The following is a 57,671-nucleotide window of genomic DNA, read 5'->3' as shown; positions in this document are numbered from 1 at the left end:
CCCATCCGCTGGAGATTTTCTTCGTCTGGCAGGGTGGCATGAGCTTTCATGGCGGGCTGCTGGGCGTGATTGCCTCGATGGTGTGGTTCTCGCACTCGCGGGCGCGACCGTTCTGGCAGGTCATGGATTTCGTTGCGCCTTGCGTGCCGACCGGGCTCGCGGCCGGCCGGGTCGGCAACTTCATCAACGGCGAACTCTGGGGGCGTTTTTCGAGCCCCGATCTTCCGTGGGGCATGGTCTTTCCCCAGAGCGGCTCGATGCTTCCGCGCCATCCGTCGCAGGTCTACCAGTTCCTGCTCGAAGGCTTGCTGCTCTTCGCGTTGCTTTGGCTCTACGCCCGCAAGGAGCGCCGCGAACGCCGCGTCTCGGCAGTGTTCCTGGTCGGATACGGGCTCATGCGCTTCATCGCCGAATACTTCCGCGAACCCGATGACTTCCTCGGTTTGCTGGCGCTCAACATGAGCATGGGGCAGTGGCTTTGCGTCCCGATGATCGTCTTCGGAATCTGGCTCTACGTGAGCGCGCCCGCGCAGCGCCGCGCTGCGACCGCGACGGCATAAGGGGATTAGCGGCTGCGCCTGACCCCTACAGCGTATGGTCAGCCTTGAGCACAGGCTGGACGGAGCGTCCTTTCGGCTAGTGCTTCTGGTGAATGCGCCGCGGTGTCGTGCGCTGTAGAGTGGGTGCTCACGACAGGGGATTCGACGTCATGTCAATGCTGGTTTGTATCGTGCGCAGCACGCAATGAGCTCGCGATGGCACTCGACCTGCATACAGTGCCTGGCTCGGTCACCGGCCGCGATGCGGAAGCGGCATCGGCGCTGGAGTGGAGCGACGCCGACAGATCCACCGCGCACACGCTGCCCGAAGGCCTGCGGCTCCTCGACTACGAAATCGTCGGCCCGATCGGCGAGGGCGGCTTCGGCATCGTGTACCTCGCTTGGGATCACGCGCTCGAACAGCACGTCGCGATCAAGGAATACCTGCCGGCCATCCTCGCTTCGCGCGCCAGCGTATCGCCGGCAGTGGTCGTCAAGTCGCAGCGGCACAGGGAAGGTTTTCGCCTTGGGCTGCGCAGCTTCCTGAACGAGGCGCGAATCCTCGCGCGCTTCGATCATCCGTCGCTGGTCCGGGTGCTGCACTTCTGGGAAGGCAACGGCACCGCTTACATGGCGATGCCTTACTACGACGGCCCGACGCTCGCCCACGCGCTCGAGGATCTGGGGCGTCCACCGAACGAAGCGGAGCTTTGCGGCTGGCTGCGCCCCTTGCTCGACGCGCTCGGCACCATGCATGCGGCGAGCTGCTTTCACCGCGATGTCTCTCCGGACAACATCCTCCTGACCCAGAGCGGCCCGGTGCTGCTGGACTTCGGCGCAGCGCGGCGCGTCATCGACGGCATGACCTCGTCGCCGACCGTCGTCTTCAAGCCTGGGTTCGCGCCGATCGAGCAGTACGGCGAAGTGGCTTCGATGAAGCAGGGCGCGTGGACCGACCTGTATGCGGTGGCGGGTGTGGTCCATGCCGCCATTACCGGCCATCCGCCGACGCCGTCGATCGAACGCTTGATGAACGACCAGTTGAAGCCGCTCACGCAGGTGGCGCGGGGCCGCTACAGCGAACCTTTCCTCGCGGCGGTCGATGCCGCGTTGTCGCTGCATCCGCGGAACAGGCCGCAGAGCGCGGCCGAATTCTGGACGATGCTCAGTTGCGGTGAGCAATTGCAGGACCTGGCACTCGCGCGCGCCGTGCGGCTGGGCGATGCCTCGTCGGGAGTGCAGTCTCCCGTCGATGCAAGGCTGGATGAAGAGGTTTCACTGCCGCCCGATCTGGTGCGAGAAAGCGCAACGTCAACACCAACCCCATCATCGATGCCAGCGCCGCCAGCGCCGACAGAGCGGGCACTCAGTGCGGCCTTGCATTGGGCCGGGCCCGTCAAACGCTGGAACCGCGCGCCCGTTTCGAATTGGCCGCCGTTGCGCGAGGCGCCGAGTCCGGGCGGGCAACCGGGCAGCCGATGGAAAACTTATGCGCTGGCTGCTTCAGTCGTGCTGTTGGGTGCTGCGGCGTACGGCTACTACCGCTTCAATGATCGTCACGGGGCGGCATCGTCGCAGCCTCCGGAGACCACCTTGGCTCCCCAGAAGGCTTCGGCGCCCCCGTCAACTGCGCCAGCCGCACCTGTCGCCCCAGTCGATCCGGATGCACCGGCAGTGAAGCCCGTCGCGCCGACGGTCGCACCCCCTGTGCCGACGCCCCAGCCGCAGCTTTCAGTTTCCAGCGCCGAAGATGAGAAATCAACAGAGGCGATGCCGGCGAAAAGCCAGTCGGCTGAGGCCATCGAACCTGCGGCATCGGCGAAAGCCGCGCCCGCGCGCAAAACGGCATGGCGTTCGCGCAGCGACGCCCAGAAGACCGTGCGTCGCGAGCCGCGCAATGTCGAACCCGAAGCCTCGCTTCCGGCCATGGTGGTGCAGCCCGCGCCGCCGCTGGAGGGCGCGCAAATCCATTCCAACTGCACCGATCTGCTTCAGCGGGCGTCTCTCGGCCCGCTGGCGGCAGGCGAAGCCGCGCTCTTGAGAAAGGGATGTGAATGATGACCTCCACGACCTTCCCGCGTTGGGCGCAAGCCCTGTTCCTATCGGCTGTTGCCGCACTGGCGGCCGGTTGTGCCACGGCCCCAGGTTCGTCCAATGGAGAGCTTCCGTTCGACCAGGCCATCGCCGCGGCCACCGATGGGCTCGCCAGCCAGACGCAGGGCTTTCTGGCTTCGATCAGCGGCAAGCGTGGCGTGGTGGTCGACCCGATGATCGACGCCGGCAGCGCCCAGCAGACGGTGGCAACGCAAATGCTGCAGGAGCGCGTGACCGACCGGATGACTTCGAAAGCCGACTCGCTGGAGATCATGCCGTTTCAGGGGGCGAGCATGGGCAAGGCCCGCTACCTGCTGACGGGCACGATGACCCGGCTGGCTGTCGACAAGCCGCAAGGACCGATCCGGATCGACCTGGCGCTGACCGAGCTTGCCAGTGGCAACGTGGTCGCGCAGTCGTCCGCGGTGACGCGCGACGAGGGTCTCGACCACACGCCGCTGCCGTACTACAGGGACACGCCGATGGCGGTCAAGGACCGTGTGATCGAAGGCTATATCCGCACCACCGCCACGCCGCCAGGCCAGCGCGCTGACGCGTACTACTTCGAACGCATCGCGGTGGCGCCGGCCATCAAGGATGCGACCAGCGCCTACAACGCGCAGCGCTACCAGGATGCTTATGCGCAATACAGCGCCGCCAGCGGTTCGCCCGTCGGCGATCAGCTGAGGGTGCTCAACGGCATGTACCTGAGCTCGGCCAAGCTGGGCCGCACCGCGCAGGCGCAGGACGCATTCGGCAAGCTCGTGGCCTACGGCATCGCGAACCAGCAGCTCGGCGTGAAGTTCCTGTTCAACCCGAACAGCACCGTGTTCTGGTCGGAGACGCAGATCAGCGGTCCGTATCCGATGTGGTTGCATGAAATCGCCAAGGCGAGCGCCGATGCGAAGGTGTGCCTGGACATCATCGGCCACACCAGCCATACCGGGCCTGTGGCCTACAACGACGTGCTTTCGATGCAGCGCGCACGCTACGTGCAGCAGCGCCTGGTCGCCGAATCCACTTCGCTGAGTGAGCGCACCACGCCCAGCGGCCGGGGATTCCGCGAGAACATCATCGGAAGCGGCACCGACGACGCCGTCGATGCGCTGGACCGCCGAGTCGAATTCAAGATCGTCAATTGCAGCTGATCCGGCGACGAGCACGCGGGTAATATTCCGGATTGCCGTCCGCCCGCCCCCTTTTCCGCCCCGCGCCCCGGCGCGAGGCCGTGCGGGCCTTTGCGCTTCACAAAAGGCCAAGCTCATCCATGAATGCCAGCGACTGGATCACGCGCAGCGTTTCGCGCCTGCGGCCGACCCACACTGCCGAAGGCGGCAAGTCCGCGACTGCGCCCCGACCCCTTTCAGAGCGTCTGGAAGCCACGCTGCGCCGACCGGGCGAAGCACTCGCGCCGCGCGCCTTGCGGCGCGCGCTGGTGGAGTTGCAGGCGGTGGTCGACCCCAGCATCAGCGACGTCGAAGCCGGCCGCCGCGCACACGCCGTCGTGCAGTGGTATGCCGGGCGCGAACTCGACGAGCGGCGCGACATCTGGCTGCTGATGAGCGAGCGTTTCGCGCCCGACGTGCAAAAGCTCAGTAGCGCGCGCGACCTGCATGAGGCCGCGGTCGGCACGCCCGACGAAGGGCAGGCCGAGATCGACCTGCGCCGCGCGCTGGTTTCGCCGCGCGCACGCCTGCTGCAGCGATTCGCGATCGATCCGGACGGCATGCGCTTCCTGGTCGAGTTGCGCGCACAGCTTCTGCCGCACCTGAAGGGCGACCGCCGGCTGCTTCCGCTGGACGCCGAACTCGAACATCTGTTTTCGACCTGGTTCGACGTCGCTTTCCTCGATTTGCGGCGCATCAGCTGGGATTCACCGGCCTCACTGATCGAGAAACTGATCCAGTACGAAGCCGTGCACGACATCAAGAGCTGGGCCGACGTCAAGAACCGGCTCGACAGCGACCGCCGCTGCTACGGATTCTTTCATCCGCGTCTGCCCAACACACCGCTGATCTTCGTCGAGGTGGCACTGGTCGACCGCATCAGCGAAGGCATCGTTCCATTGCTGGACGAAGCGGCGGCGGTCGTCAAGCCGGACAAGGCGACGACGGCGATCTTCTATTCGATCAGCAATACGCAGACGGGCCTGCGCGGCGTGAGCTTCGGCGATTCGCTGATCAAGCGCGTGGTCGAAACCCTGCAGGACGAGCTTCCGCGTCTGAAGACCTTCGCAACCTTGTCGCCGATTCCCGGCTTTCGCGCCTGGCTCGGCAAGAACGCGGCGGCGATGGTGGAACGACTCGATGAAAAGCGCGCGACGGAACTGGGCCGCGTGGTCGGTTCGTTGCCGCCGACGGGGGAGCGGTTTCTCGCCGCCGCCGAAGACGCGGGGTCGCTGGATGCGAAGTCGCCGGTGCGGCAACTGCTGCTGCAATCGGCCGCGGAGTATCTCGGTCGAGCCACGGCGGACGGCAAGCCGATCGATCCGGTTGCGCGTTTTCATCTCGGGAACGGCGCGCGCGTCGAAAAACTCAACTGGGCCGGTGATCCATCCTCGAAGGGGCTGAAGCAGTCCTACGGTCTCATGGTCAATTACCTCTACGATCTCAAGCGGCTTGACAAGCACCGCGCACTGCTGGCGCAGGGCAAAGTGGCGGTGTCGGGCGAAGTCGACGATCTTTTTCTCAAGAGCTGAGCTCCATGCAGTCCGTTCAAAACAAGGAGACAAGCCGGATGGCAAGTTCGATCACGCTGCGCGGCGAGGGTCCGATCGCGGTCGTGACGCTGACGAACGCAGGACGCCTGAACGCCATGTCGCGAGCGATGTGGCGCGAACTGCGCGCCGTGTTCGAAGGATTGGCGCAAGACGCATCCTTGCGCTGCGTGATCGTGCGTGGGGAGGGCGGGGCCTTCTGCGCAGGGGGCGATATTTCCGAATACCCGTCGTTCCGCTTCGACGAAGGCAGCCTTCGCGAATTCCACGAGAACGAAGTCTGGGCTGCATTGGCGGCCATGCTCGCTTGCGAAGTGCCGCTCATCGCACAGATCGAGGGTGCCTGCATGGGTGCGGGCGTCGAAATCGCAAGCTGCTGTGACATTCGGCTGGCTGGCGAATCGGCGAAATTCGGCGCGCCGATTGCGAAGCTGGGTTTTCCGATGGCGCCGCGCGAGGCTGCGCTGGTCAGCGGCGCGCTCGGCGATGCGCTCGCGCGAGACATGTTGCTCGCGGCGAGCGTTCATGGTGCAAAACGCCTGTATGAGGCGGGGTTTCTTCTCAGCGTGGTGCCCGACGCGGAGTTGCCGGCGGCAGCGCTCGCGCATGCGAAACGTGTCGCGGCTCTCGCGCCGGAAGCCGCCCGCCTCAACAAACGCACCTTGTCGGCGCTTCGGCGCTCCGCTGCCGTGGATGGGGAAGACCCGATGGCGCCGTTGGTGGCGGTCGCTTATGACTACGCCGACTCCGACGAACATCGCGAAGGCATTGCTGCCTTCCTTGCCAAACGCAGCCCCGCTTTTTGAACCCGCCATGACCGAAACGACGACAAACGCCAATCTCTACGCCGCATTGCGCGCCGCTTTCCCCTCCGATCTGGACAAGATCGCGGTTGAAACCGACGACGGCCTTTTCTATTCATGGCGCGATCTCGTGCGGGCAAGCGCGATGATTGCGAATCTGCTCGATTCGCTCAAGCTCGAGAAGGGCGCTCGCATCGCGGTACAGGTCGAAAAATCGGTCGAGGCCATGCTGCTCTATCTCGCGAGCCTGCGCGGGGGCTATGTCTTCGTGCCACTCAACACGGCCTATCGCGCTGCGGAGATCGAATATTTCATCGGCAACTCGGGGCCGGCAGTGGTCGTCTGCAGCAGCGCCAATGCGTCGTGGGTCGCGCCCATCGCAAAGAGGGCCGGCACGCGCCACGTCTTCACGCTCAACGACGACCGCACCGGCACGCTGCTCGAAAAAGCGGCGCAGTGCGGCGACCAGCACGCCGTGGCGCCAAAGAGCGCCGACCACATCGCGGCCATCATCTACACCAGCGGCACGACGGGCCGCAGCAAGGGCGCGATGCTTTCGCATGGCAACCTGCTGTCGAATGCGCAAGTGCTCAAGGACTACTGGGGCTGGCGGAGCTCGAGGCAGGGCGGCGACGTGCTCATCCACGCGCTGCCGATCTTTCATGTGCATGGGTTGTTCGTCGCCATTCACGGCGCGCTGATCAGCGGAAGCCAGATGATCTGGCTGAACCGCTTCGACGCGCAGCGGGTGGTGGCGCGCCTGCCCGATGCGACTGTGTTCATGGGCGTGCCCACGCTCTACGTGCGCATGCTGGCCGAGCCGGGCCTGACGCGCGACGCGTGCAGCAATATGCGTCTTTTCATTTCGGGATCGGCACCGCTGTTGATCGAGACCTTCAACGAATGGCGTGACCGGACCGATCACACGATTCTGGAGCGCTATGGAATGAGCGAGACGGTCATGCTCACCTCCAACCCTTACAGCGCGGTGCAAGGCGAGCGCCGAGGCGGGACGGTGGGCTTTCCGCTGCCCGGCGTCGCATTGCGCGTGCACGATGATCGTGGAGAGCCTTGCGCGACTGGCGAGATCGGCAACATCGAAGTGGACGGTCCCAATGTGTTTTCCGGCTATTGGCGCATGCCGGAGAAGACGAAGGAAGAGTTCACCGCCGATGGCTACTTCAAGACCGGTGACGTCGGCAAGATTGACGGCCTGGGCTACGTCACCATCGTGGGACGCAGCAAGGATCTGATCATCAGTGGGGGCTACAACGTCTACCCGGCGGAAGTCGAGGGCTACATCAACGAGATGCCAGGCGTCGCCGAAAGTGCCATCGTCGGCGTGCCGCATTCGGACTTCGGCGAGGTGGGCGTTGCGATCGTGATTCCGCGCCCTGGCGCTTCGGTCGACGGTGAACGTGTCATTGCCGAATTGAAAGCGAAGCTGGCCAATTTCAAAATTCCCAAGCGCTGCTTCGTGGTGCCCGAGCTGCCTCGCAACGCGATGGGCAAGGTGCAGAAGGCGCTGCTGCGCGAACAGCACAAGGACCTGTTCGGCAGCGCCTGAAGCCGTCGCGCTGGCTCGCGCTGAATCGCGGTAGCTTTCGCTTATTGCACCAGCAGCACCGAGACGTCAGTCTCCGACACCACCTTGGTCGCGACGGAACCCATGAGTGCGCGGCCCAGGATGCCGTGGCCATGCGTGCCCATCACGATCAGCTCGGCCCCCAAGCTGGTGGCCGCGTTGATGATCTCTTCCGCGGCATGGCCATGGCGCCGGTCGATCGTGTAGTTCGTGATGTTGTGTTCGGCGAGCTGTGCTTCGAGCGGCTCGACCACCTTCGCGGTTTCTTCGGCGTAGTAGTCGGAGATCACGCCCTTGCTGAGATGCCGCGCCACGTGTCCGGGCACACCGACGCAGACGTGCACCATGACGAGCTCGTTGCCTTCGACGAACATGCCGCGATGCCGGGCCAGGTAGTCGATGGCCTTCCTGGTGTGCGAACTGCCGTCGACGGCGATCAGGATTTTCATGCTGTTCCTTTGGTTGTGAGCTCTACACGCGACGGCCATCGATGGCGACGGCATGCGCTGCGTGCCGACTTTATACGGCACGTCGTGAACGACCAAAAAAAAGCCACGATCCCGAACAGGGCCGTGGCTTTCTCAAATGAGGTGTCTGCGAGTGAGGCCGGACTCGCATCCTGAACCGGGGTTCAGGTGGGCGAGGGCAGCAAGGCTTCGGGTTCATCTGACGCGAGATGATCACACCCGCCAAGCGATATACCAAGCCCTGCTCGGTAGAGCATTGGAACAAGGACATATAGAGCCCGACACGCACCGCAGACAAGGTGGATTTTACGCCTCTCGGGCGCTGTGGCTAGAGCAAATGTCCATCGCCCGCGAGGGCCTGATCGAGCCGCTGAATCAATTGCGCGGCACGGGCCTCGTCGGCAGGGTCGTCGGCTGCATCTCCCGCGACGGCGGGGGCGGGCGCCGGAGCCGTAGCTGGTTGTGCCTCTCGTTGCACGAGGTCGAACGCCAGATTGAGCGAAGCCAGCACGGCGATGCGGTCGCGGGCCTTGACCTTTCCTGCATCGCGAATCTTGCACATCGCGGCATCGACGCGTTCGACGGCTTCACGCAATTGCGCTTCGCCGCCTTCGGGGCAGCCGAGCAGATAACCCTGGCCCATGATCTGGACTTCGATTTGTTTCATCAACGTGAGCTTGCGTCTTGAGTGGGATCAGCCGGTAGCTGTTCGAGCAGCGCATCGAGCCGCGTGCGCGCGGCGGCAAGCCGCGATTTGAGCGCGTCGCGTTCGCGCGTGAGCGCGTCCACCTGGTCCTGAAGCAAAGCGTTGGTGCGCTGTACTTCTTCGTGGCGCACGAGCAGGCGTTCGACGCGCTCGGCGATCTGGTCAATACGGCTCGGTGCGGGCATGGGGTGCGATTGTAGTTTCCGGGGCAGGCGGACACCCTACAATTCCACGCGTTGGTGCTCGCTGCGTGGTTCACGCGCCGCAGTTCAACGGGAAGCAGGAGTCGAGGTCCCCCGGGACCGAGCCAGCCTGCGCTGCCCCCGCAACGGTCAAGCAGTCGGCGCCCATCGGGCGCCACCTTCGTCAATCAGCCACTGGGTGCCCTGAAACAGGCATCTGGGAAGGCGACGAGGGCCGTACTGCCAGCCCGGATACCGGCCAACGAGGCGGCTGCCGCATGCGCAAGCGTGCAGCAGCCATGACGTCCAAGCGTTGGCGGGGAAGCCGGCGAAGGACATTGATCTTTGTTGTCTCCTCATGAATCACTGCGTTTTTTCCGCGCCCGCCCAGAGGTGTGCTCGTCCGTGGCCGCTCGCGCGCCTTCGTTCGGTTTCCCTGGCTGTCGTCGCCTTGACGGGCATGACATCGACGGCCATGGCCCAGAGCGCCAATCCCACGCTCCCCGAAACCGTCGTGACAGCGACGCGCACGCCCACTCGCACCAACGATCTGGTGTCGGACACCGTCGTCATCGACCGCGCTCAAATCGAAGAGCAGTCGAACCGCACGCTGCCCGAAATCCTCGCGCGAATTCCGGGCATCCAGATATCGTCGACCGGCAGCGGACCCGGCAAACAGACTGGCGTGCTCATCCGCGGGGCCGAGAGCCGTCACACCATCTTGCTGATCGATGGTGTGCGCTACGGCTCCGCGACGCTCGGAACACCGTCCTGGGACAACATCCCGGTCGAGATGATCGACCACATCGAAGTGGTGAAAGGCCCGGTTTCCGCGCTCTACGGCAGTGACGGGGTGGGCGGCGTGGTGCAGATCTTCACGCGCAAGGCCACTCGGGCCGAGGACCTGTTCGTCCCCCGCGTGTCTTCGACGATCGGCACGGACAGCTACAAGCAGATCGCCGGCGGCTTCAGCGGCGCGTCCGGGGCCGCGACCTACGCGCTCGATGTTCAGCGCACCTTGGTCAACAGCATTTCGGCGACGAACAGTCGCGTGCCGTTCAACAACTACAACCCCGACCGCGATCCCTTCAACCAGAGCGCCGCGAACGCATCGTTCGGCTATCAGTTCAACCCGGACTGGAAGTTCGATGCCGGCCTGCTGTATTCCGATGGCCTGAACCACTACGACGACGGCCTGGGCCGCGACACGCGCGGCGTGCAGCGCACGCAGAACGGCTACGCCGGCGTGCGCGGGGCTGTGACATCGAACTGGACCACGCAGCTGCGATACGGCCGCAGCGACGACGACACGCACGCCATCGTGGCTGCGCCGGGGAACGTTCCGGGTCTTTTCGAGACGACGCAAAACCAGTACCTGTGGCAGAACGACATCATCACGCCCATCGGCACGGTGCTCGCGGGCTTCGAGCGTCTCGAACAAAAAGTGAACAGCGACACACCCTATACCGTGATCGATCGCGACATCGACTCGGTCTTTGTCGGCCTCAATGGCAACGCGGGTCCGCACAGTTGGCAGGTCAACGGGCGGCACGACAGCAACTCGCAGTTCGGCGACCATGACACGTGGTTCGCGGGCTACGGGTACCGCTTCACCGAGAACTGGCGCGTCAACGTCTCGCATGGCACCAGCTTCGTCGCGCCGTCTTTCAATCAGCTCTACTACCCGGCGTTCGGCAACCCCAACCTGAAGCCGGAAGAGGGCGAGAACACCGATCTCGGAATCACGTGGACACAGGGCGCGCACACCGTGAAACTGGTGGCGTATCAGAATGACATCGATGGGTTCATCACGAACACCACGCTGCCCCAGAACATTCCCCGGGCACGCATACAGGGTGCGACGCTGAGCTACGATGGCCAATACGGCGACCTTGGATTGCATGCAAGCTACGACTCCCTCGATCCGAAAAACGAGATCTCCGGCAAACAACTGCCGCGCCGCGCGAAGGATGTTGCGACGCTTGGCGCTGACTACGCCGTCGGCCCGTGGAAGTTCGGCGGCTCGGCGCTCTACGTGGGCAAGCGCTATGACGATGCGGCCAACAAACTGGTGCTCAACGCCTACACGACGGTCGACCTCTATGCCGAATACCGCGTCTCGAAAAACTGGTCTGTGCAGGGACGCATCGTGAACGTCGGAGACGCAACCTACGAGACCGCCTATGGCTATAACCAGCCCGGACGCGGCTTCTTCCTCACGGTGCGGTGGCAACCCAAGTGACCACGGCTTGCCGCGAACTGATCCTCGGCGGCCAGCGCAGCGGCAAGTCGCGCCGCGGCGAGAAACTCGCTGCGGCGTGGCTCTCTTGTTCGGTGGCGCATCGCGCTGTCCTCGTCGCGACGGCACTGCCGCGCGACGATGAAATGCAGGACCGCATTGCGCGGCATCGCAGCGATCGCGCAGTGCGCGTGCCGGCAATGGTCACCATCGAGGAGCCATTCGCGCTTGCGGAGGCGATTCGGGCGCACAGCACGCCTGAGACCTTGGTGCTCGTCGATTGCCTCACGCTCTGGCTCACCAATCTGCTGATGCCGGCGGACACTGTGGTCGGCCTCGATGAGGCTGCGGCGGAGCCTGCCAGTGCGGCGCTCGTGCGAGAAATCAGCGCGGCGCGAGGTCCGCTGGTGCTCATCGGCAATGAAATCGGCCTCGGGGTGATTCCGCTCGGACGCGACGTCCGCGCTTTTGTCGATGCACTCGGGCGCCTCAACCAGGAAGTCGCGGCGGCTTGCGATCGCGTCACGTTCATGGCGGCCGGGCTGCCGTTGACCTTGAAGGAGCCCGCGTGAATTGCCTCGCGAGACTGTCTATTGCCGCGTTCCTCGCCGTCTTTGTGGTGACGGCGCAGGCTGTCATCGTGACGGACGAGCGCGGCGTGGGCGTCGACATCCCGAAGCCGCCACAACGCATCGTGACGCTGCTGCCATCATTGACCGAGTCCGTCTGCACGCTCGGCGCATGCGATCGACTGGTCGGCGTGGACCGCTATTCGAACTGGCCCGCATCCGTGCGGCTCTTGCCGCAGGCGGGCGGAGGCATCGATCCGAATGTCGAGGCCATCGTCGCGCTCAAGCCCGACGTCGTGCTGCTCGCAAAATCTTCGCGTGTGACCGAACGACTGGAAGCCTTGGGGCTCAAGGTGGTGGTGCTCGAACCCAAGAACCATGCCGATGTGCGGCGCGTGCTGGAGGCGCTTGCCCGATTGCTGGGCGCTGGCGATGCGCAACAGGTCTGGCGCACCATCGACGCCAGCGTCTCCGCGGCGGCGCAGTCGCTGCCAGAGGGCGTGAAGCACACGCGTGTGTACTTCGAAGTGAACAACGGGCCCTATGCGGCCGGCGAGTCTTCATTCATCGGCGAGACGCTCACGCGGCTCGGTGCAAGGAACATCGTCCCTGCATCGCTCGGTCCGTTTCCCAAGCTGAATCCGGAGTTCGTCGTGCGCGCCGATCCTGACCTCATCATGGTGGGCGAGCGCAGCGGGCAAGGCATGGAACAGCGGCCGGGCTGGGGCCATATCAAGGCCGTTCGCAGTGGGCGTATCTGCCGCTTCACCGCGGATGAATCGGACGTGCTGGTGCGGCCCGGACCGCGCATGGGCGAAGCTGCAAGGCTGATGGCGCAATGCCTGTTGGCGAAGGCGCCGTGATGCGGGCGGAGGGCCGATGAAAAGCCAGCATCGCCGCGCGCTCGCGCTCGGCATCGCCTTGCTGGTCCTGGGCGCCGCCGTATTGATGCTCGGCGCGGGTGTCGGGAGCACGGGATTCGAAAGCGTCCTTAGGGCCTGGGGCGATCCGGTTGCGCTGCAGATCGTCTGGGACATCCGGCTTCCGCGAACCCTGGGTGCGTGGCTCGCGGGCGCGCTGCTCGGGTTCTCGGGCGCCGTGGCGCAAGGGCTCTTCCGAAATCCCCTGGCCGATCCCTACTTGCTGGGCAGCGCGTCCGGCGCATCGCTCGGCGTGGCGCTCGCGCTGTGGATGTTCGGTGCTTCGCCGACCAGCATGCAATGGGTGGCACGCCTCGGGGTGACGGGCGCTGCCTTCCTTGGCGCCGTCCTGGCGGTGATGTTCACGCTGGTGCTGGCGCGAGGCGTTCAGCAAACGCTCCGGCTCTTGCTCGCAGGGGTGATCGTCGGCGTGGTGCTCGGCGCGGTGAAAGACTTGATCACCATTGCATCGACCGATGTCCTGCAGGCGATCCAGGGCTTCATGCTCGGCAGCACCGGCCTGGTGGGCTGGAGTGCCTGCGCGGTGATGGGCGGCGTGGGGGTGATCTGCCTTCTGCTCGGATGGGCGCTCGCGCCCGTGCTCGATGGCCTGGCGCTTGGCGAGTCGACGGCGAGCAGTCTGGGGCTTCCGCTCGGAGCGATGCGAGCCGCACTCGTCGCCGTGCTGGCGCTGGCAACGGGTGCAGCTGTCGCGCAGACGGGGCTGATCGCTTTCGTCGGGCTGGCGGCGCCGCATCTGGTGCGCTCCGCGGTCAAGACGACGCATGCGCGGCTGATCCTGCTGTCGAGTGCGGTGGGCGGTCTGCTGCTGATGTCGGCCGATCTGCTCGCGCGCTGGCTGGTGGCGCCGCAGGAACTGCCTGTCGGTGTGCTGACGGCTGTGCTCGGCGGGAGCTATCTGCTCTGGCTCATGCATCGGCGGCGCGCGCGGGGGGGCATGTGATGGCGCAGGTCGCGATTGGCGAACCGGCGCTGGAGGCGCGGCATCTCAGTGCAGCGCTCGGCGGCACCGAGGTGTTGCACGGCATCGATCTCGCCCTGGCTCAGGCTCGATGGACGAGCATCGTCGGACCGAACGGTGCCGGAAAGTCGACCTTGCTCAAGGCCATTGCGGGGCTCTTGCCCTGCGAAGGCGAAGTGCGCTTGCTGGGTCAGCCGCTTTCGGCAGTCACCGGCCGCGCGCGCGCGCGGCGGATGTCCTGGCTCGGCCAGGGCGGTGCGGGCGAGGGCAGCGCGGACGATCTCATGGTGTTCGACGTCGCGATGCTGGGCCGCCTGCCGCATCAGCGATGGCTCGCGACTCCGAGCGAAGCCGATCGCGCAGCGGTCGAACACGCATTGCGCAGCACCCAGGCCTGGGAGTGGCGCGACAGGCCGCTCGGCCATCTGTCGGGCGGCGAACGCCAGCGGGTGTTGCTGGCGCGCGCGCTGGCGGTCGAGGCCGACGTGCTGCTGATGGACGAACCGCTCGCCAACCTCGATCCGCCGCACCAGGCGGACTGGATCCAGACCACCCGCAGTCTCGTCGCCAGTGGCCGAACCGTGATCAGCGTGCTGCACGAACTCAACGTCGCACTGGCCGCCGACGACATGGTGCTCATGGCGCAAGGGCGGGTGATCCATCATGGGCGTTGCGGCGAGGCGGCCACGCATAGCGCACTGGAATCCGTATTCGATCGCCGTGTGGCCGTTCACAGTGTGGCGGGGCACTGGATGGTCATTCCCCGCTAGCAAACTTCCGAGAACTCATGCAAATCGAAACACCTCCCAGCGAAAAGCCGTACGAAAAACCCGAAGGCGAGCGCCGCGGCATCGTCATCGTCAACACCGGCGACGGCAAAGGCAAGAGCACTGCGGCTTTCGGCTTGGCGCTGCGGGCGCATGGCCGTGGCAAGGCGGTGAAGATCTTTCAGTTCATGAAGGTGCCCAGCGCGCGATTCGGCGAACACCGCATGTTCGAGCAGATCGGCATCCCGATCGAAGGTCTGGGCGACGGCTTCAGCTGGAAGAGCCAGGACCTGGAGCACTCCGCCCAGCTTGCGCGTGACGGATGGCAGAAGGCGAAGGCGGCCATCCTCTCCGGCGAATACTTTCTCGTGGTGCTCGACGAGATCACCTATCCGCTCATCTACGGCTGGTTGCCACTTGATGGCGTGCTCGAAACACTTCGTACGCGGCCCAAGGAAGTGCATGTGGTGCTGACTGGCCGGCGCTGTCCGCCGGAGATCATCGAACTGGCCGACACCGTGACCGACATGCAGATGGTCAAGCATGCGTTCAAAGCCGGCATTCCGGCGCAGCGAGGCATCGAGGACTGACGAGGGAAGAAGGCGCGGGATGTCGGCCTTGATCTCGATAGCGGCCCTCTGGCTTGCGCTCGCCATCGATCGCTGGCTCGGCGAGCCGGCTGCACGCTGGCATCCGGTGGTCTGGATGGGGCGCTATCTGGACGGCGCCGGAAAACGCATCGCGCCGATGGCTGGTACGCCCGAGCGCAAGTTCGCGGCATTTGCCGGAGGTGCGATCGGCTGGTGTGTGGGTGCCGCCCTGGCCCTGGCCGTCGCGTGCCTGTTGAATCGGATTGCGAGCAAGGTTCCAGTTTGGGCCGCAATATTGCTGATCGGAATTGCCCTGAAGCCGTTGCTTGCGTGGCGCATGCTGTGCGACGAAGTGCTGGCCGTCGAGGCCGCGCTCGGCACATCGCTTGAGGCGGGCCGCGTACAGCTTGCGAGACTGGTGAGCCGCGACGCGAGTGCATTGAGCGGCACCGAGGTTCGAGAAAGCGCCATCGAGTCCTTGGCGGAGAACCTCAACGATTCAGTGGTCGCGCCGCTCTTCTGGTTCGTGCTCTTCGGCCTGCCGGGCGCGGCGGTCTATCGCTTCGCCAACACTGCCGACGCGATGTGGGGCTATCGGGGTGATCGCGGCGGCCGGCAGTGGGAGTGGGCGGGCAAATGGGCAGCTCGCGCGGACGACGTTCTGTCTTGGATTCCTGCGCGACTCACGGCGATGCTGCTGTGGGGTCGGGTCGGCTTCTCGGCTTGCCGGCGAGAAGCGGCCAGGACCCCTTCGCCGAACAGTGGGTGGCCGATGGCGGCGATGGCGCTGCGGCTGGGCGTGCGGCTTGCCAAGCCGGACGTCTATGCACTCAACGCGGCGGGCCGGGAAGCAACTGCGAGCGACACCGTCGACGCCATCGCCTTGGCTTTGCGCGCAGTCGTGCTGGCTGCCGTATGCGCCACGGTCGTGGCGTGGGGCAGGGCGGCATGGAGCCAAGGATGAGCATGGTTGAAGCGATCGAGCCAATGCATGGAGGCCCGGACGCGCGCGGCACGGTGCCGCATGATTTTTCGACCAACAGCAATGCTTGCGGACCCTGCCCGGAGGCACTGCTGGCGGTGCGACGGGCGGATGCCAGCCGCTATCCGGACCCGCTCTATGCGGCGCTGCGCGAACGACTGGCGCGCTTTCACGGCGTCGAGGCCGGGCGCATCGTGATTGCTGCGAGTGCGAGCGAGTTCATCGGCCGCATCACCGCGGCGGTGGCGCGTCGCGGCGGACGGTGCGTGCGCGTACCGGCGTATTGCTATGGCGACTATCTTCGTGCGGCGAGCGCATGGGGACTTGAAGCGGTCAAGGCCGATCGTGCAGACCTGGTCTGGTATTGCGATCCATCGAGCCCGCTGGGCCAGCCGTGCACTGAATTGGCTGAAGTCGTCGAAATGCCGACCTGCAACGCGGTCCGCGTGCTCGATCTCGCCTACGAACCGCTGCGGCTGGAGGGCGCGTTGTCGCTCACCGCCGAGGGGCTGGACGCGGTATGGCAACTATGGACGCCCAACAAGGCGTTCGGCCTGACCGGCATTCGCGCCGCCTACGCAATCGCGCCCGTCGTCGCGGACGAAATGGTTTTGGACATGAACCGGCTCGCGCCTTCATGGCCGCTGGGTTCGCACGGCATTGCGTTGCTTGAATGTTGGACCCGCGACACGGCGCAGCATTGGCTCAACGAGAGCCGGACCACGCTGCGGATGTGGAAGTCAGCGCAAATTGCCCTGTGCGAATCGATCGATTGGCATTGCCTTCCCAGCGTCGCCAACTTTTTTTGTGCGCAGCCAAATCTCCCGTATTCGATGGATCGGGTTGAAGCGCTCAGAGCGGTGGGCATCAAGCTCCGGGACACGGCTTCGTTCGGCTTGCCCGGACATGTGAGGCTCGGCGTCCTGCCTCCGGCCAGCCAGGAGGCGCTGCGCCGCGCCTGGTGTTGATTGGGCGGCGCCGGGCCACGGCGACTGTACGGACCTACCTGCGACGCATCTTCGACAAGCTGGGCATTGAAAGACGCTCGGCGCTTTCGGGCTGGGCGAGGCGCTGAGCCGCAGGGTCTACTTCGCCTTCGGCGGCGGCAAGCGGCCCAGCTCGCGTTCAACCGCCAGCCCGATGGCCAGAAGCTTGCGGTCGCTGCCTGCCGGCCCGTCCAGTTCCAACCCCACCGGCAAGCCTGTCGTGGCGCCCAGGCCAGCGGGCAGTTGTATGCCCGGGATGCCTGCATTGCTGCCCGGGTCGGTGTTCTGGATCAGCGCACTGAAGTTCTCCGGGCTGCTGGCCTCGGGCGTCGCCGCCAGCGCCACACGCGGCACGGTCGGAAAGATCAACGCATCGAGCTTGTTCCTCGCGAACGTCTCGCCATAGAGCTTCTGCAATTGCGGTCGAGCGACGCGCATTGCGTTGTCGTAGGCGGGCTTGGCGTCGACTACGCCATTGGCGGCCGGCAACTTGCGCGGCATCACCAGTCCTTCGAATGTGCCCTTGACGTCCGGGCTGGCGATGCCCGCCGTCAGCTTGGCAATGTCGATCCCTGTCGGGTACCTGGCGAGGTAGGCCACCATGTCGTCGTGTGCTTCGTAAAGCGCCACGGGGAAGCCGACTGCTCCGTTGATTTCCATGAGATGGGGCATGTCCACGTCCACCAGCGTCACGCCGGCGGCGCGCAGCTTGTCCAGCGCGGCATCGGTGGCGGCCTTGGTGTCGGCATCCAGATTGGCGTAGAAGGCCGGCACCACGCCGAGACGCACCCGCTTCAAACTGGCGGCCTCGACAGGCTTGCCGCCAGCGATCACCCGATCGAGAAGCGCAACGTCGGCCATGGACAAAGCCATCGGGCCCGCCGTGTCGCGCGTGTGCGAAATGGGCGCGATGCCCTGCTGCGAGTAGCGTCCGACCGTCGGTCGCAGCGAAGCGCAGCCGTTGAAGGCGCATGGGATGCGCACGGAGCCGCCCGTATCGGTGCCGAGAGCGGCCGGTGCCATGCGGGCGCCGAGCGCCGCGCCGTTGCCGGAAGACGAGCCGCCGGCGATCCGTGTCGGGTCGTAGGCATTGCGCACGCCGACCTGGGGACCGCTCTGGAAAGTGGGGTTGTAGCCAGTCACCCCAAAGGCGAGCTCGTGCATGTTCGTCTTGCCCATGATGACTGCGCCGGCCGCCCGCAGCTTGGCGACCACGGGCGCATCGGAGGTGGGCACGAAGGACTTCAGCGCTGGCGTCCCGGCCGTGGCGGGCAAGCCCTGCACCTGGATGTTGTCCTTGATGACGATCGGCAGCCCCGCCAGCGGCTTGCACGGACCGCCGCGTTTTCTGGCCGCATCGGCAGCCTTGGCAGCCTTCAGGGCGCCGGCTTCGTCGAGCGTGACGAAAGCGTTGAGGTTTGTTCTGGCCTTGGCCCGCGCCAGATAGGCGGAGACCAATTGCTCGCTGCTCAGCGAACCGGCGCACAGTTGCCGCACGGCTTCGCTCGCAGTCAGCGTGGCGATGTCCGGAGTGCCGGATGCGGCGCGCGCCGTCGGCGACAGGGCAGCAACGCACAGCAAAGGAAGGGCCAAGACTGCAGATGCGGATTTGGGGATGAACATTGGCGATCTCCGATAGAGGGTTCGCCATGCTGCGCCCTTTGCGCTGCGCCGTCTGTCATCGAAATCGATGACACGCCAATTCCCGCTACGCAGCGCTCAGGCGGGGCTGTCCGGCGCGGGTCGCAGCAGCCCGGCCGCGGCACGGGCGCCCAGCGTCATCTCGGTCATCCATGAGACCAGGAGCATGCCGTAGGCCTGGCGGCTTCGCTCGTCAGACAGCGCATGATCGGCTCCGGCGATGCATCGATAGGTGACCGATTTGACATGCTTGAAGGCGCCCAGATAGCTCTCGATCACGGCGTGGGGCACGGTCTTGTCGTTCTCGGATTCGACGATGAGCGCGTCGCCTCGGAATTGCGCACAAGCGGCCAGCGCGCGGTTGTCCGGCGGCGCCACGACGGACCTTCGGTACTCCGCCAGATCGCTGCGGCTCAAGTCTCCCTTCGGAACGTTCCAGTCGGCGTCCCGGTAGAGGGCCGGAACGCGAAGCGCCAGCCACCGGACAGGCCGAAGCGTCGTGGCGATGGCCGCGAGGTAGCCGCCGTAGCTGCTCCCGACAATGGCGATCGATTCCGGATCGACAGTGGGATGGTGAACGAGAACATCGTAGGCGGCGAGCACGTCCCGCAGGTTCTCCTCGCGGCTCACCGATTGCCGTTGGGCGACATGCCGGGCGTGGCCGCGCAGGTCGAACGTGAGGCAGACGCAACCCAGCGCGGCGATCTCGTGCGCGCGCGCCTTGTATTGCTCCTGGCTGCCGTCCCAGCCATGCACGAGCAGCACGCCGGGCACGGCGTTCGAGGCAGCGACCAGCGTGCCCTCGATGTGCTGCCCGTCCACGGCGATCTCGACCTGTTTATGCCGGGTCGCCATGGGCTTCTACAAAGCTGTATTTCATCAATCGGCCCACGTCCGGGTCATGGCCGCTGTAGTTGACGCAGGCTCCGGGCGGAAGCTCGGCTTCGCCGAACACCTCGAAGCACGATGCGCGCACCAGCGAGCGCTCGGGCTGCGTCTTGAAGACTTCGAGCGCTGCCACTTCCGCGCCGGTCGCGCCACCGAGACGCCATGACTGCTCCAGCACGCCCGAACGCCATTGGCCGGCATCGTCGTGGCCTTGTGCGACGTCGTAGTTGATGCGCGACGCCATGAAACCGGGAAAGCTCTCGACCACGGCTGCGTGATAGACCGCTGCCTGCTCGATCGCCAATTGCAGCGAGGGTTGAAGCTGCAACTGGTCGAGCGCATCGAAGCCGCCTCGCACGGCGGTCAGGTCGGAGCCTCCGTAGACCCAATGTCCACGATGGTTCTGCGTGAGCCGCTGCAGGCCGTAATAGCTGATGGTCAGCCCGCCGATCTTCACCTGACCGACGCTGAGGGTGCGCGGGTCGTGGAGATTGCGCTCGAGGACGACGCCGTCCGTCGCGATGTCCGGAATGTTGGCCAGCGTTCGGTCGAGAGAAGCGGCGTCCCTCACCACTGTCTGCCCATTGCCGCCCGTGGCTCGCACCGGTTTCAGCCTGACATCGCCTTCGGACAACAGCACACGGCCGGCGCGGCGCGCATCGGCTTCGCTGAATGCGGTCGTGCCGGGCAAGACGCACTTGCGGACGCGCGGTGCAAACGATTCGACCCAGTCACGCGGGCCTTCCGCGCTGTCATCGTGCAGCGGATGGCTGATGGCCTTGGTCGCGACATAGCGGAAGGGCACCGCGCCGCCGAAGAAATCGTCTTCGCTGCGAATGCCGATGGCCTGCGCCCGGTGGGTTTCCACAGTATCGCTCGGTACGAAGTACAGGGGGCCCGGCGGCGGCGGACGATGGCTCACCAGCCCGTAGTACTGCAGCCCCCGCAATGCGGCGATGCGTTCGGCGAGAGCGCGTCGCGTGAGGCGCTCGTGTTCGCCGCAGTAGTTTGCCGAATCGATGACCCATTCCATCACGTATCCGGCTTCCCCAAGCGCAGGGTCGCCAGATGCCTGGCGCGGGATCTGCTCGTTCCGCAAGCTGTTCATGTCGCCTCCTCACGGGCAAACTGCTCGCCAAGCGCACACCGCCGTGTCGGAGGAAGGCGCATGACACTGCGCGACAAGGCTGCAATGCGCGCCTTCCGCCGCTACTTCCTCCGCCGACTTCAGATGCGCTGCAGTTGCGGATGCTTCGCGAACAGTTCCGCGGCCCAGTCGACGAAGGCGCGAACCTTGGCGCTCAGGTGCCGGTTGGGCGGATACACCACATGCACCGGAAGCGGCGGCCGGGTCCAGTCCGGAAGGATCTGCACCAACTCGCCGCTGGCAATGTAAGGCTCCGCCATATAAGTAATGACCTGTGAAAGGCCAAAGCCCCCCAGCACGGCCGTCATGTGCGCATTGCTGTCGTTGACGGAGACGCGATAGGGCCCCGCGATCTCCAGTTGCTCCTCGCCGCGATGGAATTCATGTGGATACACGCGGCGGGTGCTGCCGGAGAAGAAGCTCACCACGAGGTGGCGCTTTTCGATATCCGAAGGGTGCTGCGGCACGCCATAGCGCTTGATGTATGCGGGCGAGGCCACGGTCATCCAGGGCAGGTTGCCGATGCGCCGGGCCACTAGTGACTGGTCGGTCAAATCGCCGCCCCGAATCACGCAGTCGACGTTGTCCGTAATGAGGTCGACGGGCCGATCGCTGACCCCCACGTCGACCTGAATGTCCGGATAACGGTCGCAAAAGGTTGCAAGCGACGGCAGGATGACGAGCCGCGCCATTGACGAGCCGACATCGATCCGCAATCGCCCCGTGGGATTGGCCTGCGCGTTGGTCATGCTCGACTCGATGTCGTCGAAGTCATTCAGCAGCCGGGCGGTGCGTTCGTAATAGGCGGCGCCGTCAGGCGTGACAGTGACGCGCCGCGTCGTGCGATTGAGCAGCTTCACGTGCAGGCGCGACTCCAGCGCCTGGATCTGCTTGGTGACGGTGCCTTTGGGCAGGCCGAGCGAATCCGCTGCGCGGGTGAAAGTGCCTGCCTCGACGACGCGGACAAAGATCCGCATGGCCTGGATCTGATCCATCTATGCTGCTCCTGGGATGGGACGGGCGCCAGTTGGCGGGGGGGCCGGGGGAGCGGGATTCTCACACGGCCTCTCAGGTCGATTGTTCTTCCAATGGAAACAGAGTGGGGTCCGGTGTCTGGTTGCAGCAACGGACCAGAGACTTATATTCCACCTATCGTCCATCCACAGAGGTCGTCCATGTCAACCCCAACATCCCCGTCGATCGCCGAAGGCTCCCCGGCCACCGTGCGGGATGCCGAAAAGGACATCCGCATCGAACTGCCCGGCCGCGAGGCGGTACGGGCCCGCGTCTACGGCGAGCGCGCCCGGGGTGCCACGGTGCCGCTGGTGCTGCATTTCCATGGTGGCACCTTTGTCTGCGGTGACCTGGACAACGGCCGCAATGTGGCCCGGCTGCTGGTCGGCGCCGGTGCGGTGGTGGTGTCGCTGGACTATCCACTCGCCCCGAAGGCTCCGTTCCCCGAACCCATCGAAGTCGGCTTCGCGTCGCTCGAGTGGCTTTACAAGCAGCGGACCAAACTGGGCGGCAAGGGCGCGGAGGTGTTTCTTGCTGGCGAAGAGGCCGGCGGCAACCTTGCCGCGGCGGTCGCCCTGATGGCGCGCGACCGGTCACATCCTCCGCTGGCCGGGCAGATCCTGCTGTCGCCGATGCTTGACCCGTGCACGGGAACGGCATCGCTGCGGCAGGCGAAAGGCGATGCCGTGCAGTGCCGCTGGGCGTCGGGCTGGCAGGAGTACCTGAGCCGTCCCGTCAATGCGACGCACCCCTATGCGGTTCCGGGCGGCTCGCTCAGGCTGGCCCAGGTGGCGCGAACGCTGGTGCTGGTCGGCAAGGACGATCCGATGCGCGACGAAGCCCTGGCCTTTGCGCAGCGGCTGGGCGGCGCCGGCATCGACGTCAGCGCCAATGTGCTGCCCGCCGCTTCGAACTGGCCCGAAGCACTGTTCAAGCCCGACGACCCCGGCTGCGCGGCCTGCGAAGCTGTCGTTCAGAAACACTTCCGCGAGTTTTTCAGCGCGGCACCGCCGCCTCACTGAGCGGCGACGCACGGCAGACGTGCGCCGAGATCCCGTTGCGCGGGATGGACCCCGAAAGCTGAGGTGACCGCACCTCGATCGGTGCGATGAACGACCGTCGCACCGGTGACGCTTTCGTCCGCGCAACGCTATTTCGGCACACGCCCCCGCGCTCCCAAGTCGATCCCCATGTTTTTCCCGCTGTCCTGCGCTACCCGCGCGGGAGGGCGATTTGCATCCCAAGAAGTCTCCAAAAGGACGAACCATGTCGAACTCCAAGCTTTCTTCCCTGACCCGGCGCGGTCTCTGGCCGGCAGTGACCGGCGTCACCGCCATCGTCGCCATCGCGTCCGCAGCGCTCGGCTTTCACAGCCTCAATGCCCAGGCCAACAGCCCGAGCGCTTCGGCGCCACAGGCGGTGCCTGTGTCCGTGGCAACGGTGGCGGCGAGCGACATCAACACCTGGGACGAGTTCTCGGGCAGGCTCGAAGCGGTCGAGCGGGTGGACGTGCGATCCAGGGTCGCCGGTGCGGTGCAGGCCGTGCATTTCCGCGAGGGCGCGTTGGTCAAATCGGGCGAATTGCTGATCACGATCGATCCGGCGCCGTACGCCGCCGAGGTGGACCGCGCCGAAGCGCAAGTCGCTTCGGCCCAGGCTCGGGTGGCCTTCACCCGCAGCGAGCAGGAGCGTGCACGCCGTCTTTGGGCCGAGCAGGCGATTGCCCAGCGCGAGCTCGACGAACGCACCAATGCCGGTCGCGAGGCCGAGGCCAGCCTCCGCGCGGCGCAAGCATCGCTGCAAAGCGCGCGGCTCAATCTCGGCTACACGCAGGTGCGCGCGCCGGTCGCCGGGCGCATCGGCAAGCTGGAGGTGACGGTGGGCAATCTGGTGGCGGCCGGCCCTGGCGCACCGGTGCTGACGACGCTGGTTTCCGTCAGCCCCATCTACGCGAGCTTCGACGCTGACGAGCAGATCGTGGTGCGCGCGCTCAAGGACTTGCCGGGAGGCTCGAGCGCCCGTTCGACCATCGAGGGCATCCCTGTGCAGATGGGCACCGCCGGCACGGACGGCACGCCCTACGTCGGCCGCTTGCAGCTCATCGACAACCAGGTCGATGCAAAGAGCGGCACCGTGCGGGTGCGCGCGGCCTTCGACAACAAGGACGGCGCGCTCATCCCTGGACAGTTCGCGCGCATCCGCATGGGCCAGGCGCACAGCGACATGGCCTTGCTCGTGAACGAGCGCGCGGTCGGCACCGACCAGAACAAGAAGTTCGTGATGGTCATCGGCGAAGACAACAAGGCCGAGTACCGCGAAGTCGCGCTCGGTGCGCCCGTCAACGGCTTGCGCGTCGTGACCAAGGGGCTCAAGCCAGGCGAGCGCGTGGTGGTCAACGGCCTGCAGCACATCAGGCCCGGCGCGATCGTGACGCCGCAGACCGTGACGATGGACGCCAAGTCCGAGATAAGCCCGCAAACACAGCGCGTCGCGGACGCGAAATCCTGATCCCGGCCATGACGGGGGAATCACCATGAATCTTTCCAAGTTCTTCATCGACCGGCCGATCTTTGCCGGCGTGCTCTCGCTCCTGATGCTGATCGCGGGCCTGATCGCGCTGCGCGGGCTGCCGATCTCCGAGTATCCCGAAGTGGTGCCGCCATCGATCGTGGTGCGGGCCAACTACCCCGGCGCGAACCCGAAGGTGATCGCCGAGACCGTGGCCACGCCGCTTGAGGAATCCATCAACGGGGTCGAAGGCATGCTCTACATGAGCAGCCAGGCCACTACCGATGGCCTGCTCACGCTGACGGTGACCTTCAAGCTCGGCACCGATCCCGACAAGGCGCAGCAACTGGTGCAGAACCGCGTCTCGCAAGCCGAGCCCAGGCTGCCCGAAGAAGTGCGCCGGCTCGGTATCACGACCATCAAGAGCTCGCCAGATCTCACGATGGTGGTGCACCTGCTGTCGCCCAACGGCCGCTATGACATGACCTACCTGCGCAATTACGCGGTGCTCAACGTCAAGGACCGGCTGGCGCGCGTGCAGGGTGTCGGCGACGTGCAGCTGTTCGGCTCCGGTGACTATTCGATGCGCGTCTGGCTCGATCCGCAGAAGATGGCGCAGCGCGGACTTTCGGCAAGCGACGTAGTGCGAGCCATCCGCGAACAGAACGTGCAGGCAGCCGCGGGCGTGGTCGGTGCATCGCCGGGCCTGCCGGGTGTGGACATGCAGATTTCGATCAACGCACAAGGCCGCCTGCAGACCGAGGACGAGTTCGGCGACATCATCGTGAAGGCCAGTTCGGACGGCGCCGTGACGCGGCTGCGTGACGTGGCGCGCCTCGAGCTCGGTGCGTCGAGCTATGCGCTGCGCTCGCTGCTCGACAACAAGGATGCCGTCGCGGTCCCGATCTTCGCGGCGCCAGGCTCGAACGCGATTCAAATCTCGAACGACGTGCGCGCCACGATGGCCGAGCTGAAGAAGAACATGCCCGACGGCGTGGACTACAGCATCGTGTACGACCCGACGCAATTCGTGCGCGCCTCGATCGAATCGGTGATCCACACGCTGCTGGAGGCCATCGCGCTGGTGGTGCTCGTGGTCATCCTGTTCCTGCAGACGTGGCGCGCGTCGATCATTCCGCTGCTTGCAGTGCCCATTTCGGTGATCGGCACCTTCGCGGTGATGCATGTCTTCGGCTTCTCGATCAACGCGTTGAGCCTGTTCGGTCTGGTGCTTGCGATCGGCATCGTGGTGGACGACGCGATCGTGGTCGTGGAGAACGTGGAACGCAACATCGAGGCTGGCCTGAGTCCGCGCGAAGCGACTTACCGGGCCATGCGCGAGGTGTCGGGGCCGATCATCGCGATCGCGCTGGTGCTGGTCGCGGTGTTCGTGCCACTGGCTTTCATCAGCGGCCTGACGGGGCAGTTCTATCGACAGTTCGCGCTGACGATTGCCATCTCGACCGTGATCTCGGCGATCAACTCGCTGACCTTGTCACCGGCGCTCGCGGCATTGCTGCTGCGCGGCCACGATGCGCCCAAGGATGCGCTGACGCGCGGCATGGACCGTGTGTTCGGCCGCTTCTTCCGTGGCTTCAACCGGGTGTTCCACCGCGGCGCCGAGGGCTACAGCAGCGGCGTGAAGGGGGCTATCTCGCGCAAGGCGCTGATGATGGTGATCTATCTCGCGCTGGTGGGCGTGACCTTCGGGCTCTTCAAGGCAGTGCCCGGCGGCTTCGTGCCCGCGCAGGACAAGCAATACCTGATCGGCTTCGCCCAGTTGCCTGATGGCGCCACGCTCGACCGTACGGAAGAAGTCACGCGCCGCATGAACGACATCGTGATGAAGCAGCCGGGGGTGGAGCACGCAATCACCTTCCCGGGCTTGTCGATCAACGGCTTCACGAACAGCTCGAACTCCGGCATCGTCTTCGTGAGCCTGAAGGACTTCGACGAGCGCAAGGCTGCGAACCTCAGCGCAGGTGCCATCGCCGGGCAGCTCAACGCGCAGTTCAGCCAGATCCAGGATGCATTCATTGCGATCTTTCCGCCGCCGCCGGTCCAGGGGCTGGGGACCACCGGCGGATTCAAGCTGCAGTTGGAAGACCGGGGCTCACTGGGCTACGCGGCCATGGATGGCGCGGTGAAGGCGTTCATGGCCAAGGCCTACCAGACGCCGGAACTCGCGGGCATGTTCACGAGCTGGCAGGTCAACGTGCCGCAGCTCTACGCCGACATCGACCGCACGAAGGCGCGCCAGCTGGGCGTCTCTGTGACGGACGTCTTCGACACCATGCAGATCTACCTCGGCAGCCTGTATGCGAATGACTTCAATCGCTTCGGCCGCACGTACAGCGTGCGTGTGCAAGCCGATGCGCCGTACCGGGCTCGCGCCGAGGATGTCGGCCTGCTCAAGGTGCGTTCGGCCAGCGGCGAGATGGTGCCTTTGTCCGCGCTGATGAACATCCAGCCGAGCTATGGGCCGGAACGCGCGATGCGCTACAACGGGTTCCTTTCGGCCGACATCAACGGGGGACCGGCGCCCGGCTTCTCGTCGGGGCAGGCGCAGGCCGCCATCGAGCGCATCGCCGCGGAGACGCTGCCCAAGGGCATCAGCTTCGAGTGGACGGAGCTGACCTACCAGGAGATCCTTGCAGGCAACTCCGCGCTGTGGGTGTTCCCGCTCGCGATCCTGCTGGTGTTCCTGGTGCTGGCCGCGCAGTACGAGAGCCTCACGCTGCCGATCGCGATCATCCTGATCGTGCCGATGGGCTTGCTCGCGGCAATGACCGGCGTGTGGCTGTCGAAGGGCGACAACAACGTCTTCACGCAGATCGGGCTGATGGTGCTCGTCGGCCTCTCGGCGAAGAACGCGATCCTGATCGTGGAGTTCGCGCGCGAGCTGGAGTTTGCCGGGCGCTCGCCGATACAGGCAGCGGTCGAGGCAGCCCGGCTACGGCTGCGGCCCATCCTGATGACTTCGATGGCGTTCGTCATGGGTGTGCTGCCGCTCGTGTTGTCCACGGGTGCGGGCGCCGAGATGCGCAAGGCCATGGGCATCGCGGTGTTCTCCGGAATGATCGGCGTGACGGCTTTCGGTTTGTTCCTGACGCCCGTCTTCTATGTGCTGCTGCGGCGCATGACGGGCAATCGCCCGCTCAGGCTGCACGGCGAGGTGCCGCATGTCGACGCATTCGCTACCGCGCCGGCTGGCGGCGGACCGCTGCGGCCGATGCCCGCCGCACCCCTGAAGTCTTTGGAAAGCTGATCATGAAAAACAAGACACAAGGAAACGCAAGTCCTTGGCGCGCGGCATTGCTGCCGCTTCTCGCGGCACTGGTGCTCGCCGGTTGCGCGAGCACGCCGGCCGAGCCGCCATCCTTCACGCCGCCAGCGCAGTTCAAGGAATTGGCAGCCAAGCCCGGCGAAGGCGCCTGGACGCGCACCCAGCCTGCGGAGGCGCAACCACGCGGTGAGTGGTGGCGCGCCTTCAACGATCCGGTGCTGGACAAGCTGATCGAAAGCGCGAACGCCCGCAACACCAACATCCAGGCTGCGGCTGCGCGCCTTGCCGAAGCGCGTGCCTTGGCTCGCAGCACCGATGCCGATCGGTCGCCGCAGCTTCGCGCAGTGGCGGGCGGAGTGCGCAGCGCCGGGCTGGACCGCAACCTGAGCCCGAAGCCCTCGTCGCTCATCACCGCGGGGGCCGATCTGTCGTACGAGGTCGATCTGTTCGGCAAGCTCTCGCGAGCAAGCGATGCAGCGCGCCTTGATGCGGATTCGCGCGAGGGACTGCTGCAGAGCACGCGGCTGCTGATCGAGGCCGAAACGGCTCAGACCTATCTGCTGCTGCGCTCGGTCGACGCTGAACGCGAGTTGGTGCGCGACACGGTCGAGGCTTACCGGGACACGCTGAAGCTCACCCAGAGCCGCCAGCGAGCGGGCGACATTGCCGAGCTCGATGTTGCGCGTGTGGAGACCGAAGTCGCTTCCACGGAGTCCGATGGCCTCACGCTCGATCGCCGTCGGGCCGAACTGGAACACGCGCTCGCCGTCCTCGCCGGAGACAACGCCTCGGAGTTCGGCGTGACGACCGAGAGCTGGTCGACGGCATTGCCGACGATCCCGGCTGGTGTGCCCGCGACGGTGCTGACCCGCCGGCCGGACATCTCCGCCGCGCAGAAGTCGGTGCTGGCAGCGCAGGCGCGCGTCGGCGTCGCGCAAGCTGCGTGGTTCCCGAACATTGCACTGACGGCCGGCGGCGGTTATGCGTCGTCCGACTTCAGCGATCTGCTCAATTGGTCGGCGAAATCGTGGGGAATCGGTGCGCTGCTCGCCTTGCCGATCTTCGATGGTGGACGGCGCGAGGCGGGGGTGCAGAACGCGTCAGCGCAACTCGATGGTGCGCTCGTCAGCTATCGGGCCCAGGTGCTGGAGGCTTTCAGGGAAGTCGAAGACCAGCTCTCGTCACTGCGCATTCTTTCGGAACAGTCCCAGGTGCAGGGCAGGGCGGTGACGTCCGCGACCAGGGCGACGGCGCTGTCGAATTCGCGCTATCGCAATGGGCTGGTCAGCCAGCTCGATTTGCTCGATGCTCGCCGCCAGGAACTGCAGAACCGTCGGCAGGCATTGCAAGTGCGCTCGGCGCAATACCAGGCGACGGTCAGCCTGATCCGCGCCTTGGGCGGGAGCTGGGACACGCAAGTCGCTGCAGGGGATTCGAGCGCGCACGTCGCGGCGCGCTGAGACGGGTCATGGGCGGACGAGCCTGCGCAGCTCACGTGAAGGACAATCGCGCCCATGATTTCCAATGTGCCAGGGCCTCGAGCCCGCTGCGTCATGGTGCTGGGCACCACCAGCGGCGCTGGCAAGAGCTGGATCGCAACTGCGCTGTGTCGCTGGTATGCGCGGCAGGGGCTCAAGGTGGCGCCTTTCAAGGCCCAGAACATGAGCAACAACGCGCGGGTCGTGCAGGGTGGCGAGATCGGTAGCGCTCAGTACTTCCAGGCGCTTGCTGCTCGCGCCGAGCCTGACGTGCGCATGAATCCCTTGCTGCTGAAACCCGAGCGGGATACCCACAGCCAGGTCGTGCTGCTGGGGCAGGTCAGCCCCGAATTGACCGCGCTTCCGTGGCGCGGGCGCAGCGAACGCGTCTGGCCGCAGATCGCCGGCGCGCTCGATGAGCTTCGCGCGGAGAACGACGTCGTCGTCATCGAAGGCGCGGGCTCGCCGGCCGAGATCAACCTGATGGCGAGCGACATCGTCAACTTGCGCGTTGCCCGCCACGTGAATGCGCGCTGCCTGCTGGTGACCGACATCGATCGCGGCGGTGCTTTCGCGCACCTCTACGGCACCTGGGCGCTGATGCCGCCCGCTGACCGTGACCTGCTGGCCGGCTTCGTGCTCAACAAATTTCGCGGCGATGAATCGCTGCTCGCGCCGGCGCCGCGGCAACTGCAGGATCTGACCGGTGTGCCGACCGTTGCGACCCTCCCGATGTGGTGGCAGCACGGGTTGCCGGAAGAAGACGGCTTGTTCGATGACCGCAGCACCGCCAGCGGCGAGGTGACGCGCACGATCGCGGTGGTGGCCTATCCGCGCATCAGCAACCTCGACGAGTTCCAGCCGCTCAAGAACATTGCCGGCGTGCGACTGCAATGGGCGCGCAGCCCTGCCGATGTGGCGGGCGCGGACTGGATCATCCTGCCCGGCTCCAAGCACACCAGTGGCGACTTGGCCTGGATGCGCCAGCAGGGCCTGGACCGCGCGGTGACCGCACATGCGGCGCGCGGCGGCGCGGTGCTCGGTGTCTGCGGCGGACTGCAGATGCTGGGCGAGGCGCTCATCGATCCGCACGGCGTCGATGGCAACGGGCCGGGGCTCGGACTGCTGCCGGTGGTCACGCTGTTCGCGTCGGACAAGACCGTGCGCCATCGCGAAGCCACCTTCGCGTCAGTGTCTGGCGAATGGGCTGCGCTGTCGGGCATCATCGTGCGCGGCTATGAAATTCACCACGGGCAGACGGCCGAGCATGCGGCCATGGCTGCGGCGGGCGATCGCGCCGTCGCCGTCATGCCTGACCAACTGGCTTGGCAGAATACGGCGGGCAATGTGCTCGGGCTCTATCTGCACGGCCTGTTCGAGGATCCGAAGGTGCTGCAGGCGCTTTTCGGTGTCGCTGCCCGCACCCTGGACACCGTGTTCGATGGCCTCGCCGACCATGTCGACGCCCACTTTCAACCGGGTGTGCTCCGTTCCCTGATCGAATGACCGAATGACGTTAAACCTTCCCCCCGTCGAAGACATCGCCGACACCGCCCTGGCCGAGCGCCTGCAACACCTTCTGGACAGCAAGACCAAGCCGGTCGGCGCGTTGGGCGCGCTGGAGGCTTTGGCCGTGCGGCTGGGGTCCATCCTTGGCACTTCAGAGCCGGTGCTCGATCGGCCACAGATGCTGGTCTGCGCTGCAGACCATGGGCTGGCGGCTCGGGGGGTCTCGGCCTACCCGAGCGACGTGACATGGCAGATGGTCGAGAACTTCCTGGCCGGCGGCGCGGCCGTGAGCGTGCTCGCGCGGCAGCACGGCCTGGCGTTGACCGTGGTGGACTGCGGCGTCCGACACGATTTCGATCCGCGCGAGGGTCTGCTCATTCGCAAGATCGCCTCTGGCACGGCGGACGCCTCCGTCGGCCCGGCCATGACCGCGGCGCAGTGCGGACAGGCCATCACCAACGGCATGGCTCTCGTGCGAGAACTTCCCGGCAACGTGGTGCTGCTGGGTGAAATGGGCATCGGCAACTCGTCGGCCGCCGCCATGCTGCTGGCACGCCTGACCCACCAGGACATCGACGCCTGCACCGGCGCCGGCACCGGGCTCGATGCCGCCGGCCGAGCCCACAAGCGGCAGGTGCTGCGGAGAGTGCTTGAACTGCATGCAGAGGCCACCGATCCGTTTGGTGCACTGGCGGCGCTGGGCGGATTCGAGATCGCCACCCTCGTGGGCGCCGTGTTGCAGGCGGCCGATGAGCGACGGGTGATCGTGCTCGACGGCTTCATTGCCAGCGCTGCGGTTCTGGTCGCGCAGGCGCTGCGCCCGAATGTCGTGCAGCGTTGCGTGGCGGCTCACGAGTCCGCGGAGCCGGGCCATCGCCTGCTGTTGCACTTCCTCGGGCTTCAGCCTTTGCTGAAACTCGATTTGCGGCTGGGCGAAGGCTCGGGCGCGGCACTCGCTTGGCCGTTGCTCGAATCCTCCTGCCGCATCCTGCGTGAGATGGCCAGTTTCGAATCCGCGGGCGTTTCGCGGCAGGACGCCTCATGAACGGCGTGCGCCACTTCTTGCTGGCGCTGCAGTTTTTCACGCGCGTTCCGGTCACGGGACAGCTGGCGGGATGGGTCGGTTTCAGTCCCGCGATGCTGCGGGCGAGTGCCGCGCATTTTCCGGGCGTCGGCTGGCTGGTGGGCGCGGTCGGCGCGGGCGTGTTCTGTGTCGCGCAGGTCGGGCTTCCGGGCTTGGCGGGTGCGTTGGTGGCAGCGGTGCTCTCGACGGCGGCAACCGTGTGGATGACGGGCGCGTTCCACGAAGATGGCTTGGCCGATGGCGCGGACGGACTCGGCGGGTCGGTCGATCGTGTGCGGGCGCTGGAGATCATGAAGGACTCGCGCATTGGCGCCTTCGGCGCGATCGCGCTGGTGCTGGCGCTGGGCCTGAAGATCGCACTGCTGGCGGCGCTGGCGGGGCAGGGCATGCCCACGGTGGCGCTGGCGCTCGTCTGCGCCCATGTGCTTTCGCGCCTTGCGCCCCTGTTCCTGATTCGCTGGCTGCCCTATGTCGGCGATGAAGGCGCGGCGAGCAAGTCCAAGCCGTTGGCCGATGCGATCGGCAGCGGTGCGTTGCTGGCCGGTGTTGCGTGGTCGCTGCCTGCGGCGGCGTGGCTGCTGGCGGCGCTCGGATGGACGCGGGGATTGGCGGCGATGCTCTTGTGTGCGCTGGCTGCGCTGTACATCGCGCGCTTGCTGAAGCGTAGGCTTCGTGGCTTCACGGGCGATGGCCTGGGCGCTACCCAGCAGGTTTGCGAACTGGCGATCTATCTCGCGCTGGCCTGGCAGGCATGAGGTTCTGCAGGCATGAGGCTTCTGCTCGTGCGCCATGCGCAAACCACTGCCGCCGAGGGCCTTTGCTATGGACGCACCGATGTTGCGGTGCTGCCTGAAGTGACGCGCGCCACGGCCGAGCGCGTTGCGCAGCACTTGCCTGTCGGCGCACCGATGATTTGCTCGCCGTTGTCGCGTTGCGCCGAACTCGCGGAAGCCATCGTCGGGTTGCGGCCCGACTTGCGAGCCAATCACGACTCGCGCCTCGCCGAGATGGACCTCGGCGATTGGGAGGGACGTCCCTGGTCCGCCATTGACGCCGCCGAGTTCGAGGCGTGGACCCGCGATTTCGCGGATACGCACGCCGGCGGCACCGGCGAAAGCACGCGCCAATTCATGCAGCGGGTGGGGCACGCCTTCGATGCATGGCGCGCAGGCGGGCGCGACGCCATCTGGATCACGCATGCCGGCGTAATTCGCGCGGTGTGGCTGCTGCAAGTCGGCATGCGATGCGTCGAGCGATCGGATCAGTGGCCCGCGCAACCGATCGCGTTCGGCGAGTGCGTGAGCATCGAACTCGGCGAACCTGGCGAAATGGATCTTCAGGGCGGCGGCGTCTTGGGCTTGTAGTCGCAGTAGGGCGCCACCGCGCATTTCCAGCACATCGGCTTGCGCGCCACGCAGACGTAGCGTCCGTGCAGGATGAGCCAATGGTGAGCGTGCAAACGGTATTCGGCGGGCACCCGCTTCTCCAGCTTGAGTTCGACCTCCAGCGGCGTCTTGCCCGGCGCCAGCCCTGTGCGGTTGCTGACGCGAAAGATGTGCGTATCGACCGCCATGGTCGGTTCGCCAAACGCGACATTGAGCACCACATTCGCCGTCTTGCGGCCGACGCCCGGCAGCGCTTCGAGCTCGGCGCGTGTCCTCGGGACTTCACCGCCGTGATGCTCCACCAGCATGCGGCAGGCTTCCATCAGATGCTTCGCCTTGCTGCGATAGAGGCCGATGGTCTTGATATAGCTCTCGAGCCCTTCGATGCCGAGGTCGAGAATGCCTTGCGGCGTGTTGGCGACCGGAAAAAGCTTGCGCGTCGCCTTGTTCACGCCCACATCCGTCGCCTGCGCCGACAGCAGCACGGCGGCGAGCAACTCGAAGGGCGTGCTGTATTCGAGTTCGGTTTCGGGGGTGGGATTTGCGGCCTGGAGCGTCGCGAAGAAAGGTTCGATCTCGGCTTTTTTCATGTGGCCGAAGTTTAGGGCGAGTACGACAAACTCCCGGTGCGTTGAAACCGCTGAGGCAAGGCTGTCCGGCGCGTGTGAGGCTCACACTGCCTGTCACGGAGCGTCTGCTCGACCAAGCAGCGAGCCCTGGATTTGTGCACATTTCGAAGAGGGGATCGATTGCCTCGCGTTGACCTGTCGGCAGGCGGAATCGTCCGTTCCGCCCCTCGCCTGCACGCGTTAAGCCCCGTGTGACTGCGCCGTGTCTGGCGGCTCACGCGGGCCGTCGTCCGGTATGGCGGCAAGCGCCGTGCCAATAGAGTGCTTGATCAATTCAGTGTCGTTCGCCACCCCGAGCTTACGCATCGCGTTGGATTTCTGTGAGCTGATGGTCTGTTTGCTGCGCTTGAGCTCAGCCGCGATCTCGTTGACCGAACGCCCTGATACGAAGAGCCGGATCACTTCGGATTCGCGATGAGTGAGCGCCCGGCTACTGGAGGTTTGCGTTTCGACGTCGAGTTGCCAGACGATTCCCGAAATACTGGGAGAAAAATAACGACCCTGCGCATACGCGCCGTGAATCGCAGCGAGCAAATGGCTCAGCCCGTCGGCCTTGCTGAGAATGCACTGAATGCCAAGCTTGAGTAGGGAGCGGATGGTCCCCGCGTTGTCGACCATCGTCAGCACAACAATCCGCATGGCCGGAAATCGGCGCCGCAGAAAAGAAAACAGAGTAATGCCGTCACCGTACTCACCGCCCGGCATGGAGTAATCGGACACCAGCACATCGCATGGCTGGGTGCCGAGTGCCGCGATCAGTTCGGTCGAGTTCGCGCAGGTGCCAACGATCTTCAGGGTGCGATCTTCTCTAAGCAGGTGGAGCAGTCCGGCAACGATGAAGGGGTGATCATCGGCAAGCATGACGCGGATGGAGAGATCGTCCATTTCGGGGCGTCCTTTATCTGTCGAGCATAACGACCTGTTTTTGCAACGTGCCCGCAATCAGAAGACATCGGACTTGACGGACTTGAACCGTATTGCATTGGGTGGGGGGGTATGAACGTAACGGGTAAAAAACCCGCTGGGCACTGGAATCAGCACAGGGGAGACAGACGCAAGGCAAATTCGTACTGGTCCTGCCCCGCCGTTGCCGTTGTCTGATTTCGCCGGGTGACTGATCTTCCGACAATTGGGGCCCTTACGAAATTTCATGCTTCGTTCATCAAGTCACGCGAATTTAGCCGAAACCCTTTGAACGACGAATCTTATTTCATTGTTCTGCGTGGCCGGTTTCGGTTCAATCATCGCGCCACATACGAGCAATCTAACCGGTTCCGATTATGACTCAAGACGTTTTGCCTGACATGCAGGCCGCGGCCCAGGCGCTCACCAACGAGGATGGCCTCCTCGGTTCCGTGATGTGGATCTGCGAGCGCTACGGCTGTGGCAGGACGGCGGAGGCACTGACCGCCGGGCTGCCGAAGAGCGGCATGCTTGCGCCGTCACTGGCGCTGGATGCCCTGTCAAATGCGGGCCTTACGGCGGGCCTGGTGGAGCGCCGCCTGCAATTGCTGCCGGGGCACGTGCTGCCGGTCATTTTGCTGCATCGCCGCATGGGCGGCTGCGTTCTGCTAGGCCGTCGGGCGAACCCGGACAACGAAGCCAAAAGCCGCGTTCTGTATCAGGTGATGGTGCCGGAATTCGGCCCCGAGCCGGTGGAGTACACCCAAGAAGAAATGGATGAGATCTATGCGGGCTACGCCATTCTGGTCAAGCCGACGGCTCGGGTCGAACTGCGCGAGGGAGACAACGGCGAGCCGGCCGGTCACTGGCTGCTGGGCACGCTGTGGCGTTATCGGCGCTACTACGCGAGTGCGGCGCTCGGCGCGTTGCTGATTAATGTGCTGGGTCTTGCCACCGTCTTTTTCACGATGAATGTGTACGACCGCGTGGTACCCAACCAAGCCTACGTCACGCTCTGGTCGCTGGCGATCGGGGTGGGCATTGCGATGCTGTTCGAAGGGATCTCGCGGCATGTCCGCAGCCATTTGCTGGACGTGGCCGGCAAGAAGGCTGACCTCGTCATGGGCACGCGTCTGTTCCGGCAGGCGCTCTCGATCCGAATGGAGCACAAGCCGGCGTCGGCGGGTTCATTCGCCAACCAACTGCGCGAGTTCGAGTCGGTGCGCGACTTCGCGTCCTCCGCGACGCTCTCGGCGATCTCCGATCTGCCGTTCGTGCTGGTCTTCGTGGGCGTAGTGTTCGCGGTTGGCGGTTCGCTCGGCTGGGTGCCATTGCTGATGATCCCACTGATCATCGGGGCGAGTCTGTTCGTGCAGTGGCCGCTTGCCCGGATCATGAAAGATAACCTCAATGAGGCGTCGCTCAAGCAGGGCGTGCTGATCGAGTCGGTGGAGGGCCTGGAAACCCTCAAGGCGGTGGGTGGCGAAGGCCACATGCAAAAGCGTTGGGAGACCTTTAGCGCCATGGCTGCGTCCTCGTCGATGAAGTCGCGCCAGATTTCCAGCAAGGCCACGAGCTTCATCACTTTCTTGCAGCAGCTGCAGACGGTGGTGCTGGTTGTGCTAGGCGTGTACTTGATTGATGCAGGCGAGCTGACGCAAGGTGCGCTGATCGGTACCGTGATATTGGCCGGCCGTATTACTGCACCGCTGAGCCAAGTGATGGGACTGGCCTTGCGCTTCCAGCAGGCGAAGGCCGCGCTGCATTCGTTGAACAGCCTGATGGCGATGCCCGTCGATCGAGATCCGTCACGCACGTATCTACCCAAGCCGCCGCTCTCGGGGCAAATCACCTTGAAGGACGTCTGCTTCTCGTACCCCGCGCAGACGACGCAACCGAGTCCGCCGGTTCTGAAGGACGTCAACCTGAGCATCGAGGCCGGGGAACGGGTTGCCGTCCTGGGCCGCATTGGTAGCGGTAAATCGACCTTGCTGCGTGTGATGGCGCGTCTTTACGCACCGGTCGGAGGTCAGATGTTCACGGGCGGTCTGGACGTCGAGCAGATTGATCTGGCCGACTGGCGCAAGGCCGTGGGCTACGTGGGCCAAGACGCGCGTCTCTTTCACGGCAGCCTGCGCGAAAACGTGATGATCGGCCGACCAGAAGCGAGCGCCGACGAGTTTCTGCGCGTGATCCGTCTGACCGGACTTGACCAGATCGCCAGCCGCCATCCCCAGGGCATCAATCTTCCAATCGGAGAAGGCGGACAGGGCATCTCAGGGGGCCAGCGTCAACTGGTGTCGTTGGCACGCAGCCTGCTCGCCCGGCCGCAGCTTCTGCTGCTCGATGAACCGACAAGCGCGATGGACACCCAGACCGAGGCGGTCTTCCTTGAGCACCTGGCGCGCGCAACCGCTGGGCAGGCGATCGTTGTGGTGACACATCGGCCCTCCCTGCTGGCGCTGGTAGACCGGATTGTCGTGGTCGAGGAAGGCAAAGTCGTGGCCGACGGTCCGAAGGACAGGATCCTCGCCGCACTGTCGGGTACGAGCGGGCCGGCACCGATGGATGGAGCGCAGACGCGCGCAAAGCCGCGCGCCGCGCCAAGCGTCGTGGCCGCCACTACGGGTATGAGGATCATGGCCGGCAAAAAAGTAGTGCCGGCCACCGCGGCGCAAGCGGGTAACTCGCAGGCAGGCATGCCGAACAAGGGATTGCAATGAACTTCAACATTTTCAGACGCGGCGCCAAAAAGGCGAAGCTGGGCAAAGCCGACGCCGCATTCATGAGCGACATCCAGGAATCGCTGCTCACTCAGTCGACGCCGGGCTCGATGATCGTGCTTTACTTAATTCTCGCGGTCCTGGCTGGTGGTCTGACCTGGGCGTACTTTGCGCGCGTGGAAGAGATCACGCTTGGCGAGGGCACCATCATTTCGAAAAGCCGCGAACAGGTCATCCAGAGTCTCGAGGGCGGGATTCTCGAACAACTGGATGTACGCGAAGGCGATATCGTCAAGAAGGGCCAGGTGCTGGCAAAGATCGATCCCACGCGTGCCCAGACAAGCTATCGAGAAGCGTGGTCCAAATCAGTCGGCCTGAAGGCGACGATTGCGCGTTTGCGCGCCGAGGCGTACGGCCAACCGCTGACGTTTCCGGACGACGTGAAAGCAGTGCCTGCGGTCGTGAAGCAGGAGACGCTCGCCCACAACGCGCGACGTCGTGCGCTCGACGACAGCGTGGCGGCGCTGGAAAAGAGCTATTCGCTCTCGGGCAAGGAAATTGGTCTGGCCGAGCCGCTGGCGGCCAAGGGACTGCTGTCCGAGGTCGAACTGCTTCGCATGCGCCGTCAGGCAAACGACCTGCGCTCGCAGATGGTCGAGCGGCGCAACAAGTTTCAGGCCGATGCGAACTCGGAGCTGACGAAGCTGGAACTGGAACTGGCGCAAACCAGCGAAACCGTAGTGGGACGCGCCGATGTCCTGCAGCGCACGACGGTGGTGGCACCGGTGTACGGCACGGTGAAGAACGTGCGCTTCAATACGATTGGTGGGGTCATCCAGCCGGGCGAGCACATCATGGAAATCGTTCCGCTGGAGGACCAGTTGCTCGTGGAGGCCCGCATTAAGCCTGCGGACGTGGCGTTCCTGCATCCCGGTCAACCGGCCACGGTGAAGATCACCGCCTACGACTACGGCATTTATGGTGGCCTGACGGGCAAGGTTGAGCACATCAGCCCCGACACCCTCAAGGACGACCAGAAGGCCGCGGCGGGCCGAGCCGATGCAACCTATTACCGCGTGCTTGTGCTGACGGACTCGAGTGTGTTGCAGGCAGGCGGGAATAGTCTGCCCATCCTGCCGGGGATGGTGGCGACGGCCGAGATCCGTACCGGTGAAAAAACCATTCTTGACTACATTCTGAAGCCGATTTTCAAGGCTCGTGAAGCGTTCCGGGAGCGCTAATCGAGGTGTAGCCGTGCCGCGTTGCTGCGGCGGGGCACCCTTGAACGGAGCGGCTCGCTGCTGTGCAGATTTCCGAAAGACGATTTCGTGGTGTGCAGTCGTCGAGTTCGACCGGCGTCAACTGGTCGCGGTCCGTCAAGGGGCGCAATATTCGCGCGGCTGCTTTTCGGGACCACGACGTGCGCGTTGTCTTAGACCTTCCCTGAGAGGTCATCAGGTCAAGCACGAGGCAATGCACTCCGTCGTCGTCGCTTCGTCACGCAGATCCTCGAGGTAGACAAGCCCTTCGTGTAGTCGGGCGTCGGTGCGCCAGCCGTAGCGCTGCAGACCCGTTCCTTGACCGCCATCCAACTCGCGGGACCGCGTCCGGTTCCGCAAAGGCGGCCATCATTTTTCTATATCGAACAACTCCCGTCTGCGACGGTTTGTTGCGGTCAGGATTTTTTGCAGCCTGATACCGCACCAAAGGTCACTTTCAGAACACTGGCTTCGCAATCCTCTATTTCGTTAGGAAGGCAATGCAAATTCGTACTGGTCTTGCCATGCCGGTGAGGCCGTCCGATTTCGCGGCATGACTGATTTTTCGAAAATTGGAGCCGGTACGAAATTTCGTGTTTCGTTCATCAAGTCACCGCGAAGTAGCCGAATAGACCCTTAAACGAGATTTGCTTCATCGTTCTGTGAGTCGAGATTCCGGTTCGGCTACCGCGCCACACACAATCAATTAACCGGTTCCGATCATGACTCAAGACATTTTTCCTGAGATTCAAATTACGGGGCAAGCCCTCACCCACGAGGACGGCCCCCCTGGTTTGCCCACCCGTCCCGTGGCATGGCTGGTTTCGTCACTCTTGGTGTTGCTCGCCCTGGCAGGGAGCGAAGCCGCGCAGGCTCAGGCCAGCCTCGCTGGCGCACCGGGACGTGCTGAAGATCTGCGTTCTGTACAGCAGGGCGCGCCCCGGCCACTGGTGCCGCCGCAAGCGGCACAGCCGACGAAACCGCCAACGCAGGCGCTGGGGAGCGATGCCACCAGTGCGCTGAGATCGACTTTGGCCGAGGTGAAGCAGCCGTCGACGCCGGTAAGCCGCACGCCCCCGGCGACGTTCGCACAGTGGCTTGACACGCAACCGTCCCGTACCGGTAGCGGGTCGATGGATTCCGCCACGCTGCGCCGCATCTTCCTGCGCGCCGTCGAGGAGGCAGAGAAGCGCAGTCCCGAAGTGGGGCAGGCGTATGCCACCTACCAAGCCGCGAATGCAGACGTCGACGAAGCCAAAGGCCTGCGGTGGCCACAAGTGGACATCGGCTCGCAAACGCAGGGTTTGCAATTCGGTCCCAATCGAGATGGCAGCAACAACGGCAATGCGGTGGCGGCGACGGTAACTACGACGGTGTACGACTGGGGCCGCACCAAGAACACGATTGGAAGCCGTGAGCAGCTCTCGGACGCTGCGCGCAGCAACTACACCGTGGCCCGCGACCAGAATGCGTTCGAGGTGACGGGCACGCTGGTCGAGCTGGGCAAGCAACGCGAGATCGTTGAGCTGAGCCAGCAATTCGTCGAGCGCATGGCCACGCTCGTGAAAATGCTGGGTGAAATTGTGGCAGTCGATCGCGGTCGCGGCAGCGAACTCACGCAGGCCAAGGCGCGTCTGCTGCAAGCTGAAGCCGCGCGCGATTCCGCAGAGGCCAGGGTGCGCGATGCGGAACTGAAGCTGCAAAAACTGGTGGGCGAGAACGCACCGCCGATTCCACGCGCGCGCAACTGGCCGATACGGCCGGGCAATCTGCCGCAACTCCTGCAGCAGGCGGATGCTCACCCTAGCCTGGCTCAGATTCAGTCCGAAGCCAGTGCGGCCGACCTGAATGCCAAGGTGGTGAAAGCGTCGGGTCTCCCGACGGTGAACTGGGTTGTCAGTGCGAATACCGGCTTCGGAGGTGGGAGCGCGGGACAACGGGGCGCCCAGACCATGCTGACGCTCAACTGGGCGGCATTCCGCGGCGGTTCGACGAAGGCGGCGACGGCTGCCGCCGGGTATCGGGCACAGGCCACGTGGCAGCGCCTCGATCAGCAGCGGCGTGACCTCGAATATGGCATTCGTGCCGCGCATCAGGATGCGCACACCATGCTCAGCCGCGCGGACCAGTACGAACGACTTTCCGGCGAGACCGATCAGGTGCGCAAGGCCTTCTTCGAACAGTGGTACCACCTGGGCAAACGGACCCTGCTCGATGTGTTGACCGCGGAGAACGATCACTACGGCAACGGCGTGAATGAAGTGACGAACCGTTTCGATGGCTACGCGGCGGTGCTGCGCGAATACGCGACTGCGGGTGCGCTGGTTGACTGGCTGACGACGGGCCGCACCAGCGATTAAACCGACGAATCAAACCGCACGTGTGCAGAGCTTCGTGATGGGCCGCCTTCCTTTCTGGCTGGCGGCCTTTTTTGAGCGTGACGCCCGCTCTGGCCATCGACGGCTGAGAGGCGAAATCCCAGATGCCCGCCTGTTTCGCCAATCGAAATAACGCGTGAGCACTATTGCTCGCGACTCTCAACCGACGCCCGCAATAGACCCGGATTTCGTTCCAGTCCTATCCAGAACCAAACCGGTCCCATGCCGTTTCCAGGGCCCCTCGTAAAAAATACAGGTAGATCAGCAGCCCGGCGGCTGCCGTGTCGTTTTCATACCCATTTCTTACCAATTTCTATCCATACGCTGGCAAAACTCGCCGGCACATGCACTCTAAAAAGGATCATCTGTGAGTTCGAATTCAGTGAAGCTGGCCGTCGTTGACGGTAGCACCATCAAACAAACGGTCGAATTGCGCGGTTCCGCGCAAGGCGCCCCGGTTCGTATTGCCGCCATCAAAGGTGGCAAATTCATTCTGGCTCAGGCCAATACCGGCCACGCTCCGGAAAACATTACCGTGCGCCGTTCCGGCAAGAACCTTCTGGTCAGCCTGGAAGGGACTGAGCTCGACCAGCCGCAATTGATCATCGAAGACTTCTACGGCAATGAAGGCGAGCTGGTTGGCCTGGGTGAAGACGGCTCGTACCACGAATATGTTGCCGCAGACGGCGAGCATGACCACGAAGCGGCTTTCCTTGCGGAGGGCGCGGATTCGCCTCTGGTTCTGGGCGCAGAGCAACTGAATGGCTTTGGCGCCGGCCTTATTGCGGCACCTGGTGTTGGTCTGGCGGGCCTCGGCCTCGTCGGGCTGGGTGCGTTGGCGGCGCTCGGTGCAGGGCTTACCGCCAGCGGTGGCAATGGTGGCGGCCCAGGGATCGCTATCCCTGTCCTGGATGAAAAGGCGCCATCGGGTGCGGTTGACCACTGGGACTCGGATGCGGATTCCGACTCGGATGCGGATGCCGACTCGGACGCTGATGCCGATGCAGACGCCGACGCGGATGCAGATGCGGATGCGGATGCGGACGCTGACGCCGATGCCGATGCAGACGCTGACTCGGACGCTGATGCCGATGCCGATGCCGATGCTGACTCGGATGCAGACGCCGACGCAGACGCAGACGCTGACTCGGACGCTGATGCTGATGCTGATGCTGATGCTGATGCTGATTCAGATGCCGATGCCGATGCCGATGCCGATGCTGACTCGGATGCAGACGCCGATGCAGACGCAGACGCAGACGCGGACGCCGATGCTGACTCGGACGCGGACGCCGATGCCGACTCGGACGCGGACGCCGATGCCGACTCGGACGCTGACGCTGACTCGGATGCTGACGCTGACGCTGATTCAGACGCTGATGCTGACTCGGATGCAGACGCGGACGCCGATGCTGACTCGGATGCTGATGCTGATGCTGATGCTGACGCCGATGCTGATTCAGACGCTGATGCCGATGCCGATGCTGACTCGGATGCAGACGCTGACTCGGATGCAGACGCCGATGCTGATGCCGACTCGGATGCGGACGCCGACGCCGACGCCGATGCGGACGCTGACTCGGACGCGGACGCCGATGCCGACTCGGACGCTGATGCCGATGCAGACGCTGACTCGGATGCAGACGCCGATGCAGACGCAGACGCGGACGCCGATGCTGACTCGGACGCTGACGCTGACGCTGATGCTGACGCCGATGCTGATTCAGACGCTGATGCAGATGCCGATGCAGATGCGGATGCGGATGCCGACGCCGATTCAGACGCGGATGCGGATGCGGATGCCGACGCCGATTCAGACGCGGATGCGGATGCCGATGCCGACGCCGATGCGGACGCTGACTCGGACGCGGACGCCGATGCCGATGCCGACTCGGACGCCGATGCGGACGCAGACGCTGATGCCGATGCCGATGCCGACTCGGATGCGGACGCTGACTCGGATGCTGACGCCGATGCGGATGCTGACTCGGATGCGGATGCCGACTCGGATGCGGATGCCGACTCGGATGCGGATGCCGACTCGGATGCTGATGCCGACTCGGATGCTGATGCTGATGCTGATGCAGACGCTGACTCGGACGCAGACGCAGACGCAGACGCCGACGCCGACTCAGACGCCGATGCCGATGCCGATGCCGATGCCGATGCAGACGCTGACTCGGATGCTGACGCCGATGCGGATGCTGATGCGGACGCCGATGCCGATGCCGACTCGGACGCTGATGCCGATGCCGATGCCGATGCCGACTCGGATGCGGACGCTGACTCGGATGCTGATGCAGACGCTGACTCGGATGCTGACGCCGATGCGGACGCTGACGCTGACGCAGACGCCGATGCCGATGCCGACTCGGACGCTGATGCCGATGCCGATGCCGATGCCGACTCGGATGCGGACGCTGACTCGGATGCTGACGCCGACTCGGATGCTGATGCTGATGCAGACGCGGATGCTGACGCGGACGCCGATGCCGACTCGGACGCTGATGCCGATGCTGATGCTGATGCTGATGCTGATGCTGATGCTGATGCTGATGCCGACTCGGACGCCGATGCGGACGCAGACGCTGATGCCGATGCCGATGCCGATGCCGACTCGGATGCGGATGCTGACGCCGATGCGGATGCTGACTCGGATGCGGATGCCGACTCGGATGCTGATGCTGATGCTGATGCTGATGCTGATGCTGATGCTGATGCTGATGCTGATGCAGACGCTGACTCGGACGCAGACGCAGACGCAGACGCAGACGCCGACGCCGACTCAGACGCCGATGCCGATGCCGATGCCGATGCCGATGCCGACTCGGACGCCGATGCGGACGCAGACGCTGATGCCGATGCCGATGCCGATGCCGACTCGGATGCGGACGCTGACTCGGATGCTGACGCCGATGCGGATGCTGACTCGGATGCGGATGCCGACTCGGATGCTGATGCTGATGCTGATGCTGATGCTGATGCAGACGCTGACTCGGACGCTGACGCAGACGCAGACGCAGACGCAGACGCAGACGCAGACGCCGACTCAGACTCAGACGCCGATGCCGATGCCGATGCCGATGCAGACGCAGACGCTGACTCGGATGCTGACGCCGATGCGGATGCCGATGCCGACTCGGATGCGGACGCTGACTCGGATGCTGACTCGGATGCGGATGCCGACTCGGATGCTGACTCGGACGCTGACGCCGACTCAGACGCCGATGCAGACGCTGACTCGGATGCTGACGCCGATGCTGATGCCGACTCGGATGCTGATGCTGATGCTGATGCTGATGCTGATGCTGATGCTGATGCTGACGCCGATGCAGACGCTGACGCTGACGCAGACGCAGACGCAGACGCAGACGCAGACGCAGACGCAGACGCCGATGCTGACTCGGACGCTGATGCTGATGCTGACGCTGACGCCGATGCGGACGCAGACGCCGATGCCGATGCAGACGCTGACTCGGATGCGGATGCGGATGCGGATGCGGATGCCGATGCCGATGCCGACTCGGATGCTGATGCTGATGCAGACGCTGACTCGGATGCCGATGCGGACGCAGACGCAGACGCAGACGCAGACGCAGACGCAGATGCCGATGCAGACGCTGACGCTGACGCTGACGCCGATGCCGATGCCGATGCCGACGCCGATGCCGACGCCGACTCAGACGCGGATGCCGATGCCGATGCCGATGCGGACGCCGATGTTGAAGCACCGGGCCAGCCAGTCGTTGGCGAAGTGACTGACAACGTGGGCCCGATTCAGGGTCCGGTGGGCAGTGGCGAGAGCACGGACGACACGACACCGACGCTGGTGGGCAAGGGCGAGCCGGGCGACACGATCGTCGTGATCGACAACGGCACGCCCGTTGGCGAGACGAAGGTCGACGAGGACGGCAACTGGAGCTTCACGCCTGATACGCCGCTGGRCGAAGGCAGGCACGAGTTCACGGTGGTCGAGCGTGATGAGGCGGGCAACGAAAGCAAGCCGTCGGGTCCGCACGTGGTGATCGTGGACACAACCCCGCCTGGCCAGCCAGTCGTTGGCGAAGTGACTGACAACATGGGCCCGATTCAGGGTCCGGTGGGCAATGGCGAGAGCACGGACGACACGACACCGACGCTGGTGGGCAAGGGCGAGCCGGGCGACACGATCGTCGTGATCGACAACGGCACGCCCGTTGGCGAGACGAAGGTCGACGAGGACGGCAACTGGAGCTTCACGCCTGATACGCCGCTGGGCGAAGGCARGCACGAGTTCACGGTGGTCGAGCGTGATCAGGCGGGTAACGAAAGCAAGCCGTCGGATTCGTGGACTGTGATCGTGGACACGAAGAAGCCAGACGCGCCGGTGATCAGCGCAGTGATTGACGATCAAGGCACGGCGACGGGCCCGATTGCTGAGGGCGCGACGACGGATGATGCAAAGCTGGAAGTCCGTGGTACAGCGGAGTCGGGCAGCACGGTGACGATTTTCGATGGCGGTCAGGTGCTGGGGCACGTGAAGGCTGATGACAATGGCAACTGGAGCTTCACGCCGGACACGCCGCTGGCCGAAGGGAAACATAACCTGACGGCTGTGGCGACGAACGCAGTGGGCACCAGTGAACCGAGCGGGCAATTCGGGTTCTCGTTCTTGCTGCCCGGACACTACGAGTTGGATTTCAGTAACTCAAACGTCGTTGGGCTAGCTCACAACTTCTACAACGCTGGTGATCGTCATGATGTAAAGATGGTGAATGGCGTAATGCGTATAGGCACGCATTCCCAAGCTCCGGGACAGGACCCGACGTCACAGCTCTATTACAAACTTGGAACCTCGGATAATCGACCGACTGCCTTTTCGGTTGATTTCGATCGGATCGATCCGCAATACAACTATGTTGTGAGGGTCGTTGTCACCGAAACGAATGGAGCCTACGGGAATTCACGGCTATTAACTTCCTTTAATTTGGATGCTAAAGGTGCAAATCATATTGAAATGACCTTGCCGGAAGGCTACACGTTGCTAAGACTGGACATTGTGTTCGACAACGCATCTCCCGGCTTCGATATAACGGGTAGTTCTTACTACACTGCTGAATACCAGCCCGAAATCGGCGTGTCTGATGTCCTGACGGACGAGGTCGCGGTTTTCGAGATTCAGGACGTCGAGGATTCGTCTGATGCAGGTGCAACGGCAGATGCAGATGTCCCTGCTGACAGTGGCGTCGACGATCAGAAGCCAAGCGATTCCGATTCGGCACTCGACAGTGACGATCAGTCAGTAGACGTGACCTCGACTGAGGGCCCGGATACAGCGCTTGATCTTCAGGGCACTGAGTATTCGACCGGTATGGACGGTGATGTTCATACTGAAAGTGGTGTGGACGTGTTGACGCTGACAGGTTCAGACTTGGTGCTGGATCTGGCGAACGTTGAAGTGAAACTGTCCTCGGTCGAAGTGTTCGATATCACCGGCACGGGCGGCAACACGCTTAAGTTGTCGCTGGGCGATGTGCTCGAGCATGGCAGCCAGGACCTGTTCATTGCTGACGGCCGCACGCAAGTGATGGTCAAGGGCGATGCGGGCGACAAGGTCGCGCTGTCTGATCTGCTGCCTGAGGGAGAGGACAACGGCGACTGGACGCAACAGTCTGACAACACGACTGTGGATGGCATCCAGTATGACGTCTTCTACCACTCGGGTCTGAATGCCGAACTGCTGGTGCAGCACGGCGTCGAGACAACGCTGAACAACCACTGATCTCCGGATGGTCCGCGACGCATGACCTGCGTCGCGGACCCGGAATCACCAATCATTTAATCAGGCTCTCTGAGCAGCATTGCGCTGCCCCGGGGGACCGCTTTTGAACCAATCATGACTTCCAATCAAACCCTGATGCGTGCGCTCGCAGGCGCATTGCTCGTGACGGCGGGTACCTTGCCCGCCATCGCACAACAGACTTTCTCTAATCCGCAACCGCCGGTCACTCAGGCAGGCGCATCCGACACCACGCCGACGGTCCGTGCCGGTACGCAGCCTGGGAAGGTTTTCGGCCAGAGCTACGCGCCGGTCGGACAGGTCGGCCCTCAGCAGGCGCAGATCATCTACTACCGTGAAGCATCCGCAGGGGCAGGCCGTTCGGCCGCCGCTCACGTCTACCTTGATGGCGAATTGCAGACCGCGTTGCTGCCCAACGGCTACAGCGTCTTCTGCGTCAAGCCGGGCCAACACACGCTGGGTGCGTACACCCACGATGCGCCGCTGTACAAGGGCAAGAACGCTGGTGGATCGCGTGCTGAACTGAAGGGCGGCATGACCTACTTCGTAAAGGTCGGGCCGATTGACAGCAATGGCGCACCGGTGGTGGTGCCGCGCAACGAAGCCGAAGCCCAGTTGCAGGGCATGCGCGCCCAAATGCACGTGCTTTCCCGTGCATCGGCAGTTCAGGCGTGTGACTATCCCTCAGTCCCCGTGGTACAGGCTACTGCGGCGGCACAACCTGCCACGGCGAGAGAGTACACGCTCAAGGGCGACACGCTGTTCGCCTTCGGCAAGGCTGGCACTCGCGACATGACTGCCAAGGGCCGAGCGGAAATTTCGCACCTTGCTGAGCAGATTCTCGCGGAGAACGCCTCGTTGGAAGCAGTCACGGTGATCGGCCACGCGGACCCCATCGGCCCGGACGCAGCGGCGCAGAAACTTGGCGAGCAGCGTGCGATGACGGTTCGCCGGATGCTAATCGAGCATGGTATTCCGTCGTCAAAGATCACAGCGGAAAGCGCGGGCAACTCCAATCCGCTGGTCACAGAGTGCAGCGGCACGATGCAGCAGAAGATTGCCTGCAACGCACCCAACCGCCGCGTGGTGGTGCGCGTGAATCTTTCCCGTCCAGCCTGATAACGGGACGCGGGCGCTGGCCTTTGGCGAGCGACCTTCCTGGATCGGGAAGGTCGCCGTACCCACTGTACCCTTGACCCCGCCTTTCACCGCGCGCCTCCGGTAAACGGTGACGGTCCAAACACGGAGTGTCGCGATGACCAAACAAACAGCCACCCCTGCAATCAAGGTACTGCTCGCCTATGCGGCGTTGCGCGACAAGGATCAGGAATTCTTTAACAGGGGACTCAATGAGTTTGTCTTTGCGGCCCCGTCGCGCAAACATGAGTTTATCGAGCAGTGGCAACGAGCGCTCGCGGCTACTTGTGAAGCGCCGATACCGTCGATACACACAACTGATCGAAGGGGGCCGGGCAATAGATGATGTCCGGCTCGCTGGGCCGGCAACCTGTCAATAAGGCTTGCTCCCTCAAGCCTGGCCGGGCTGATGTAAGTGACCAGCGAGGCCGCCGATGAACATCTCGCAAGCGCTCGACAGGTGAGCGCCAATGAGGCATCGTGTCCGGTCAAATTTCATTGCCGCTGTCAGACAAAGCATCATCGCCAAGTATCGGGCCGCAGGCGTGTTGTCTGTCCCTACCCAGGAGTAACCCATAGTGACTACCCCTTCTGAGCACGCGCATCCCAACCCCACAGACTTCCCTGCACTGTTCGCGCGAATGCGCTGCGTCGTTGAACCTAAAGTCCAGCCCCTGGCGGCGCCGTGGCCGTCCTTTGTCCTGTTCTTTTCATGGAGTGATGGGCAGCGGCGGGCCGATGTCGTGAGCGCAACGGCGCCGACATTTGCCCTGGCCTGGGACGCCGGCATGGCGCAGGCGATGCAGGCTGCCGGCGCCACCGGAATGGCCGTCCAGTGGCTTCGGGTGGACTGGGTCGATAGCGTTGAGGCCATGACTTGGGACGCGCTGCGGGACCGCCTGGCACAGACCAAACGCAATTATTTTCGTTGCGGCCTGTCGCTGGACAGCGATTTCAGGCAGGCCTTCCTGGAGACCGAACTGAATGCCAGTGCCATGCTCTATGGTGGCCCGGCCCAGGCGCATGCCATGGTGAACACGAAGAACTTCGAACGATATGCCGCCAGCCGACATCAGCTTGCCAGCGTGGATTTCGAGGGCGGGCGGGATGTTTATGTGTTCTCGGCCCGCGGGGCGTTTGCAAGCCGGCAGTCGCAGGAAGTCCACCTCCTGCACGGGACGGGTCTGAATGCCGGACGCCGCATCATCGCCTCTCTCCAGCCGGCAGACGTCCGGGCGCTCGTTGCATCTGGCAGCCGCTATCTGGCCAGCCAGGTGCAGCCAGGCGGGCGCTTCCACTATGGCTGGCATCCCTGCTTCGATCGGCCCATCGGCGCCTACAACAGCCTGCGCCATGCAAGTTCGGTCTATTCGATGCTCGAAGCCTGGGAGGTGACCCGGGACAGTGAACTCAAGACAGCCATCGATGCAGCGCTGCATTATCTCGTGAACGATCTCATCCGACCGATGGAGTTGCCCGGCGGCGCCCGGGCTGCGTTTCTGGTCGAAGGGCAGACCGAAATCAAACTGGGCGGAAACGGAGTGTGCCTGCTGGCGCTGGTCAAATACAGCCAGCTGACCGGCTCAGGCGAATATCTGGCGCTGCTCGAACAACTCGCGACAGGCGTGCTCTTCATGCAGGATGCGGGCACCGGCAAGTTCATCCATGTGCTGAACTATCCGGACCTGTCGGTCAAACAGCCGTTCCGGATCATCTACTACGACGGCGAAGCGGCCTTCGGCCTGATGCGCCTTTACGGCCTGACTGGCGATGCGAGGTGGCTCGCCGCGGTGGAAAAGGCGTTCGACCATTTCATCGAGGCGAAACACTGGAAAGCGCATGACCACTGGCTCAGCTACTGCGTGAACGAACTCACCCGTCACCGGCCGCTGGAAGCGTATTACAGATTCGGGATCCAGAATTTCGCCAGCTATCTCGATTTCGTGATCGAGAGGGTCACGACGTTTCCGACCCTGCTTGAATTGATGATGGCGGCCGAGCAGATGATCAGCCGCATGCAGCAGCAGCCCGGGCTGGGGCACCTGCTCGCCGGGCTCGATCTGGATAAATTCTTCCATGCACTGCATACGCGGGCACAGCGCCTGCTGGACGGCTATTTCTGGCCAGAACTCGCCATGTACTTTGCCAATCCGGGCAGGATCACCGGGAGCTTCTTCATCCGTCATCACGCTTTCCGGGTCCGCATTGACGACGTCGAGCACTATCTGTCCGGTTTGGTCGCCTATCTGAAATATCTGGACGCGCAGCGGCCTTCCTCATCCTCCACGCCCGCGCGGGAATGGAGCGCCGCCGGGATCCAGGCGGCCACCCAGGGGACGTGGCTTACGCCGCCGCCAGCGGGGTGGACGGCGAGCGGCCTGTGCATTTACGCGCCGGCCATGCAGGCCGGAAACGTCGTGGTCGCCCGGGTCGGTGAGGCAGACCGGGGGATCCCTGTTTCCGTCATCCGACAACTGAAGACGCGGCCCGCGGGTGTCATCACGAGCCATCCTGATGCGCAGGCCCAACTTGAGGATGTGCCGGTGCTGCATGTCGCCGATACGGGTGAAGCCATTCTTGCGATGGGGGCCTACGCACGCCGGCAGATGAGCGGCACCGTCCTGGCGGTGACGGGGAGCGCCGGCAAGACAACGCTCGTGGCCATGCTGGCGGACGCCCTCAATGCTTACGGCGAGACCGCAGCGAGTGCGTTCAACGCCAACCTCCCACATGGCGTGAGCTGGAATCTTGCATCAGTCCCCTGGGACGCCCGGCACGTCGTCCTGGAAGTTGCCGTCGGCAACATGCGGAAGAGCGCGGCCATTGCCCGCCCGGACATAGGCATTTTTACCAACATTCAGCCTGCCCACCTCGGCAAAAGCAGCACAGTCACCGATATTGCCCGGACCAAGAGCATGATCTTCGAGGGCATGTCTGCGGGAAGTGTCGCGGTGCTCAATCGCGACATGCTGGAATGGGAGACCGTCCGCCAAGAGGCCGTGGGACGAGATCTGAGAATCTTTGCCTATGGCACGAGCGCCGGGTGCGAATTTCAGCTCGTCGACCATGACGCGTCCGGGCAGCGGGTTGTTGCCCGTATCAGGGGGCGCGATATCACCTACCCGATCGGGACCGCAGGCTTGCACATGGCGCTGAACAGCCTGGCCGTTCTCGCCGCCATCTCGGCGCTCAACTATCCTCTCGAGCCCGCGCTCGAACGAATCGCAAACTTTGCTGCCCTGCCTGGCAGGGGAGAGGAGATTGAGTTGACGCTCCGCGGACGACACCTGACTGTCGTTGACCATGCTTACAACGCCAATCCCGGTTCGATGCAGGCCGCTTTGGAACATTTGAGGGATATTAAGGATGCCCCCAGACGGGTCGCTGTGCTGGGCGAGATGGCGGAACTCGGCCCGCAGGCGCCGCTGTTTCATGCCGAACTCGCTGCTGTCGTCGAGCGTTGTGCGGTCGATCGCGTCTATGTCATGGGCAAACTCTATGCCGACTTCTGGGAACTGCTACCGGTCGCGCGCCGTGGACGCTACACGAATTCTCTCGACGAGTTGAAGGGCGCACTTGACGACGAACTCGTCGACAGGGATGTGGTGCTGCTCAAGGGATCGAACAGTACGGGCATACATCACATCGTGGCGTGGATGAAGGCGTGTGCGTAAGCAGGCCACCTTGACATCCCGGCAAACAATATACCTGTCCGGCGCGCTGAATGACTCGGAGAGGTCAGCCCGTTTCCCATGATGGTCGCGCCTCAGAGGGCAGTCCGCGCGCGGCAGGGGAGTGGAACGCACGAACCGTGTCGGGCGTAGGAGCGCGTGCCGCCCGCGCGCTTGCACATCATTGGTCATTTCTTTTTTAGACAACCTGACGGACCCTTATTCATGCAATCGCTTGTCCGATACTGTCGGCGTTTGTCGCACCTTCTGCACTGGAGGTTCCGGCGGTTCCTGTTCGTTGCCTTTGGCGTTTTTGGCGTCATCGAGCCGAGTCTAGGGGGGCGGCCGAGGCTGGGGCCGTTTGAGGCTCCACGGCCTGCAGAGCTCAATATCCCCGTGGGAAATGAGCCTTTCGATGCCGCGCAGGCTCTGAATGGTTCCTTCAGTTCACCAGAACAGTGTGCACGGGTGCTCGACAGCCTCTGGGTGGAGGTCAGTGGTAAGGGGGATTGCATCCGGTACTACGAGCATGGACTGTCCGGCGGCGAAAATGCCACTGTCCTTGTATATTTCAGCGGCGATGTCATGCTGAGAACCACGAAGGGTGTCAGGCACATTACATCCTCCTACCAGTCCTTTTCGCCCATGAAGATTGAGAAGGATATGGCTGACTGGTCCGCTGATGCCGGCCACCCCGCGCTCTATCTTGCGCGCCCGGGTATCTATGGCTCCTCTGGCGACCATAACAAGTGGCGTACACATCGCGAGATCGAACTGATGGACCGCGCACTGGACCTGCTCAAGGTGCGCTACAACATCGCGTCATTCATCCTGATCGGACATTCCGGTGGTGGCCAGATCGTCGCGGCGCTCCTGAACAGGCGTCGGGACATCGCGGCATCGGTGCTTTCGTCCGGCCTAGTTTCCATGAAGCAGGTTACCGCGTATTGGGAATTTAGGCGTGAAATCCCTGGCCGACTACTTTACGACGCCCAGAGCTATTACGATCCCGTCGACGAAATCTGGCGCATTCGCCGGGATCCGCTGCCGGAAATCTACGTGATATCGGATCCAGAGGATCGTATTGTTCCCTTTTACAGTCAGCTTTATTACGTCCGCCGCCTGCGTGCCCTCGGCCTCAAGCCGCATCACATCTACGCCTATGCGCCCGGGCCGCAACGTCACCTGCTCGCCGGACACGCGAAACGCGCCGCAGCGCTCTTTGCCCAGGGCAAATCAGCGGAGGACATCCGCATGGCGCTTGCTGAACTTGATCTGCCGCAAGTTGTAAGCCGCGATAAGCTACACCCGGCGGCGGAGCATGGTCAGGCGTTGTCACAATGAGGAGCGTTGTCCCGCAATGGGGTGAGCGCGCTGATCGTGGGCTTGCGCGGGGAGCGCCTCGCGCAGAAACAGGGGGCGAAATGGACAGCATCGATCCAAAACGATTCGGCAAGGTGGCGGTGCTACTAGGCGGCGTGTCCGCTGAGCGTGAAGTGTCGCTCAATTCTGGCCGTCTCGTGCTACAGCGTTTGCGCGACGCGGGTGTCGACGCACACCCCTTCGATCCGTCTGCGCGGGCGCTGTCGGCGCTGAAGGACGAGGGCTTTGCTCGCGCGTTCAACGCGTTGCACGGCGGCTACGGCGAAAACGGCCAGATTCAGGGCGCGCTCGATTTCTATGGGATTCGCTACACAGGCACCGGGGTGCTCGGTTCGGCACTCGGGCTCGACAAGTTCCGCGCGAAACTCGTATGGCAGCAGTTGGGCATTCCGACGCCGCCGTTCGAGGCTGTGATGCGCGGTGACGATTACGATGCGCGCGCGCAGGCAATCGTCGCGCAACTCGGCCTGCCGCTTTTTGTGAAGCCGGCGAGCGAAGGCTCGAGCGTCGCGGTGATCAAGGTGAAAGTGGCCGGGGCGCTGCCCGCGGCGATCGCGCAGGCGGCAAGGTTCGACACGATCGTGCTGGTCGAGAAGAGCATTGAAGACGGTGGTGAATACACCGTGTGCATTGTGGGTGATCTCGATCTGCCGGTCATTCTGATCGTGCCGGCGGGCGAGTTCTACGACTACGACGCGAAGTACATCCACGACACGACGCAATACCTGATTCCGTGCGGACTGGCCTCGCAGGAGGAGATGCGCCTTAAAGTGCTCGCGCGCCGAGCGTTTGAGGTGCTCGGCTGCAGCGGCTGGGGTCGTGCCGACTTCATGCTGGACGGTGCGGGCAATCCGTACTTCCTCGAAGTGAATACGGCGCCCGGAATGACCGATCACTCACTGCTGCCGAAGGCGGCGCGCGCTGTTGACATCAGCTACCGGGAACTGGCCCTGAAGATATTGTCACTCACGCTGACGGATGACAGGATCGATAGCTGAAGCGACGTTCGTCACCCGGTTGCACCGGCAGGAGGTCCGGCTGTTTCGCCGCCTCGCGCTGCATGGAAACGTAATGGACTTCGACGCGCCGGAGGGCACCTGTGTCGTCCCGGAAACTCGAAGTTCTGGAGGGGGCAAGGCAGGACAAGCGCTCCCCGATTTAGTGACATGGAGGCCTGTGTGCGCGCCTCATGTTCCCGGGACGGGCTGCGTTGCCCTGTACCCCTATTCAATCGCTAGAAAAGCGTCTATTTCATTGTTTCGAACACCGCTTCGGCGAACAGCACGCTGGATGACCTTGAGAATTCGGGTGTTGAATACGGCGCTCGTCTGGTTGCCCTTCCAATCGTATTCCGGCCAACCATTCAAACTCGCCACAATGCCGTCTTCTGCATCCAAGGATTGCATAACAACGCTGAGGAAAGGAAGACCACGGACAAGATCATCTTTGAATATTGCACTGCCGTCGGTATAAGTCGCAGATCTAAGGTCGTATGGAAGCTGCATGCTCCGATCAGCTTCGTCCATAAAGCTCGCCAATCGGCTCCAGAAGTCATAAGGAAAATTCTGAGAAAAAACCCGCGACTGCATTTCCTCCATGCTTGCAGGCAGTGGCTGCGCTACGACCATACGCGATTGGTTCACTAGATTAATATCTATGTACGTGGCAGATCGAAAACGTGCACTTTCAAGAGGATCACGAAAACCAAGCAGGTTATATGCTTTTCTGATCGCATACGTCTGTCTTGCCATGTTCTCAACATAGTCGGGAATTTCATTCGGAAAGAACATCCTGTTGATCCGGCAATGCGTTCTCACCGGAAGGCGTAAAAAACCCGAATATTGCTACCGGGTAATTCGTATTATTGTTAAGGACGCCTGCGCGTTTGCATTTTGAAGCCAAAACAGTCCACTAAAAAGCAGAGATGGAAGAATTGCAATTCTTCTAAGTTTCATTAGAACTTTCTTTTACCTTTTATTAAACAATGATGTGACTCAGAGATTTGTAGCATTCACTGAGCAAATGCAGCATATCAACTCAAAAACAAACTGGCGGCGCCTCACGTGCTGCCAAAAAATTAGGACAAGTCTGAAACAGAAATTTCTGATCTATGAAAAAATATGGAATGTAATGGGAGGTATTTTTGCAACGCTAGGGGATCTGCTTAATCGCGCCCTATCTCTAGAATAAATTGGTAGGCCAGGTTGGACCTTGAATTCAGACAAGTAACAGAGCACGAGACCTCACCGTATGGGCCTACCGTTTCGGTGGCAGGCTTGGGCGACGGTCATGCACCCGGGGATGAGCTTTCCCCGTGGCTAGAGCCCGTGCTGACATCCGCATCGGCTGTAATCCGATCAAAGCCTTTTAACGGCTTTGATGGTGTAGAGATTTGGGGCAAGGGCGCCGACAAGGCTCTGCGGCCTGGATCTATGACGAAGCTGCTGACCGCCTATACCGGGCTGCTCTGGTTAAAGAGGCTGAAGGCTCTCGACGTCCAACTAGTGTGTCGCCCCGAGGACGCCACCGGGGGCTCAGCTAACAACCTCGTGGCCGGGGACATCCTTCATGTGGACGACGCGCTTGCCAATATGGGACTTCCGTCTTCTAATGTAACTACCTCCGTGTGGGCACGGACCATCGGCTCGATGATTCTTGAACAGGAGGAGAAGAAGGGAAGTGGCTTGGCGCGATTCGTCGCCGAGATGAACACCGTAAGTAAGGCACTTTGCATGAAGAACAGCCGTTGGGGCAACCCCTCGGGCCTGGACGGCGGAAACAACTTGTCCAGCGCCCGTGACTTAGCGCTGTTATGCGAAATCTCGGACCAAAATCACCCCGAAATCTCGCGGATATGGTCGAAGGCAAAACTGTCAGTGACCGTCGGGGGGCCTCAAGCACGGAAAATCGTTATTGCGCATTCGGCAAACTTCATTCGAAACAGCAGCCATAACGTGACTTGGGGTAAGACGGGGACCACTCGCGCCTCGGGTTGCAGTCTACTTTGCGAAGTAAAGGCGCCGAAAGGCGATCGTTATTACTACGTCGCCTTCGGCGCGCCGACAAATGCTGACCGCTACGCCGATGCAAGTGCGGTGCTCGACGCGGCTGAAAAAGGCATCGACTGGCCGAATCTAGTGCCAGTGGTCCGCCGTCATCGGAATCGTTGAAAATTCCATTCTGCGCGGAACGGAATAGCCTTCTGCGCGCGTGCGAATGGTTGCGCTGCTGGCTGCGTAGGACCCATGGTGGCCAAGAAAGACGAAGCGCCCTGACGGATTGTGGATGACTTCCCGTCGAGCGATGATGCCTATTTCTTGAGCACTTCCAGCCCTGCGCCCAAGTCCTTGTTGGCGTTGGATATTCCTGAATGTGTGCGGAAGAGCGCTAACAACGGTTAACACAACGGCGCCATATTAAATACTGTGCCTAACAAGCTGCAAATCGCACATATCCGGGAATTCATCTACCATTTCCGCACGTGAGGGCAATCGCCATGACCTTGGACGAATTCGGCGCGGCGCTAGCCGCCCTGCGCCGGAGGGTCTCCGACTTCTGCCGTATGACCGGCCTGCACCGCAATACGCCCTCGCGCTGCCGCACCGAAGGCGCGGATATCCCCAATGGGTGCCCAAGCATCTGCCGTTGCTGCTGAAGTTGCAGCGCCTGCACGGCGCCTATTTGGTGCCGGCAAAACCCGGGCGCGGTGCCGCCGAGCCAGACCGGGACGGCAAGGCGTCGAGGCAAAGCGCCCCATGAGCGAGACCACACTCGACACCGCGACCGCGCTGCTCGCCGGCATGCTGTACCTGGCTGCCGTGCTCTACGCCGTCGCGTTTTCGTTGAAGGCGAGGCAGACTCATTGCCGCTTTTGGATCGCATGCGCAGCCTTGATGGGGCTCGAGCGCGGCAATCTGGTCCTGCCCCTTCGCTCTCATGCCGCACTTCTCGCGCATCCTCGTCCTTACGTTCCTCCAGGGCACGGCCAGAACCAGAGAGTGCATGCGGCCAGAGCACTCCGTGCGCGGCCTCTCCCGGGAGGACCCGGTATGCGGCGCCCAAGCGCGGAAGTAGCCCTTTTTGGTCCATTCAAAGAATGGCCGGCGCGTTGGCGGGTAGAAAAGAAAAACGGGCCGAAAAGGCCCGTATTTCATAGCTATGTGGCGGAGCGGACGGGACTCGAACCCGCGACCCCCGGCGTGACAGGCCGGTATTCTAACCAACTGAACTACCACTCCTGACTAACCCTCGACCCACGCGAGTATGCCTGTCTGCGCTTTGTCTGTCACGTGTCCCGTATGTTGCGGGCTTATTTGATTGAACCTGCGCAGATGACAGCGACATCCGAGCACTGACCAGTGCGCAAGCCGAGTGGCGGCATCGAGATCAACATCGGTCCGGTTCGGGTTCGGCCGCGCGGGATATCGACGAGTTGGGTCAGTGCCTCGTGCTCGGCGCGCTGATGAGCGCCGCCAAGTGATCGCGTGGCGGCATTGTCATGTTGCCGGTGACGTAAGCTTGATCGATACAAAGAAGAGGTCGCCGTATCACTGTCATCGGCCTCCTGCGAGTGAGCGTCTCGAGCCTCATGGAGCTGAGCTGATAGATGTTTCGCGGGCACACCAACTCGTGGCGTGACGGGCGGAGTGGGCTGCTGCCGGTTTCAAAGACCCCTTTTTAAGGTGTCTTTGAAACGGGAGGTGGTTCACGCGAACGAGAAGGCAATTCAGCCTAGAGTTCAA

General features: G+C 63.6%; 44 protein-coding genes, 1 tRNA gene and 1 riboswitch (1 of these 46 cut by a window edge). Of the genes, 33 read left to right on the top strand and 12 right to left on the bottom strand.

Annotation, left to right across the window (positions count from 1 at the left end):
* The 6 genes from lgt to AC1DEK_RS01800 form a co-directional block, all read left to right on the top strand.
* Nucleotides 1–560, top strand: partial view of a prolipoprotein diacylglyceryl transferase gene (gene lgt, locus AC1DEK_RS01825; protein ID WP_478123482.1) — the 3' portion only. It extends 268 nt beyond the left edge of the window; only the last 560 of its 828 coding nucleotides appear in the window; the start codon falls outside the window, past its left edge; the stop codon is at nucleotides 558–560.
* Nucleotides 561–755: 195 nt separating this feature from the next.
* Nucleotides 756–2,597 (top strand): serine/threonine protein kinase, encoded by a 1,842-nt coding sequence (locus AC1DEK_RS01820; protein WP_478123481.1) that lies wholly within the window; start codon nucleotides 756–758, stop codon nucleotides 2,595–2,597.
* Nucleotides 2,594–3,781, top strand: coding sequence for an OmpA family protein (locus tag AC1DEK_RS01815; protein ID WP_478123480.1), 1,188 nt, complete (start codon nucleotides 2,594–2,596; stop codon nucleotides 3,779–3,781). The genes AC1DEK_RS01820 and AC1DEK_RS01815 overlap by 4 nt, the downstream gene beginning before the upstream one ends.
* A 119-nt stretch (nucleotides 3,782–3,900) precedes the next feature.
* Nucleotides 3,901–5,331, top strand: coding sequence for a malonyl-CoA decarboxylase (locus AC1DEK_RS01810; protein WP_478123479.1), 1,431 nt, complete (start codon nucleotides 3,901–3,903; stop codon nucleotides 5,329–5,331).
* A 38-nt stretch (nucleotides 5,332–5,369) separates the two neighbouring features.
* On the top strand, nucleotides 5,370–6,155 hold the full coding sequence (locus AC1DEK_RS01805; protein WP_478123478.1) for an enoyl-CoA hydratase/isomerase family protein: 786 nt from the start codon (nucleotides 5,370–5,372) through the stop codon (nucleotides 6,153–6,155).
* A 7-nt stretch (nucleotides 6,156–6,162) separates the two neighbouring features.
* Nucleotides 6,163–7,719, top strand: a complete 1,557-nt coding sequence (locus tag AC1DEK_RS01800) for a malonate--CoA ligase (RefSeq protein ID WP_478123477.1) — start codon at nucleotides 6,163–6,165, stop codon at nucleotides 7,717–7,719.
* 41 nt (nucleotides 7,720–7,760) lie between these two features.
* Here AC1DEK_RS01800 and AC1DEK_RS01795 read toward each other — a convergent pair whose 3' ends face one another.
* From AC1DEK_RS01795 to AC1DEK_RS01785, 3 genes are all read right to left on the bottom strand, one after another.
* The gene (locus tag AC1DEK_RS01795; protein WP_478123476.1) at nucleotides 7,761–8,186 is read right to left on the bottom strand and encodes a universal stress protein; all 426 of its coding nucleotides are present in this window, start codon (nucleotides 8,184–8,186) and stop codon (nucleotides 7,761–7,763) included.
* 346 nt (nucleotides 8,187–8,532) lie between these two features.
* Nucleotides 8,533–8,871, bottom strand: a complete 339-nt coding sequence (locus AC1DEK_RS01790) for a cell division protein ZapA (RefSeq protein ID WP_478123475.1) — start codon at nucleotides 8,869–8,871, stop codon at nucleotides 8,533–8,535.
* Nucleotides 8,871–9,095 carry a DUF904 domain-containing protein gene (locus AC1DEK_RS01785; protein WP_478123474.1) on the bottom strand — a complete coding sequence of 75 codons (225 nt, stop codon included), beginning with the start codon at nucleotides 9,093–9,095 and terminating at the stop codon, nucleotides 8,871–8,873. The genes AC1DEK_RS01790 and AC1DEK_RS01785 overlap by 1 nt, the downstream gene beginning before the upstream one ends.
* Before the next feature lie 35 nt (nucleotides 9,096–9,130).
* A riboswitch (cobalamin riboswitch) is annotated at nucleotides 9,131–9,370 on the top strand.
* Between the two features lie 182 nt (nucleotides 9,371–9,552).
* On the opposite strand from AC1DEK_RS01785, the gene AC1DEK_RS01780 reads away from it, so the two are divergent.
* The 8 genes from AC1DEK_RS01780 to AC1DEK_RS01745 are packed head-to-tail and all read left to right on the top strand — an operon-like array spanning nucleotide 9,553 to nucleotide 17,109.
* Nucleotides 9,553–11,334: a TonB-dependent receptor domain-containing protein gene (locus AC1DEK_RS01780; protein WP_478123473.1), complete on the top strand. Its 1,782-nt coding sequence runs from the start codon at nucleotides 9,553–9,555 to the stop codon at nucleotides 11,332–11,334.
* Nucleotides 11,319–11,903 (top strand): bifunctional adenosylcobinamide kinase/adenosylcobinamide-phosphate guanylyltransferase, encoded by a 585-nt coding sequence (locus tag AC1DEK_RS01775; protein WP_478123472.1) that lies wholly within the window; start codon nucleotides 11,319–11,321, stop codon nucleotides 11,901–11,903. The genes AC1DEK_RS01780 and AC1DEK_RS01775 overlap by 16 nt, the downstream gene beginning before the upstream one ends.
* The gene (locus AC1DEK_RS01770; protein WP_478123471.1) at nucleotides 11,900–12,763 is read left to right on the top strand and encodes an ABC transporter substrate-binding protein; all 864 of its coding nucleotides are present in this window, start codon (nucleotides 11,900–11,902) and stop codon (nucleotides 12,761–12,763) included. The genes AC1DEK_RS01775 and AC1DEK_RS01770 overlap by 4 nt, the downstream gene beginning before the upstream one ends.
* Nucleotides 12,764–12,779: 16 nt before the next feature.
* Complete coding sequence (locus AC1DEK_RS01765; protein WP_478123470.1) at nucleotides 12,780–13,784, top strand: FecCD family ABC transporter permease; 1,005 nt, start codon at nucleotides 12,780–12,782, stop codon at nucleotides 13,782–13,784.
* Nucleotides 13,784–14,572, top strand: coding sequence for an ABC transporter ATP-binding protein (locus tag AC1DEK_RS01760; protein ID WP_478123469.1), 789 nt, complete (start codon nucleotides 13,784–13,786; stop codon nucleotides 14,570–14,572). Before AC1DEK_RS01765 ends, AC1DEK_RS01760 begins: the two co-directional genes overlap by 1 nt.
* A 17-nt stretch (nucleotides 14,573–14,589) precedes the next feature.
* Nucleotides 14,590–15,159, top strand: coding sequence for a cob(I)yrinic acid a,c-diamide adenosyltransferase (gene cobO / locus AC1DEK_RS01755; protein ID WP_478123468.1), 570 nt, complete (start codon nucleotides 14,590–14,592; stop codon nucleotides 15,157–15,159).
* Between the two features lie 19 nt (nucleotides 15,160–15,178).
* On the top strand, nucleotides 15,179–16,123 hold the full coding sequence (cbiB, locus tag AC1DEK_RS01750; RefSeq protein WP_478123467.1) for an adenosylcobinamide-phosphate synthase CbiB: 945 nt from the start codon (nucleotides 15,179–15,181) through the stop codon (nucleotides 16,121–16,123).
* Nucleotides 16,120–17,109 carry an aminotransferase class I/II-fold pyridoxal phosphate-dependent enzyme gene (locus tag AC1DEK_RS01745; protein ID WP_478123466.1) on the top strand — a complete coding sequence of 330 codons (990 nt, stop codon included), beginning with the start codon at nucleotides 16,120–16,122 and terminating at the stop codon, nucleotides 17,107–17,109. The genes cbiB and AC1DEK_RS01745 overlap by 4 nt, the downstream gene beginning before the upstream one ends.
* Nucleotides 17,110–17,226: 117 nt before the next feature.
* On the opposite strand, the gene iaaH is transcribed toward AC1DEK_RS01745, so the two are convergent.
* From iaaH to AC1DEK_RS01725, 4 genes are all read right to left on the bottom strand, one after another.
* Complete coding sequence (gene iaaH, locus AC1DEK_RS01740; protein WP_478123465.1) at nucleotides 17,227–18,750, bottom strand: indoleacetamide hydrolase; 1,524 nt, start codon at nucleotides 18,748–18,750, stop codon at nucleotides 17,227–17,229.
* Between the two features lie 96 nt (nucleotides 18,751–18,846).
* The gene (locus AC1DEK_RS01735; protein ID WP_478123464.1) at nucleotides 18,847–19,623 is read right to left on the bottom strand and encodes an alpha/beta hydrolase family protein; all 777 of its coding nucleotides are present in this window, start codon (nucleotides 19,621–19,623) and stop codon (nucleotides 18,847–18,849) included.
* Entirely contained in the window at nucleotides 19,607–20,764 is a 1,158-nt protein-coding gene (locus tag AC1DEK_RS01730; protein ID WP_478123463.1) for a DUF3182 family protein, read from the bottom strand. The genes AC1DEK_RS01735 and AC1DEK_RS01730 overlap by 17 nt, the downstream gene beginning before the upstream one ends.
* 119 nt (nucleotides 20,765–20,883) lie before the next feature.
* Complete coding sequence (locus AC1DEK_RS01725) at nucleotides 20,884–21,798, bottom strand: LysR family transcriptional regulator (protein ID WP_478123462.1); 915 nt, start codon at nucleotides 21,796–21,798, stop codon at nucleotides 20,884–20,886.
* 180 nt (nucleotides 21,799–21,978) lie between these two features.
* Here AC1DEK_RS01725 and AC1DEK_RS01720 point away from each other — a divergent pair, with 180 nt between their 5' ends.
* From AC1DEK_RS01720 to AC1DEK_RS01685, 8 genes are all read left to right on the top strand, one after another.
* The gene (locus tag AC1DEK_RS01720) at nucleotides 21,979–22,839 is read left to right on the top strand and encodes an alpha/beta hydrolase (RefSeq protein ID WP_478123461.1); all 861 of its coding nucleotides are present in this window, start codon (nucleotides 21,979–21,981) and stop codon (nucleotides 22,837–22,839) included.
* Between the two features lie 244 nt (nucleotides 22,840–23,083).
* A complete protein-coding gene (locus tag AC1DEK_RS01715) occupies nucleotides 23,084–24,325 on the top strand; it encodes an efflux RND transporter periplasmic adaptor subunit (protein ID WP_478123460.1) in 1,242 nt (413 codons plus the stop codon).
* 25 nt (nucleotides 24,326–24,350) lie between these two features.
* Nucleotides 24,351–27,593 carry an efflux RND transporter permease subunit gene (locus AC1DEK_RS01710; protein ID WP_478123459.1) on the top strand — a complete coding sequence of 1,081 codons (3,243 nt, stop codon included), beginning with the start codon at nucleotides 24,351–24,353 and terminating at the stop codon, nucleotides 27,591–27,593.
* A 2-nt stretch (nucleotides 27,594–27,595) separates the two neighbouring features.
* A complete protein-coding gene (locus AC1DEK_RS01705; RefSeq protein ID WP_478123458.1) occupies nucleotides 27,596–29,071 on the top strand; it encodes an efflux transporter outer membrane subunit in 1,476 nt (491 codons plus the stop codon).
* 54 nt (nucleotides 29,072–29,125) lie between these two features.
* On the top strand, nucleotides 29,126–30,595 hold the full coding sequence (locus tag AC1DEK_RS01700; protein ID WP_478123457.1) for a cobyric acid synthase: 1,470 nt from the start codon (nucleotides 29,126–29,128) through the stop codon (nucleotides 30,593–30,595).
* Nucleotides 30,596–30,599: 4 nt separating this feature from the next.
* A complete protein-coding gene (gene cobT, locus AC1DEK_RS01695; RefSeq protein ID WP_478123456.1) occupies nucleotides 30,600–31,643 on the top strand; it encodes a nicotinate-nucleotide--dimethylbenzimidazole phosphoribosyltransferase in 1,044 nt (347 codons plus the stop codon).
* Nucleotides 31,640–32,437 carry an adenosylcobinamide-GDP ribazoletransferase gene (locus AC1DEK_RS01690; protein ID WP_478123455.1) on the top strand — a complete coding sequence of 266 codons (798 nt, stop codon included), beginning with the start codon at nucleotides 31,640–31,642 and terminating at the stop codon, nucleotides 32,435–32,437. The genes cobT and AC1DEK_RS01690 overlap by 4 nt, the downstream gene beginning before the upstream one ends.
* A 12-nt stretch (nucleotides 32,438–32,449) precedes the next feature.
* Entirely contained in the window at nucleotides 32,450–33,046 is a 597-nt protein-coding gene (locus AC1DEK_RS01685) for a histidine phosphatase family protein (protein WP_478123454.1), read from the top strand.
* On the opposite strand, the gene nth is transcribed toward AC1DEK_RS01685, so the two are convergent.
* Nucleotides 33,019–33,657 carry an endonuclease III gene (nth, locus tag AC1DEK_RS01680; RefSeq protein ID WP_478123453.1) on the bottom strand — a complete coding sequence of 213 codons (639 nt, stop codon included), beginning with the start codon at nucleotides 33,655–33,657 and terminating at the stop codon, nucleotides 33,019–33,021. The genes AC1DEK_RS01685 and nth overlap by 28 nt on opposite strands.
* 219 nt (nucleotides 33,658–33,876) lie before the next feature.
* A complete protein-coding gene (locus AC1DEK_RS01675) occupies nucleotides 33,877–34,581 on the bottom strand; it encodes a response regulator (RefSeq protein ID WP_478123452.1) in 705 nt (234 codons plus the stop codon).
* Nucleotides 34,582–34,976: 395 nt separating this feature from the next.
* On the opposite strand from AC1DEK_RS01675, the gene AC1DEK_RS01670 reads away from it, so the two are divergent.
* From AC1DEK_RS01670 to AC1DEK_RS01660, 3 genes are all read left to right on the top strand, one after another.
* Nucleotides 34,977–37,322 (top strand): type I secretion system permease/ATPase, encoded by a 2,346-nt coding sequence (locus AC1DEK_RS01670; protein WP_478123451.1) that lies wholly within the window; start codon nucleotides 34,977–34,979, stop codon nucleotides 37,320–37,322.
* Entirely contained in the window at nucleotides 37,319–38,563 is a 1,245-nt protein-coding gene (locus AC1DEK_RS01665) for an HlyD family type I secretion periplasmic adaptor subunit (RefSeq protein WP_478123450.1), read from the top strand. The genes AC1DEK_RS01670 and AC1DEK_RS01665 overlap by 4 nt, the downstream gene beginning before the upstream one ends.
* Nucleotides 38,564–39,621: 1,058 nt before the next feature.
* Nucleotides 39,622–40,941, top strand: a complete 1,320-nt coding sequence (locus AC1DEK_RS01660; RefSeq protein ID WP_478123974.1) for a TolC family protein — start codon at nucleotides 39,622–39,624, stop codon at nucleotides 40,939–40,941.
* Between the two features lie 397 nt (nucleotides 40,942–41,338).
* On the opposite strand, the gene AC1DEK_RS01655 is transcribed toward AC1DEK_RS01660, so the two are convergent.
* Nucleotides 41,339–41,902, bottom strand: a complete 564-nt coding sequence (locus AC1DEK_RS01655; protein WP_478123449.1) for a hypothetical protein — start codon at nucleotides 41,900–41,902, stop codon at nucleotides 41,339–41,341.
* Between AC1DEK_RS01655 and AC1DEK_RS01650 the strand changes: the two genes are divergently transcribed.
* From AC1DEK_RS01650 to AC1DEK_RS01620, 7 genes are all read left to right on the top strand, one after another.
* Nucleotides 41,889–44,717, top strand: a complete 2,829-nt coding sequence (locus AC1DEK_RS01650) for a hypothetical protein (protein WP_478123448.1) — start codon at nucleotides 41,889–41,891, stop codon at nucleotides 44,715–44,717. The two genes, AC1DEK_RS01655 and AC1DEK_RS01650, sit on opposite strands and share 14 nt — an antisense overlap.
* Nucleotides 44,714–46,720: an Ig-like domain-containing protein gene (locus AC1DEK_RS01645; RefSeq protein ID WP_478123447.1), complete on the top strand. Its 2,007-nt coding sequence runs from the start codon at nucleotides 44,714–44,716 to the stop codon at nucleotides 46,718–46,720. Before AC1DEK_RS01650 ends, AC1DEK_RS01645 begins: the two co-directional genes overlap by 4 nt.
* Nucleotides 46,721–46,834: 114 nt before the next feature.
* Nucleotides 46,835–47,857, top strand: coding sequence for an OmpA family protein (locus AC1DEK_RS01640; protein WP_478123446.1), 1,023 nt, complete (start codon nucleotides 46,835–46,837; stop codon nucleotides 47,855–47,857).
* A gap of 136 nt (nucleotides 47,858–47,993) precedes the next feature.
* Entirely contained in the window at nucleotides 47,994–48,221 is a 228-nt protein-coding gene (locus AC1DEK_RS01635; RefSeq protein ID WP_478123445.1) for a hypothetical protein, read from the top strand.
* A 232-nt stretch (nucleotides 48,222–48,453) separates the two neighbouring features.
* Nucleotides 48,454–51,549, top strand: coding sequence for a UDP-N-acetylmuramoyl-tripeptide--D-alanyl-D-alanine ligase (locus tag AC1DEK_RS01630; protein WP_478123444.1), 3,096 nt, complete (start codon nucleotides 48,454–48,456; stop codon nucleotides 51,547–51,549).
* A gap of 393 nt (nucleotides 51,550–51,942) precedes the next feature.
* Nucleotides 51,943–52,890 carry an alpha/beta hydrolase family protein gene (locus AC1DEK_RS01625; RefSeq protein WP_478123443.1) on the top strand — a complete coding sequence of 316 codons (948 nt, stop codon included), beginning with the start codon at nucleotides 51,943–51,945 and terminating at the stop codon, nucleotides 52,888–52,890.
* An 80-nt stretch (nucleotides 52,891–52,970) separates the two neighbouring features.
* Complete coding sequence (locus AC1DEK_RS01620) at nucleotides 52,971–53,927, top strand: D-alanine--D-alanine ligase (protein WP_478123442.1); 957 nt, start codon at nucleotides 52,971–52,973, stop codon at nucleotides 53,925–53,927.
* 225 nt (nucleotides 53,928–54,152) lie between these two features.
* On the opposite strand, the gene AC1DEK_RS01615 is transcribed toward AC1DEK_RS01620, so the two are convergent.
* Complete coding sequence (locus AC1DEK_RS01615) at nucleotides 54,153–54,719, bottom strand: hypothetical protein (RefSeq protein WP_478123441.1); 567 nt, start codon at nucleotides 54,717–54,719, stop codon at nucleotides 54,153–54,155.
* 477 nt (nucleotides 54,720–55,196) lie between these two features.
* Between AC1DEK_RS01615 and AC1DEK_RS01610 the strand changes: the two genes are divergently transcribed.
* Nucleotides 55,197–56,099, top strand: a complete 903-nt coding sequence (locus tag AC1DEK_RS01610; protein WP_478123973.1) for a D-alanyl-D-alanine carboxypeptidase family protein — start codon at nucleotides 55,197–55,199, stop codon at nucleotides 56,097–56,099.
* A gap of 991 nt (nucleotides 56,100–57,090) precedes the next feature.
* On the opposite strand, the gene AC1DEK_RS01605 is transcribed toward AC1DEK_RS01610, so the two are convergent.
* Nucleotides 57,091–57,167 (bottom strand) — tRNA-Asp (locus AC1DEK_RS01605).
* Nucleotides 57,168–57,671: the final 504 nt, after the last annotated feature.

The sequence above is a fragment of the Variovorax sp. 10N420 genome, assembly GCF_056394705.1.
Note: the sequence above shows the minus strand (reverse complement) of the source record. Positions and strands in the feature narration are given on the sequence as shown.

Excerpts from the sequence above, each read along its gene's own strand:
- cobO (WP_478123468.1), top strand. The coding sequence starts at position 14,590 with ATGCAAATCGAAACACCTCCCAGCGAAAAGCCGTACGAAAAACCCGAA.
- AC1DEK_RS01705 (WP_478123458.1), top strand. The coding sequence starts at position 27,596 with ATGAAAAACAAGACACAAGGAAACGCAAGTCCTTGGCGCGCGGCATTG.
- AC1DEK_RS01810 (WP_478123479.1), top strand. The coding sequence starts at position 3,901 with ATGAATGCCAGCGACTGGATCACGCGCAGCGTTTCGCGCCTGCGGCCG.
- AC1DEK_RS01815 (WP_478123480.1), top strand. The coding sequence starts at position 2,594 with ATGATGACCTCCACGACCTTCCCGCGTTGGGCGCAAGCCCTGTTCCTA.
- AC1DEK_RS01720 (WP_478123461.1), top strand. The coding sequence starts at position 21,979 with ATGTCAACCCCAACATCCCCGTCGATCGCCGAAGGCTCCCCGGCCACC.
- AC1DEK_RS01685 (WP_478123454.1), top strand. The coding sequence starts at position 32,450 with ATGAGGCTTCTGCTCGTGCGCCATGCGCAAACCACTGCCGCCGAGGGC.
- AC1DEK_RS01615 (WP_478123441.1), bottom strand. The coding sequence starts at position 54,719 with ATGTTCTTTCCGAATGAAATTCCCGACTATGTTGAGAACATGGCAAGA.
- AC1DEK_RS01820 (WP_478123481.1), top strand. The coding sequence starts at position 756 with ATGGCACTCGACCTGCATACAGTGCCTGGCTCGGTCACCGGCCGCGAT.
- AC1DEK_RS01805 (WP_478123478.1), top strand. The coding sequence starts at position 5,370 with ATGGCAAGTTCGATCACGCTGCGCGGCGAGGGTCCGATCGCGGTCGTG.
- AC1DEK_RS01800 (WP_478123477.1), top strand. The coding sequence starts at position 6,163 with ATGACCGAAACGACGACAAACGCCAATCTCTACGCCGCATTGCGCGCC.
- cbiB (WP_478123467.1), top strand. The coding sequence starts at position 15,179 with ATGTCGGCCTTGATCTCGATAGCGGCCCTCTGGCTTGCGCTCGCCATC.
- AC1DEK_RS01620 (WP_478123442.1), top strand. The coding sequence starts at position 52,971 with ATGGACAGCATCGATCCAAAACGATTCGGCAAGGTGGCGGTGCTACTA.
- AC1DEK_RS01670 (WP_478123451.1), top strand. The coding sequence starts at position 34,977 with ATGACTCAAGACGTTTTGCCTGACATGCAGGCCGCGGCCCAGGCGCTC.
- AC1DEK_RS01745 (WP_478123466.1), top strand. The coding sequence starts at position 16,120 with ATGAGCATGGTTGAAGCGATCGAGCCAATGCATGGAGGCCCGGACGCG.
- AC1DEK_RS01635 (WP_478123445.1), top strand. The coding sequence starts at position 47,994 with ATGACCAAACAAACAGCCACCCCTGCAATCAAGGTACTGCTCGCCTAT.
- AC1DEK_RS01640 (WP_478123446.1), top strand. The coding sequence starts at position 46,835 with ATGACTTCCAATCAAACCCTGATGCGTGCGCTCGCAGGCGCATTGCTC.
- AC1DEK_RS01790 (WP_478123475.1), bottom strand. The coding sequence starts at position 8,871 with ATGAAACAAATCGAAGTCCAGATCATGGGCCAGGGTTATCTGCTCGGC.
- AC1DEK_RS01725 (WP_478123462.1), bottom strand. The coding sequence starts at position 21,798 with ATGGATCAGATCCAGGCCATGCGGATCTTTGTCCGCGTCGTCGAGGCA.
- AC1DEK_RS01675 (WP_478123452.1), bottom strand. The coding sequence starts at position 34,581 with ATGGACGATCTCTCCATCCGCGTCATGCTTGCCGATGATCACCCCTTC.
- AC1DEK_RS01700 (WP_478123457.1), top strand. The coding sequence starts at position 29,126 with ATGATTTCCAATGTGCCAGGGCCTCGAGCCCGCTGCGTCATGGTGCTG.
- cobT (WP_478123456.1), top strand. The coding sequence starts at position 30,600 with ATGACGTTAAACCTTCCCCCCGTCGAAGACATCGCCGACACCGCCCTG.
- AC1DEK_RS01780 (WP_478123473.1), top strand. The coding sequence starts at position 9,553 with ATGACATCGACGGCCATGGCCCAGAGCGCCAATCCCACGCTCCCCGAA.
- AC1DEK_RS01715 (WP_478123460.1), top strand. The coding sequence starts at position 23,084 with ATGTCGAACTCCAAGCTTTCTTCCCTGACCCGGCGCGGTCTCTGGCCG.
- AC1DEK_RS01785 (WP_478123474.1), bottom strand. The coding sequence starts at position 9,095 with ATGCCCGCACCGAGCCGTATTGACCAGATCGCCGAGCGCGTCGAACGC.
- AC1DEK_RS01765 (WP_478123470.1), top strand. The coding sequence starts at position 12,780 with ATGAAAAGCCAGCATCGCCGCGCGCTCGCGCTCGGCATCGCCTTGCTG.
- AC1DEK_RS01795 (WP_478123476.1), bottom strand. The coding sequence starts at position 8,186 with ATGAAAATCCTGATCGCCGTCGACGGCAGTTCGCACACCAGGAAGGCC.
- AC1DEK_RS01730 (WP_478123463.1), bottom strand. The coding sequence starts at position 20,764 with ATGAACAGCTTGCGGAACGAGCAGATCCCGCGCCAGGCATCTGGCGAC.
- nth (WP_478123453.1), bottom strand. The coding sequence starts at position 33,657 with ATGAAAAAAGCCGAGATCGAACCTTTCTTCGCGACGCTCCAGGCCGCA.
- AC1DEK_RS01710 (WP_478123459.1), top strand. The coding sequence starts at position 24,351 with ATGAATCTTTCCAAGTTCTTCATCGACCGGCCGATCTTTGCCGGCGTG.
- AC1DEK_RS01735 (WP_478123464.1), bottom strand. The coding sequence starts at position 19,623 with ATGGCGACCCGGCATAAACAGGTCGAGATCGCCGTGGACGGGCAGCAC.
- AC1DEK_RS01690 (WP_478123455.1), top strand. The coding sequence starts at position 31,640 with ATGAACGGCGTGCGCCACTTCTTGCTGGCGCTGCAGTTTTTCACGCGC.
- AC1DEK_RS01760 (WP_478123469.1), top strand. The coding sequence starts at position 13,784 with ATGGCGCAGGTCGCGATTGGCGAACCGGCGCTGGAGGCGCGGCATCTC.
- AC1DEK_RS01665 (WP_478123450.1), top strand. The coding sequence starts at position 37,319 with ATGAACTTCAACATTTTCAGACGCGGCGCCAAAAAGGCGAAGCTGGGC.
- iaaH (WP_478123465.1), bottom strand. The coding sequence starts at position 18,750 with ATGTTCATCCCCAAATCCGCATCTGCAGTCTTGGCCCTTCCTTTGCTG.